This window comes from Nonomuraea sp. NPDC049625 (assembly GCF_040675285.1).
Taxonomy (GTDB): Bacteria; Actinomycetota; Actinomycetes; order Streptosporangiales; family Streptosporangiaceae; genus Nonomuraea; species Nonomuraea angiospora_A.
Genome location: NZ_JBFAOQ010000019.1, coordinates 1 through 56,424, shown reverse-complemented (window position 1 = coordinate 56,424; position 56,424 = coordinate 1). Strand labels below are relative to the sequence as shown.

The 56,424-nt window shown below is 70.2% G+C and carries 53 protein-coding genes, 2 tRNA genes and 1 riboswitch (1 of these 56 only partly in view); of the genes, 29 read left to right on the top strand and 26 right to left on the bottom strand.

Annotation, left to right across the window (positions count from 1 at the left end):
• Positions 1-192, bottom strand: the start of a protein-coding gene (locus tag AB0J87_RS52350) for a DUF47 family protein (RefSeq protein WP_363980725.1). It extends 441 nt beyond the left edge of the window; 192 of the gene's 633 nt are visible here — the first part of the coding sequence; its start codon is at positions 190-192; its stop codon lies off the left edge, out of view.
• Positions 193-273: 81 nt separating this feature from the next.
• Positions 274-1,224 (bottom strand): inorganic phosphate transporter, encoded by a 951-nt coding sequence (locus tag AB0J87_RS52345; RefSeq protein ID WP_363980722.1) that lies wholly within the window; start codon positions 1,222-1,224, stop codon positions 274-276.
• A gap of 195 nt (positions 1,225-1,419) precedes the next feature.
• On the opposite strand from AB0J87_RS52345, the gene purU reads away from it, so the two are divergent.
• The gene (purU, locus tag AB0J87_RS52340; protein WP_363980719.1) at positions 1,420-2,274 is read left to right on the top strand and encodes a formyltetrahydrofolate deformylase; all 855 of its coding nucleotides are present in this window, start codon (positions 1,420-1,422) and stop codon (positions 2,272-2,274) included.
• On the opposite strand, the gene AB0J87_RS52335 is transcribed toward purU, so the two are convergent.
• Positions 2,275-3,252: an NADP-dependent oxidoreductase gene (locus AB0J87_RS52335; protein WP_363980716.1), complete on the bottom strand. Its 978-nt coding sequence runs from the start codon at positions 3,250-3,252 to the stop codon at positions 2,275-2,277.
• A gap of 80 nt (positions 3,253-3,332) precedes the next feature.
• Between AB0J87_RS52335 and AB0J87_RS52330 the strand changes: the two genes are divergently transcribed.
• The gene (locus AB0J87_RS52330; protein ID WP_363980713.1) at positions 3,333-3,926 is read left to right on the top strand and encodes a helix-turn-helix domain-containing protein; all 594 of its coding nucleotides are present in this window, start codon (positions 3,333-3,335) and stop codon (positions 3,924-3,926) included.
• Positions 3,927-4,024: 98 nt separating this feature from the next.
• Here AB0J87_RS52330 and AB0J87_RS52325 read toward each other — a convergent pair whose 3' ends face one another.
• On the bottom strand, positions 4,025-6,082 hold the full coding sequence (locus AB0J87_RS52325) for a prolyl oligopeptidase family serine peptidase (protein WP_363980710.1): 2,058 nt from the start codon (positions 6,080-6,082) through the stop codon (positions 4,025-4,027).
• 285 nt (positions 6,083-6,367) lie between these two features.
• Here AB0J87_RS52325 and AB0J87_RS52320 point away from each other — a divergent pair, with 285 nt between their 5' ends.
• From AB0J87_RS52320 to AB0J87_RS52310, 3 genes are read left to right on the top strand one after another with little or no spacing between them, the layout of a single operon-like run.
• Positions 6,368-6,874, top strand: a complete 507-nt coding sequence (locus tag AB0J87_RS52320) for an HNH endonuclease (protein WP_350731891.1) — start codon at positions 6,368-6,370, stop codon at positions 6,872-6,874.
• A gap of 47 nt (positions 6,875-6,921) precedes the next feature.
• Positions 6,922-7,719 (top strand): GNAT family N-acetyltransferase, encoded by a 798-nt coding sequence (locus tag AB0J87_RS52315; RefSeq protein ID WP_363980707.1) that lies wholly within the window; start codon positions 6,922-6,924, stop codon positions 7,717-7,719.
• 4 nt (positions 7,720-7,723) lie between these two features.
• The gene (locus AB0J87_RS52310; protein ID WP_355200186.1) at positions 7,724-7,927 is read left to right on the top strand and encodes a zinc ribbon domain-containing protein; all 204 of its coding nucleotides are present in this window, start codon (positions 7,724-7,726) and stop codon (positions 7,925-7,927) included.
• A gap of 26 nt (positions 7,928-7,953) precedes the next feature.
• On the opposite strand, the gene AB0J87_RS52305 is transcribed toward AB0J87_RS52310, so the two are convergent.
• The 3 genes from AB0J87_RS52305 to ilvD form a co-directional block, all read right to left on the bottom strand.
• Complete coding sequence (locus AB0J87_RS52305; RefSeq protein WP_363980704.1) at positions 7,954-8,829, bottom strand: serine hydrolase; 876 nt, start codon at positions 8,827-8,829, stop codon at positions 7,954-7,956.
• 67 nt (positions 8,830-8,896) lie between these two features.
• Complete coding sequence (locus AB0J87_RS52300; protein WP_350731538.1) at positions 8,897-9,391, bottom strand: WYL domain-containing protein; 495 nt, start codon at positions 9,389-9,391, stop codon at positions 8,897-8,899.
• Between the two features lie 85 nt (positions 9,392-9,476).
• Entirely contained in the window at positions 9,477-11,315 is a 1,839-nt protein-coding gene (gene ilvD / locus AB0J87_RS52295; protein ID WP_363980701.1) for a dihydroxy-acid dehydratase, read from the bottom strand.
• A gap of 146 nt (positions 11,316-11,461) precedes the next feature.
• Between ilvD and AB0J87_RS52290 the strand changes: the two genes are divergently transcribed.
• Positions 11,462-14,158 carry an ABC transporter substrate-binding protein gene (locus tag AB0J87_RS52290; RefSeq protein ID WP_363980698.1) on the top strand — a complete coding sequence of 899 codons (2,697 nt, stop codon included), beginning with the start codon at positions 11,462-11,464 and terminating at the stop codon, positions 14,156-14,158.
• On the opposite strand, the gene AB0J87_RS52285 is transcribed toward AB0J87_RS52290, so the two are convergent.
• Positions 14,155-14,937: a thioesterase family protein gene (locus AB0J87_RS52285; RefSeq protein WP_363980695.1), complete on the bottom strand. Its 783-nt coding sequence runs from the start codon at positions 14,935-14,937 to the stop codon at positions 14,155-14,157. The two genes, AB0J87_RS52290 and AB0J87_RS52285, sit on opposite strands and share 4 nt — an antisense overlap.
• 96 nt (positions 14,938-15,033) lie before the next feature.
• Here AB0J87_RS52285 and AB0J87_RS52280 point away from each other — a divergent pair, with 96 nt between their 5' ends.
• Complete coding sequence (locus tag AB0J87_RS52280; protein ID WP_363980692.1) at positions 15,034-15,765, top strand: TetR/AcrR family transcriptional regulator; 732 nt, start codon at positions 15,034-15,036, stop codon at positions 15,763-15,765.
• 49 nt (positions 15,766-15,814) lie between these two features.
• Here AB0J87_RS52280 and AB0J87_RS52275 read toward each other — a convergent pair whose 3' ends face one another.
• Positions 15,815-16,591: a nuclease-related domain-containing protein gene (locus AB0J87_RS52275; protein WP_363980689.1), complete on the bottom strand. Its 777-nt coding sequence runs from the start codon at positions 16,589-16,591 to the stop codon at positions 15,815-15,817.
• 256 nt (positions 16,592-16,847) lie between these two features.
• Between AB0J87_RS52275 and AB0J87_RS52270 the strand changes: the two genes are divergently transcribed.
• Both AB0J87_RS52270 and AB0J87_RS52265 read left to right on the top strand, forming a co-directional pair.
• A complete protein-coding gene (locus AB0J87_RS52270; RefSeq protein ID WP_363980686.1) occupies positions 16,848-17,138 on the top strand; it encodes a hypothetical protein in 291 nt (96 codons plus the stop codon).
• A 7-nt stretch (positions 17,139-17,145) separates the two neighbouring features.
• Positions 17,146-17,508, top strand: a complete 363-nt coding sequence (locus AB0J87_RS52265; protein WP_350731525.1) for a DUF5130 family protein — start codon at positions 17,146-17,148, stop codon at positions 17,506-17,508.
• On the opposite strand, the gene AB0J87_RS52260 is transcribed toward AB0J87_RS52265, so the two are convergent.
• The 9 genes from AB0J87_RS52260 to pepN all read right to left on the bottom strand — a co-directional run bounded on the left by AB0J87_RS52260 (position 17,505) and on the right by pepN (position 30,131).
• Positions 17,505-18,455, bottom strand: coding sequence for a hypothetical protein (locus AB0J87_RS52260; protein WP_363980683.1), 951 nt, complete (start codon positions 18,453-18,455; stop codon positions 17,505-17,507). The genes AB0J87_RS52265 and AB0J87_RS52260 overlap by 4 nt on opposite strands.
• A 50-nt stretch (positions 18,456-18,505) precedes the next feature.
• The gene (locus AB0J87_RS52255) at positions 18,506-19,807 is read right to left on the bottom strand and encodes a protein kinase (RefSeq protein WP_363980680.1); all 1,302 of its coding nucleotides are present in this window, start codon (positions 19,805-19,807) and stop codon (positions 18,506-18,508) included.
• 10 nt (positions 19,808-19,817) lie between these two features.
• A complete protein-coding gene (locus AB0J87_RS52250) occupies positions 19,818-22,058 on the bottom strand; it encodes a TIM-barrel domain-containing protein (RefSeq protein WP_363980677.1) in 2,241 nt (746 codons plus the stop codon).
• Entirely contained in the window at positions 22,055-23,197 is a 1,143-nt protein-coding gene (locus AB0J87_RS52245) for a glycoside hydrolase family 15 protein (protein WP_363980674.1), read from the bottom strand. Before AB0J87_RS52245 ends, AB0J87_RS52250 begins: the two co-directional genes overlap by 4 nt.
• An 18-nt stretch (positions 23,198-23,215) precedes the next feature.
• A complete protein-coding gene (locus tag AB0J87_RS52240; RefSeq protein WP_363980671.1) occupies positions 23,216-24,472 on the bottom strand; it encodes a sugar ABC transporter substrate-binding protein in 1,257 nt (418 codons plus the stop codon).
• A 12-nt stretch (positions 24,473-24,484) separates the two neighbouring features.
• The gene (locus tag AB0J87_RS52235) at positions 24,485-25,243 is read right to left on the bottom strand and encodes a carbohydrate ABC transporter permease (RefSeq protein WP_363980668.1); all 759 of its coding nucleotides are present in this window, start codon (positions 25,241-25,243) and stop codon (positions 24,485-24,487) included.
• Positions 25,244-25,346: 103 nt separating this feature from the next.
• On the bottom strand, positions 25,347-26,243 hold the full coding sequence (locus AB0J87_RS52230; RefSeq protein ID WP_363980665.1) for a sugar ABC transporter permease: 897 nt from the start codon (positions 26,241-26,243) through the stop codon (positions 25,347-25,349).
• Positions 26,240-27,439 (bottom strand): ROK family transcriptional regulator, encoded by a 1,200-nt coding sequence (locus tag AB0J87_RS52225; protein ID WP_363980662.1) that lies wholly within the window; start codon positions 27,437-27,439, stop codon positions 26,240-26,242. The genes AB0J87_RS52230 and AB0J87_RS52225 overlap by 4 nt, the downstream gene beginning before the upstream one ends.
• A gap of 127 nt (positions 27,440-27,566) precedes the next feature.
• Complete coding sequence (gene pepN / locus AB0J87_RS52220; protein WP_363980659.1) at positions 27,567-30,131, bottom strand: aminopeptidase N; 2,565 nt, start codon at positions 30,129-30,131, stop codon at positions 27,567-27,569.
• Between the two features lie 210 nt (positions 30,132-30,341).
• Here pepN and AB0J87_RS52215 point away from each other — a divergent pair, with 210 nt between their 5' ends.
• Both AB0J87_RS52215 and AB0J87_RS52210 read left to right on the top strand, forming a co-directional pair.
• A complete protein-coding gene (locus AB0J87_RS52215) occupies positions 30,342-30,842 on the top strand; it encodes a disulfide bond formation protein DsbA (protein WP_363980656.1) in 501 nt (166 codons plus the stop codon).
• Between the two features lie 127 nt (positions 30,843-30,969).
• A complete protein-coding gene (locus AB0J87_RS52210; RefSeq protein WP_363980653.1) occupies positions 30,970-32,373 on the top strand; it encodes an aldehyde dehydrogenase family protein in 1,404 nt (467 codons plus the stop codon).
• 350 nt (positions 32,374-32,723) lie between these two features.
• Here the strand turns inward: AB0J87_RS52210 and AB0J87_RS52205 are convergent, their stop codons facing one another.
• Positions 32,724-33,455: an SDR family oxidoreductase gene (locus AB0J87_RS52205; RefSeq protein WP_363980650.1), complete on the bottom strand. Its 732-nt coding sequence runs from the start codon at positions 33,453-33,455 to the stop codon at positions 32,724-32,726.
• A 9-nt stretch (positions 33,456-33,464) separates the two neighbouring features.
• A complete protein-coding gene (def, locus tag AB0J87_RS52200; RefSeq protein WP_363980647.1) occupies positions 33,465-33,950 on the bottom strand; it encodes a peptide deformylase in 486 nt (161 codons plus the stop codon).
• A gap of 91 nt (positions 33,951-34,041) precedes the next feature.
• On the opposite strand from def, the gene AB0J87_RS52195 reads away from it, so the two are divergent.
• Positions 34,042-34,509, top strand: a complete 468-nt coding sequence (locus AB0J87_RS52195; protein WP_363980644.1) for a ribose-5-phosphate isomerase — start codon at positions 34,042-34,044, stop codon at positions 34,507-34,509.
• Here AB0J87_RS52195 and AB0J87_RS52190 read toward each other — a convergent pair.
• Both AB0J87_RS52190 and AB0J87_RS52185 read right to left on the bottom strand, forming a co-directional pair.
• Positions 34,506-34,652, bottom strand: coding sequence for a hypothetical protein (locus AB0J87_RS52190; protein ID WP_350731502.1), 147 nt, complete (start codon positions 34,650-34,652; stop codon positions 34,506-34,508). The genes AB0J87_RS52195 and AB0J87_RS52190 overlap by 4 nt on opposite strands.
• 24 nt (positions 34,653-34,676) lie before the next feature.
• The gene (locus tag AB0J87_RS52185) at positions 34,677-35,906 is read right to left on the bottom strand and encodes a GNAT family N-acetyltransferase (RefSeq protein WP_363980641.1); all 1,230 of its coding nucleotides are present in this window, start codon (positions 35,904-35,906) and stop codon (positions 34,677-34,679) included.
• Positions 35,907-36,024: 118 nt separating this feature from the next.
• On the opposite strand from AB0J87_RS52185, the gene AB0J87_RS52180 reads away from it, so the two are divergent.
• Positions 36,025-37,140 (top strand): PP2C family protein-serine/threonine phosphatase, encoded by a 1,116-nt coding sequence (locus tag AB0J87_RS52180; RefSeq protein ID WP_363980638.1) that lies wholly within the window; start codon positions 36,025-36,027, stop codon positions 37,138-37,140.
• A 117-nt stretch (positions 37,141-37,257) separates the two neighbouring features.
• Here AB0J87_RS52180 and AB0J87_RS52175 read toward each other — a convergent pair whose 3' ends face one another.
• The gene (locus tag AB0J87_RS52175) at positions 37,258-37,854 is read right to left on the bottom strand and encodes a response regulator transcription factor (protein WP_350731497.1); all 597 of its coding nucleotides are present in this window, start codon (positions 37,852-37,854) and stop codon (positions 37,258-37,260) included.
• 156 nt (positions 37,855-38,010) lie between these two features.
• On the opposite strand from AB0J87_RS52175, the gene AB0J87_RS52170 reads away from it, so the two are divergent.
• Together AB0J87_RS52170 and AB0J87_RS52165 are read left to right on the top strand one after the other, a co-directional pair.
• Positions 38,011-39,315, top strand: coding sequence for a site-2 protease family protein (locus tag AB0J87_RS52170; protein WP_363980634.1), 1,305 nt, complete (start codon positions 38,011-38,013; stop codon positions 39,313-39,315).
• Between the two features lie 10 nt (positions 39,316-39,325).
• A complete protein-coding gene (locus tag AB0J87_RS52165; protein WP_363980631.1) occupies positions 39,326-39,676 on the top strand; it encodes an MmcQ/YjbR family DNA-binding protein in 351 nt (116 codons plus the stop codon).
• Between the two features lie 509 nt (positions 39,677-40,185).
• On the opposite strand, the gene AB0J87_RS52160 is transcribed toward AB0J87_RS52165, so the two are convergent.
• Positions 40,186-40,262, bottom strand: a tRNA-Pro gene (locus AB0J87_RS52160).
• A gap of 89 nt (positions 40,263-40,351) precedes the next feature.
• On the opposite strand from AB0J87_RS52160, the gene AB0J87_RS52155 reads away from it, so the two are divergent.
• Positions 40,352-40,425, top strand: a tRNA-Gly gene (locus AB0J87_RS52155).
• A gap of 53 nt (positions 40,426-40,478) precedes the next feature.
• On the opposite strand, the gene AB0J87_RS52150 is transcribed toward AB0J87_RS52155, so the two are convergent.
• Positions 40,479-40,808 (bottom strand): hypothetical protein, encoded by a 330-nt coding sequence (locus AB0J87_RS52150; protein ID WP_363980628.1) that lies wholly within the window; start codon positions 40,806-40,808, stop codon positions 40,479-40,481.
• 18 nt (positions 40,809-40,826) lie between these two features.
• Between AB0J87_RS52150 and AB0J87_RS52145 the strand changes: the two genes are divergently transcribed.
• From AB0J87_RS52145 to AB0J87_RS52115, 7 genes are all read left to right on the top strand, one after another.
• Positions 40,827-41,351, top strand: a complete 525-nt coding sequence (locus AB0J87_RS52145) for a hypothetical protein (protein WP_363980626.1) — start codon at positions 40,827-40,829, stop codon at positions 41,349-41,351.
• Between the two features lie 2 nt (positions 41,352-41,353).
• A complete protein-coding gene (locus AB0J87_RS52140; protein ID WP_355200212.1) occupies positions 41,354-41,980 on the top strand; it encodes a uridine kinase in 627 nt (208 codons plus the stop codon).
• Between the two features lie 38 nt (positions 41,981-42,018).
• Positions 42,019-43,329 (top strand): TrpB-like pyridoxal phosphate-dependent enzyme, encoded by a 1,311-nt coding sequence (locus AB0J87_RS52135; RefSeq protein ID WP_363980622.1) that lies wholly within the window; start codon positions 42,019-42,021, stop codon positions 43,327-43,329.
• A gap of 258 nt (positions 43,330-43,587) precedes the next feature.
• Positions 43,588-44,364, top strand: a complete 777-nt coding sequence (locus AB0J87_RS52130) for a DeoR/GlpR family DNA-binding transcription regulator (protein WP_350731483.1) — start codon at positions 43,588-43,590, stop codon at positions 44,362-44,364.
• Positions 44,361-45,440: a galactose-1-phosphate uridylyltransferase gene (galT, locus tag AB0J87_RS52125; protein ID WP_363980618.1), complete on the top strand. Its 1,080-nt coding sequence runs from the start codon at positions 44,361-44,363 to the stop codon at positions 45,438-45,440. Before AB0J87_RS52130 ends, galT begins: the two co-directional genes overlap by 4 nt.
• A gap of 65 nt (positions 45,441-45,505) precedes the next feature.
• Positions 45,506-45,647, top strand: a riboswitch (cyclic di-AMP (ydaO/yuaA leader).
• Positions 45,648-45,652: 5 nt separating this feature from the next.
• Positions 45,653-46,609: a hypothetical protein gene (locus AB0J87_RS52120; RefSeq protein WP_363980615.1), complete on the top strand. Its 957-nt coding sequence runs from the start codon at positions 45,653-45,655 to the stop codon at positions 46,607-46,609.
• A gap of 20 nt (positions 46,610-46,629) precedes the next feature.
• On the top strand, positions 46,630-47,130 hold the full coding sequence (locus tag AB0J87_RS52115; protein ID WP_363980612.1) for a DinB family protein: 501 nt from the start codon (positions 46,630-46,632) through the stop codon (positions 47,128-47,130).
• Positions 47,131-47,139: 9 nt separating this feature from the next.
• On the opposite strand, the gene AB0J87_RS52110 is transcribed toward AB0J87_RS52115, so the two are convergent.
• Positions 47,140-47,616 carry an ATP-binding protein gene (locus AB0J87_RS52110; RefSeq protein WP_357745423.1) on the bottom strand — a complete coding sequence of 159 codons (477 nt, stop codon included), beginning with the start codon at positions 47,614-47,616 and terminating at the stop codon, positions 47,140-47,142.
• 233 nt (positions 47,617-47,849) lie between these two features.
• Here AB0J87_RS52110 and AB0J87_RS52105 point away from each other — a divergent pair, with 233 nt between their 5' ends.
• From AB0J87_RS52105 to AB0J87_RS52080, 6 genes are all read left to right on the top strand, one after another.
• Positions 47,850-48,716 carry a helix-turn-helix transcriptional regulator gene (locus AB0J87_RS52105; protein ID WP_350731473.1) on the top strand — a complete coding sequence of 289 codons (867 nt, stop codon included), beginning with the start codon at positions 47,850-47,852 and terminating at the stop codon, positions 48,714-48,716.
• Positions 48,717-48,916: 200 nt separating this feature from the next.
• The gene (gene tig / locus AB0J87_RS52100) at positions 48,917-50,308 is read left to right on the top strand and encodes a trigger factor (RefSeq protein WP_350731471.1); all 1,392 of its coding nucleotides are present in this window, start codon (positions 48,917-48,919) and stop codon (positions 50,306-50,308) included.
• A gap of 321 nt (positions 50,309-50,629) precedes the next feature.
• The gene (locus AB0J87_RS52095; RefSeq protein WP_185078200.1) at positions 50,630-51,262 is read left to right on the top strand and encodes an ATP-dependent Clp protease proteolytic subunit; all 633 of its coding nucleotides are present in this window, start codon (positions 50,630-50,632) and stop codon (positions 51,260-51,262) included.
• A 14-nt stretch (positions 51,263-51,276) separates the two neighbouring features.
• Complete coding sequence (locus tag AB0J87_RS52090; protein ID WP_192786903.1) at positions 51,277-51,900, top strand: ATP-dependent Clp protease proteolytic subunit; 624 nt, start codon at positions 51,277-51,279, stop codon at positions 51,898-51,900.
• 186 nt (positions 51,901-52,086) lie between these two features.
• Positions 52,087-53,370, top strand: coding sequence for an ATP-dependent Clp protease ATP-binding subunit ClpX (gene clpX, locus AB0J87_RS52085; protein WP_185067261.1), 1,284 nt, complete (start codon positions 52,087-52,089; stop codon positions 53,368-53,370).
• 80 nt (positions 53,371-53,450) lie between these two features.
• The gene (locus AB0J87_RS52080; protein WP_363980605.1) at positions 53,451-56,015 is read left to right on the top strand and encodes a valine--tRNA ligase; all 2,565 of its coding nucleotides are present in this window, start codon (positions 53,451-53,453) and stop codon (positions 56,013-56,015) included.
• Positions 56,016-56,424 lie beyond the last annotated feature (409 nt).

Sequence of the window (56,424 nt, the reverse complement as noted above, 5' to 3'; positions counted from 1 at the left end):
TTCCTCGTCGCCGACGTGCTCGATCGAGCGCATCTGCTCGTGCGCGCCCGTCCTGCCCACCTCGCCCCCGATCATGGCCATCGCCAGCCACGCGCCTTCCTTGGTGGCCCGGAGCTGGCCGAGCAGGGCCTCCGTGAGCGCGCTGTCCATGCGGCCGGTCATGAGGTTGCGGATCCGCCGCAGCCGCTTCATGGTCCGGCCGCCTTCGCGGAGCCGGGGCGGCGCGTCATGGGCGGAGCCGCCCTCGAAGAGTGCTTCACGTTCGCCGTCCCTTCATGAGAGTTCAACCCTCGCGATCGCCTTCACCAGCGCCGCCAGCCCCGCGCCCAGCAGGGCGCCGGCCGGCAGCGTCAGGAGCCAGGCTGCGACGATCTTGCCGGTGGCGTACCAGCGGACGCGGCCGCCGCCCCGTGCCACGCCCGCGCCGATGAGCCCGCCGGCGATGGCCTGGGTCATGCTCACCGGCATGCCCACGGCCGCGCAGGCGATCACCGCCGTGCCCGCGGCCAGCTCGGCCGCGACCCCGTGCGGAGGCCGGGAGGCGATGAGCTCGCGGCCCAGCGTGCGGCCCGCCTTGGGGAGGCCGTACATGGTGCCGAGCCCGAAGAGGACGGCCACCAGCGACGTGTACGGGAGCGGCGTGCCCGAGAAGCCGAACATGATCATGAACACGGCCAGCATCTTCTGCCCGTCGTTGGCGGCGTAGGCGAGGCTCTGCAGGAGGAACCCCACCTGGTGCCAGCGCCGCAACCCGCCGGCCGTGACCGTGATCAGGAGCACCCGGACGAGCACCCAGCCCAGCAGCCCGCCCACGAAGGGCGCCGCCACCCCGAACGCCAGCACCAGCAGCACCGAGCCCGGCGACACCGGCAGCCCCCAGCCCAGCCCCGCACCGGTGAGCCCGCCCACGACGGCGAGCGTGAGGCTGGTCGGCAGGCCCTTCATGCTGAGCGCGGTCACCACGGCCAGCGCCGAGATCACCGCGACGGTCATCGCGATCCTGCCGCCCGAGGCGTGGAACGAGGCCAGCCTGGTCGTGAACGTCACCGCCACCTGATGCGTGACCAGCGGGACCACCGCCGTCAGCACCACGAGCACGAGGATGCCGGTGGCCGGGCGCACCGAGGGCAGCTTCAGCCCGGTGGCGAGGAGGGCGCCTCCGTCGTTGACCCCGGACACGACGGCGAAGAGGCCGGCGACCACGATCAGTACGGCGACGTCCAAGGACCGCGCTCCATCCCAAGCCGCGAGACAACCCGGGGTTGCCCCTCCCGAATCCGCGTTCCCCCTTAACTACCCGGGATCACATGGAAGATGGACGAGCGGACGCGTAACGTGTGTCGGGTACTCTCTGTGATGGTCACCGGCCAGGATCAGCCCTGCGGTGACCGCCGATCCCACGCCCGTGAGAGTGAAGGCATGACCAGCCCCGCCGAATACATCCTGACGCTGTCCTGCCCCGACCGGCCCGGTGTGGTGGCCGCCGTCTCCGGCCTGCTGGCCGGGCACGGATGCAACATCATCGAGAGCCAGCAGTTCGGCGACCGGGCCGGGCAGCGCTTCTTCATGCGTGTCCAGTTCGCGGGGCCGTTGGGCGAGGACGAGCTCAACGGCGCCTTCGCGACGCTCGCGCCGGACTTCGCCATGGAGTTCAAGGTGCGCGACGTGGCCAGGAAGCCGCGCGTGCTGATCATGGTCAGCAAGTTCGACCACTGCCTGAACGACCTGCTCTACCGCGTCCGGTCCAAGGCCCTGGACATCGAGATCGTCGCGGTCGTCTCCAACCATCCCGACCTGCGGCCGCTCACCCAGTCCAACGGGATCGACTACCACCACCTGCCGGTCACCCCCGAGACCAAGGCGAGGCAGGAGTCCGAGGTGCTGGCGCTGGTGGAGCACTACCAGGCCGACCTGGTGGTGCTGGCCCGCTACATGCAGGTGCTTTCGGGCGAGCTGTGCGAGAAGCTGGCCGGGCGGGCGATCAACATCCACCACTCGTTCCTGCCGTCGTTCAAGGGCGCCAAGCCGTACCACCAGGCCCACAACCGCGGCGTCAAGCTGATCGGCGCCACGGCCCACTACGTGACCTCCGACCTGGACGAGGGGCCGATCATCGAGCAGGAGGTGGCCCGGGTCAACCACAGCCACTCTCCGGAGGACCTCGTGGCGATCGGCCGCGACGTGGAGTGCCTTGCCCTGGCCAGGGCGGTCAAGTGGCACGCCGAGCAGCGGGTCCTGCTGGACGGGCACAAGACGATCGTCTTCCCGCGCTAGCTACCCGCTGATCACCAGCTTGCCCCGCACGTGCTCGTGGACCAGATCCCGGTACGCCCGCGCCGCCTCGGCCAGCGGGTAGCGGCGGCTGACGGTGGAAGGCAGCGTGCCTTTCACCGCGAGGGCGGCCACCTCGTCCAGATCGCCGGGACGGGCGTGGGTGTAGACGGTCTTGAAGCCGGTGGACGGGTCGGGGCTGGGGAAGGCGACGGTCAGCAGCGGCCCTTCCGGACGGACGACCCGTGCCGGCTCGGCCAGGGCCGGGCCGGGGAGCACCAGGTTGACCAGGGCGTCGACGCCGCCGGGGTGGCGGCGCAGGGTCTCGGCGGCGGTGTCCGCGGAGCTGTGGTCGATCGTCTCCGCGGCTCCCAGGCCGCGTACGTAGCTCTCGTCCGGCGGGATCGCGGTGGCGATCACGTGTACGCCCCGGTCCGCCAGTAGCGGCACGACGGCTCCGCCCACCCCGCCGGCCGCCCCGATGACCAGCGCCTTCGTGCCGGGCGCGAAGGTCCCCGCGCGGAGCAGCGGAAGGGCGGTCAGGGCGGCGATGGGCAGGGCGGCGGCGTGCTCGACGGGAAGGCCGGCCGGCCGGTGCGCGAGGGCGGGCGTGTCGGCGTCGAAGATCGCGTACTCGGCCATCGTGCCCGTCGTGAACGACGGCGGCGAGGACGTCAGGCTCGCCATGCTCCCGGCGGCCCGCGCCAGGCCGAGTCCGAATATCTCATCACCCGCGGAGAATCGGGCCACGCCCGGCCCGACGGCCGTGACCGTCCCGGCGAAGTCGCTGCCGAGGACGTGCGGGAACTCCAGGGGGGCCATCTCTCTGAACACCCCGCTCACGAGCCGGACGTCGGCGGGGTTGAGCCCGGCCGCCGCGACGCGGACCTGGATCTGGCCGGGGCCCGGCAGTGGGACGGGTACGTCCGCCACCTCCAGGACCTCCACCCCGCCGTAGCCCCTCGCCACCAGTGCCTTCATGGGAACCTCCAACTAAACGGACCGCTCGGTCAGGTTAAGCATAATATGACCGCGCGGTCCGGTTACGGTAGGGTCCTGATGTGGCGAATGTGCGAGCGGACGCGGTGCGTAACAGGCGGTTGCTGCTCGACGCGGCGGCGGCCGAGTTCGCGGAGCGCGGCACGGAGGTCTCGATCGCGCGCATCGCGGCGCGGGCTGGGATCGGCAAGGGCACCGTGTTCCGGCACTTCGCCACCAAGGAGCAGCTCATGGCCGCGATCTTCAGCGACCAGCTGGAGTCGCTGGTGGCCAGGGGAGAGGCGCTGCGCGAGGGGGCGGACTCCGGGGCGGCGCTGCTGGAGTTCATGGCCGCCGGGGTCGAGCTGCGCTCGTTCTGCCAGGCGTTCACCCCGGCCATGCGCGAGGATCCGCAGATCAGGGCCGCGAGCGATCGGCTGGTGGCGGTCGCCCGGTCGCTCACGGACCGGGCCTGCCGCGACGGGTTCGTACGGCACGACGTCACGGGGCACGACGTCGTGCTGCTGATCAATGCCGCCTGCCAGGCGGTGGCCCCGCTGGGCGACGCGGCGCCGGGGCTCTGGCGGCGCTACCTGAGCATGATCTTCGACGGGCTGCGTCCCGAGGGCGCCCATCCGCTGCCCGTCCCGGCCCCCGACTCCCTGACCCCCGGCTGAGGCCGCCCGGCGCTCGCGGCAGGCGTCACGCAGGGCTGCGGCCCGGCGCCGGGGCGGCCTCGACCATGGCCGGCCCCAGCGCGCTCATGCCGTCGAGGCTACAGACCGGTGTGCCGGGCGAGGAAGGTGAGCGTGTCGGCCGACAGATCGACGGACCTGCTCACCGACCGGGCGCCGTGCCCGACCTCGGACTCGTTGCGCAGCAGCACCGGGCGGTCGCCGGTCGAGGAGTGCTGCAGCGCCGCGCACAGCTTCCACGCGTGCAGCGGGTGCACGCGCGTGTCGGACTGGAAGACGGTGAAGAGCGTGGCGGGGTAGTTCACCGACTCCTGGACGTGGTGGTAGGGCGAGTAGCCCAGCAGCCAGCCGAACTGCTCGGGGTCCTCGACGGTGCCGTACTCGACGTTCCAGGTGGCGCCGAGCCCGAACTGCTCGTACCTGACCATGTCGAGCAGCGGCGCCGAGCAGACCACGGCCGCGTACAGCTCCGGCCGCTGCGTCAGCGCGGCGCCCACCAGCAGGCCGCCGTTGGAGCCGCCGGAGATGCCGAGCTGCTCGGGCGTGGTCACGCCGGTGGCGATGAGGTGTTCGGCCGCCGCGTGGAAGTCGTCGAACACGTTCTGCTTGTTGCCGAGCATGCCCGCGCGGTGCCACTCCTCGCCCTCCTCGCCGCCGCCGCGCAGGTTGGCGATGGCGTAGACCCCGCCGGCCTCGACCCAGGTCAGGATCGACGCCGAGTAGCCGGGGGTCATCGACAGGCCGAAGCCGCCGTAGCCGTACAGGATGGTGGGGCGCGGCCCGGGCGTGTCGTCAGCGGGGGAGATGATCAGCATGCGGACGTCGGTGCCGTCCTTGGACTGGTACACGACCTGCGAGGTGCGCACCGGGGGCACCTCGACCGCGCCCGGGGAGGCGGCCCAGAGTGTGGTCTCGCCCGTCCTGGCGTCGTAGCGCTGGACGGAGGGCGGCCTGGTGTTGTCGGTGTAGGCGAACCACGCCTCGTAGCCGCCCTCGGGGCGCTCGGAGAGGCTTCCGACGGAGCCGAGCCCGGGCGTGGGCACCTCGCCGACGCGCTCGCCGGTCTCCAGGTCGTGGACGGTGATCTCGCTGATCGCGTGGCGGGTCCAGCCCACCAGGATGACCGGGCGCTCCAGGTCGTCGAGGATCGCGAAGTCGTTCAGCACCGCCTCGGGGTCCTCGGGGATGAGGTCGCGCCAGGTCTCGAAGCCCGGCTCGGCCGGGTCGGTGACGCACACCCGGGCCCTGGGCGCGTCGCGGTCGGTGTGGACGTAGAGCCTGCCGTCGCGGCCGAACACCAGCCCCGCCTGCGCGTCCACGCCCTCCTGCACGACCCGCAGGTCCGGCCGGTCGGCCGGGGACGCGGCCAGGTCGGCCACCCAGAGGTCGTTGCGCGGCGCGGTGCCCTCGTGCGCCGAGACCTGCAGCCAGCGGCCGTCACGCGAGACCGAGACGCCGTAGTAGTTGGTCATCTTCAGCCCCTGGCCGAAGATCATCACGTCGTCCTCGGTGGAGGTGCCGACGCGGTGCAGGTAGACGCGGCGGTGGAACTGCGTCTCGTTGTCCGGGACCTCGGTGCTGGGCAGCCTGCGGACGTAGAAGTACGCCTCCCCGCCGGGCAGCCACGCGATGGGGGAGTAGCGGCAGCGGTCGATCGGCCCCTCGACGCGCTCGCCGGTGGTGACGTCCATGACGTAAAGGATCGACTCCTCGTTGCCGCCCACGGAGATCTGGTACGCCAGCAGGCGCCCCTCCTTGTCGGGCTGCACGGCGTCGAGCGTGGTCAACCCCGACGGGTCGATCTCCATCGGGTCGATCAGCGCCCGCTCGGTCCCGTCGGGCTCGACGACGTAGTAGACGGCGTGCTCCTGGTCGGGCGTGCGGCGGCTGAAGAAGTGGCGGCCACCGCGCCACGCCGGCGCGCCGACCGAGCCGGACCTGAGCAGCTCGGCGATGCGGCTCTTGAACCGCTGCGGCCCGCTGCCCCTGCTGAACAGCTCGGCCTGCTCCAGCAGCCACCCCTTCGTCTCGGGACTGTCGGGATCCTCCAGCCATCGATAAGGATCTGGCACGGGCGTGCCGTGCAGGGTGTCGACGGTGTCTTCGCGGCGTGCGGTCGGGTACGGCTCCAGCTTCATGCTGGGAACCCTACTGCCAAAGGACATGCGTAAAGCGCTGGTGAAGCGGGCATAAAACGTAACGTGTGTCCCTCTGGTCCATTCCGGTTGGAGGATATTTGGGGTGGCGGGGACCGGGGTGCAAACGCCAGACTTGGTGACAGGACGGTGCCGTGGTGACCATCCGCTGGACCGTCCGGCGGAGGTCCACGTGACGGAAGCACAAGTGCCCCAGGAGGGGCCGACAGTCGGGACATGCCACGGCATGTCCCCTTTGATACGCGCGCAGCAGGGAGAGGCTCCATGATGCGCCAGGTCCTGCTGCTGAATGCCACCTACGAACCGCTGACCACCCTTTCCCTGCACCGGGCCGTCGTGCTGGTGCTGCGGGAGAAGGCCGACGTCGTCCACCGGGACGGCAGGGGCGCCGTGCTGCGCTCCGCCAGCCACACGCTCGACGTCCCTTCGGTGATCAGGCTGCGAAGATATGTCCGCATCCCCTACCGGTCCCGCATCCCGCTGACCAGGGCCGCCCTCATGAGGCGCGACGACTACCGCTGCGCCTACTGCGGGCAGCGGGCCGAGACCATCGACCACGTCATCCCGCGGTCCCGGGGCGGCACCCACACCTGGGAAAACTGTGTCGCCTCCTGCACCACGTGCAACCACAGGAAGGCCGACAAGTACCTGGAGGAGCTGGGGTGGACGCTGCGCTTCAGCCCCGCGGTGCCACGGGGCGCTCACTGGAGGCTCATCGGCGCGTCGCTGATCGGAGACCCCCAATGGGCGCCTTACCTCGAGGCCGCGGCCTGAGATATCGCTTTGTAAGGGGTGGCCACCGCCTGACACCATGAGCAGGCATGTGGACCTTCACCTCAGATGTTGAGGAGTACGCCGCGGTCGCCGAGCCCTTCCTGCTCGGCGACCCGGTGCGCAACACGGTCGCGTTGACCGTCCTCGCCAACCTGCGCGCCGGCATGCCCGCGAAGGGTCCCCGGTTCGGCTGGTGGACGGTCGACGGCGAGGTTCGGGGCGCGGTCTTCCACACCCCGCCGCACCCGGTCGGGCTCGCCGACATGCCCCTGGAGGCCGTCGAGCCGCTCCTGGTCGCGCTCGGCGACCCCGCCGAGGTCGTGGGCAGGGTGGAGCTGACCTCCGAGGTCAAGCGGCTGCTGGGGGAGCCTGGGCGGCTGGTGCCCGAGCGGCTCTACCGCTTGGGGGCGCTCGCCGTCCCCGGCACGCCCGGACGCGGCAGGCTCGCCGCCCCCGCCGACTTCCCGCTGCTGGTCAGCTGGTACCAGGCGTTCGCCGAAGAGGTGCGGATGGGCATGGGCGACGACGTGGTCGAGTCGGTCGCGCGGCGGCTGGCGGCCCGCGAGCTGTTCGTGTGGGAGGCGGGCGAGGCGCCGGTCTCGCTGGCCGCGCTCTCCCCGGCGGTCGGCGGGGTCTGCCGCATCGGGCCCGTCTACACGCCGCCCTCGTGCCGCAGGAACGGCTACGGGGCCGCGGTCACCGCGTACGCCAGCCAGGTCGGCCTGGCCGAGCGCTGCGACCAGGTGGTGCTCTTCACCGACCTGGGCAACCCGACGAGCAACGCCGTCTACCAGTCGATCGGCTACGTGCCCGTGTCCGACTACGAGCACATGACTTACTCTTAGGCTCATGCCGCGATACGACTTCCGCTGCCGCGCCTGCGGCTCCACGTTCGAGGTCTCCCGTCCCATGTCGGCCTCCGACGACCCGGCCACCTGCCCCGACGGCCACGACGACACGGTGAAGCTGCTGTCCACGGTGTCGATGACGGGCGGCGCGGCCGCTCCGAAGGCGAGCGGGGGCGGCTGCTGCGGCGGAGGGTGCTGCTCCTAGAACGGCCTGTGACGGCCTGTGACGGCCTAGAACACCTGGGCGGCGGTGAAGGTCGCCTGCGAACGCGTCAGCTCCTCCACCGCCAGCTTGGCGAGCCGCTCGACCGTGGCGATCCCCGTCTCCATGGTCGGGCTGCGCTCCGACAGCACCGCGATGAGCACGTCGTGCCCGTCCACGCCGAGCCGGCCCACGCTGTTGATCGTCCACTGCCCGTCGTGCGCGTCCACGGGCAGCCAGCCGTTCTTGAGCGCCACGTCGCCCCCGGCCGAGCTGACCCCCCACGCCTGTGACGGCTCCACGGACGACATGAGCTTCAGCGCGTAGCGCCGGTCGGAGGCCGGCAGCGGCCCCGCGGGGTCCGTGAGCCACTCCAGCACCTTGACCTGGTCGGACGGCCGGCTGCGGGTCGTTCCCCAGTACAGCCCGGGCCCCGGCCAGGTCTGCTCGACGCCGAGCCGGCGCAGGACCCTGGTGAGCCCCTTCTGGCCGCCGACCGTCAGGTAGAGCTCGTGAGCGCAGTCGTTGTCGCTCTCGCGGATCATCTTGGAGGTGAGCGTGCGCTCGTACGCGCTCAGCTCGCCCTGCTTGCCCAGCAGGAACGCCAGCAGGATGTCCACCTTCGCCACGCTCGCCAGCACGAACGGCGTGCGCTCGCGGTAGGAGTACCTGGCGCCGGTCGTGCGGTCGTAGACGGCCAGCGCCGCGCGCCCGGGGCGTTCGCGCAGGTACTGGTCCAGCGTGCGGTCGAGAGCGCGCCGCGCGGCAACAGGCAGCACGCTCTCGACGACCACCCCGCCCGGCTGCCCGAAGGAGGCGGCCTGAGGCGGGACGACGGTTGACGGGTTTGCACAGCCGGCCACGGCCAGCAGGGCAACGACGAGCGAGATCCCCCGAACGCGCATGTGCGGGAGCCTGCCAGCCGCCACCCCAAAGGCCGGGGGCGCGGAAGGTCAAACGCCGGTCAGTTTCCTATGCGGCCCTGGGGCGCTTGCGGCGCTGGAACGGGAGGAACCGGTCGGCCAGGTGCGGACGGGACGGCGTGAGCGTGGGCTCGACCGCGATGATCCGGTCGAACCGGAACGCCCTGATCCCCCGGCGCATCCTGCACACGCCGACCAGATACCAGTATTCGCGGTGGACCAGGCACGTCACCGGCTCGACGTCGCGCGAGGTGATGATGCCGGAGGCGTCGCGGTAGTGGAGGCGGATCATGAGACGGCTGGTGATGGCGTCCGCCATGAGCCTGGCTCTGGAGGCGACCTCGACGGGCAGCGGCTCGGTCAGGGTCGTGAGCGTGGTGGCGATGACGTCGTCGTCGAGCTCCAGGTGCTCGAGTGCGTGTTGCAGGCCACGTCGTGCCGTGACGGCCTGCGGGCCCGATCCGAGGTGAGCGAGGGAGAGGGCGAGGGCGGCGATCTCGGCGGTCGTCAGCGGGCGAGTATCGTGCTTCACGACTGTCGTCATACCCCAATATTAGAGACGACGACCGACATTTTTCGAAAACCTGTGCGGCAGGCAAGGTCCTTGTCACCTGCCGCACAGGCCTTCCTTACCGGGACAGCTGGGACAGGTCGCGCGAGGCGCCCGTGGAGGCGGACGTGGTCATCGCCGCGTACGCCTGCAGGGCCGCGCTCACCGGCCGGTTGCGGTCGCGCGGCCGGTATCCGCCCAGGTCGGCCAGGAGCCGCTCGCGCCGCGCGGCCAGCTCGGCCTCGGGCACCCGCAGCTCCATCGACCGGCTGGGGATGTCGATGTCGATGATGTCACCATCCTCGACCAGCGCGATCGCGCCGCCCTCGGCGGCCTCGGGCGAGGCGTGGCCGATGGACAGGCCGGAGGTGCCGCCGGAGAAGCGGCCGTCGGTGACCAGCGCGCAGGCCTTGCCGAGCCCCTTGCCCTTGAGGAAGGACGTCGGGTAGAGCATCTCCTGCATGCCGGGACCGCCCTTGGGGCCCTCGTAGCGGATGACCACCACGTCGCCCTCCTTGACGCGCCCGCCGAGGATGCCCTCGACCGCGTCGTCCTGCGACTCGAACACCACCGCGGGCCCGCTGAACTTCCAGATCGACTCGTCCACGCCGGCCGTCTTCACCACCGCGCCGTCGCGCGAGATGTTGCCGTAGAGGACGGCCAGGCCGCCGTCCGCGGTGTAGGCGTGCTCCAGGTCGCGGATGCACCCGGCCGCGCGGTCGAGGTCGAGGTCGTCCCAGCGGTTGTCCTGCGAGTAGGGCTTGACCGTGCGCACGTTGCCGGGGGCCGCGTGCCAGAGCTCGACGGCCTCGGGCAGCACCGTCGGCGACTTCGCGTCCCAGGCGGCCAGCATGTCGGCCAGCGAGCCGCCGTTCACGGTGGGCACGTCGCGGTGCAGCAGCCCGGCCCGGTCGAGCTCGCCCAGGATGCCGGGGATGCCGCCGGCGCGGTGGACGTCCTCGATGTGGTACTTGTTCGTGGCCGGGGCGACCTTGCAGACGCACGGCACCCGCAGCGAGATCTCGTTGATCTCCTTGAGCCCGAAGTCGACGCCGGCCTCGCGGGCGGCGGCCAGGATGTGCAGGATCGTGTTGGTCGAGCCGCCCATCGCGACGTCGAGCGTCATGGCGTTCTCGAACGCGTCGCGGGTGGCGATCGAGCGCGGCAGCACCGACGCGTCGTCGTCCTCGTAGTAGCGCCGGGTGATCTCCACGAGCTGGCGGCCCGCGTCCTCGTACAGCTTCTTGCGCGCCTTGTGCGTGGCCAGGATCGTGCCGTTGCCGGGCAGCGCGAGGCCGATGGCCTCGGCCAGGCAGTTCATGGAGTTGGCGGTGAACATGCCGGAGCACGAGCCGCAGGTCGGGCAGGCGCTCTCCTCCATCTCCAGCAGCGCGGCGTCGGAGACGGAGTCGTCGGCGGCGGCGATCATCGGGTCGATGAGGTCGAGCTTCTTGCCGGGGATCTTGCCGGCCTCCATGGGCCCGCCGGAGACGAAGATCGTCGGAATGTTCAGCCTGAACGCGGCCAGCAGCATGCCCGGCGTGATCTTGTCACAGTTGGAGACGCAGATCAGCGCGTCCGCGCAGTGCGCGTTGACCATGTACTCGACGGAGTCGGCGATCAGCTCGCGCGACGGGAGCGAGTAGAGCATGCCTCCGTGGCCCATCGCGATGCCGTCGTCCACGGCGATCGTGTTGAACTCCCGCGGGATCGCCCCGGCCTCCCGGATCGCGGCCGACACCACCTCGCCGACGTCCTTGAGATGCACATGGCCCGGCACGAACTGGGTGTAGCTGTTGGCCACCGCGATGATCGGCTTGCCGAAGTCGCTCCCGGCTACGCCGGTCGCCCGGAGCAGGGCCCGGGCACCGGCCATGTTCCTGCCGTGGGTGACTGTACGTGACCTGAGGGCGGGCATTGGGCATCTCCCATCGCTAGCGAGTCTTCACATGTTACGGCCACTGCCCGGCAACTGAGACACGTGTCCACACATCGGACGGTTGGTTACCGGATCGAGCCCGAAAAAGCAGCCGTCCGCGCCCGGACTCGTGTTACAGAGATCAGATGAGCAACGGGGCAGTCATGCTCGACGACCCCGCCAGGGTCGGCAACTTCATCCACACCATAGACCGCCTGTGCCGCAGACCGGCCAGGGGCGAGGGGGTGCAGGACTCGCCGCACGTCGCCAGGCAGCCACGGCTGGCCAGGTGGCGAGGGGAAGAGGACAAGAAGCAGCACGTCGAACGGATGGGCATCCCGCTGGTCCAGCTGAGCGAGGCGGGCGACTGGCCGGAGATCCTGGCGCCGCAGGACAGGCAGGCCACGCCGGTCATCTCGCGCGGGATCCCGCGGGCCCGCCCCGACATCCAGCCGGGCGAGGGGGTGCCGAAGATCCTCTCCCGGATCGTGTCCGCCCTGCGCGGCACGAGGCTGCGCTTCCCCCGCTATCAGCTGACCGCCCAGATCGTCGAGCAGCTGGCCGAGTCGCACGGCAAGGAGGACCAGGCCCGCCGCGTGCTGCGCGAGTCCGACCGCAACTGGGGGTGGGGCGTCGACACCGCGGGCAGGGGCGCCGAACACGTCCCGTTCCCGCTCAACCTGCTGCTCAAGCTGTTACCCGGCTTCCTGCACGACCTACGGCTCAGCGGGCGCGTGCCCGGACTCGGCGGGCGGTTCCGCTGGCTGCGGCGCGCGCTGTCGGACGACGGCTCCAAGGCGCCCGGCGTCGCCGCCCTGCTGGCCGACCTGGACCCGGCCGACGAGCCGGGCGTCGCGCGGCTGCTGCTGCGCGCGTTCATGGACGACCTGAGCGGGCAGTACCGGCGCTCCCCGCTGCACGTGCGGGGCGCGGGCCACGTCTTCTACCCGCTCCTGCTGCTCAACGAGCACGGCGAGGCGCTCGTCGAGCTCGTCGAGGAGCGGCGCGCGGACCTCGGCAGGTTCGATCCGGTCGTGGTGGTCTCCTACACGCCGGACGCCGTGCTCCTGGAGGACGACGAGGATTCGGTGTGGCGGCTCATCCGCTGGCGCCGCGAGCTGGTCACGGCCGAGGACCGCGACACGTGGCGGCGGGTGCTGGACACGCCGCTCACCATCTCGGCGCCGCCCGTGCCCGCCGACCTCACCAGGTACGACGTCGCCGACCCCGCCTTTGTGCCGCTCGCCCGCGTGGCGCCGTGGTGGTCGTCCTGGACGGCCATCGCGCTGTTCTGGATGGCCCTGGCGGGCGCCGTCGGCGCGTACGCGGGCCAGACCGCCGCCTGGCACCGCAACGCCTGCGCGACCGGCCTGTGGACGCCGTGGACGGAGAGCGGCAGGCAGCTGGCCGGCACCGAGTGCGTGGGCGTGGCCGAGCCCGACTACCTGTTCTCGCCGGGCAACACCGAGATGCGGCAGGTCCAGGCCGTGCTCCAGCAGGAGAACGAGCGGGCCGCGAAGCTGCACGAGGGCGGCGACCGGCCGTACGTGACGATCGCCTACCTCGCGGCGCTCACCTCCACGGACCGGGACACGCTGGCCGCCGCCCGCGAGGGCCTGGCGGGCGTCGCCATCGCGCAGAAGCGGCAGAACAACTCCGCCGGTGCCAGCGAGCCGCTGGTCCGCATCCTCCTGGCGAACGCGGGCGGCAGGATGGAGCACGGATCGAGCATCGCCCGGCTGCTGTTGCGCCACCGCGACGAGGAGGCGCCCATCGTGGGCGTGGTGGGACTGGACCAGAGCCGCCAGGAGACCGTCGCGGCCATCCAGGAGCTGGGCAAGGCCGGGCTGCCCATGGTGGCCTCGACGCTGTCGGCCGACCGCCTCGTGAACGAGTCGCCGTTCTACTTCCAGGTCGCCCCGCAGAACTCCCGCCAGGCGTGGATGGCGGCCGCCTTCGCCGACTCGCTGGTCAAGAAGGGCGAGGTGAAGCGGCGGGCCCGGGTCTACTACTCGCACGACGTGACCGACTACTACGCCTCCAACCTCAAGGCCCGGGTCGTCGCCCGGATGGAGGAGCGCGGGTTCGCGGTGGAGGGGCTCAGGTTCACGCCCGTCGGAGGGGCCAAGCCGGGCCCCGACGACCGCAGCGACGACCCCTACGCGGGGGAGCCCAGGGACGCGGGGGTGTCGGCGTGCGGGTTCGACGGGCTGGTGTACTTCGCCGGGCGCGGGATTCCCGACTTCGCCGAGTTCGTGAAGGGGGTGGCCGACAAGTGCGCGGACGCGCCGCCGACCATCCTCGGCGGCGACGACGTCACCAGGTACGCCGCGGACGTGCGCGTCAGGTCGGCCGTCAGCGGCGTGGGCTACTACTACGAGTCGTTCGCCGCCGCGCCGAACAAGTGCGGCGAGCCGCAGCGGCACGACTTCTACGCGGCCCTGTTCGCCACGTTCCCCTTCGAGTGCGAGGAGCCGGGGCCGGGGCGGACGCTGGACGGGCACGCCGCCCTGGCCTACGACGCCACGGAGACGATGATCACCGCCATCCGGCGGCTCGGCAGGGAGCGGCACCGCGTGCCGGTGAACTCGTACACCGTCTGGCGCCAGCTCGGCACGCTCTACACGCCCGACCAGAGCGGGCACGCCATCGAGGGCGCCACGGGCGCGCTCGACTTCGGCGCGGACTCGCCCAGGCAGTACCCCCTCGACAAGGCGGTGCTGATCCTGCACGCCAAGGGGGCCGAGCGGCCGACCCAGGTCGGCCTGTGCGGCGACGTCACCCGTTCCAGCCGGAGCGAGATCTTCCCGTGGTGCGCCTCGGTCCCGGAGATCTACCGCTAGGACGGCAGCCGTACGGCGGCGAGCTGGGTCGCCTGGGCCACCAGGCGGCCCTTGTCGTCCCAGACGTGGGCAACCTCGTCCATCCGGTCGCCGCCGACGTCCGTGGCCGCCAGCCGCACCCTGATCGGCCCGGGAGCGGGCAGCCTGCGGATGTACGCCGAGAGCTGGATCGTCGGCACCCACCCGGACAGGCCCAGGTCGAACGACACCGGCGGCACCGGGTCGAGCGCCACCAGCAGGCTCAGCGGGTCCCAGTCGGAGCCGTCCGCCAGCCGCTGCCAGCTCGCGATGACGCCGGCCCGGGTGGGGGCGCCGAACGCGAAGGACAGGTGCTCGGGGACGATGCGCTCCTCGACCACGGCCATCAGCGGCACCGTGAGGTCCGTGCCCGGCGGGTTGGTGGGAGCGAGGAAGCAGTTTTCCTCGGGCGGCAGCTCGACCGGCTCGTGCGAGGACCACCAGGGGCCGGTGTCGTCCAGCAGGCCGAGCGTGATGTGCGACTCGACGCGGATGCGACCCTCCTGCACCAGCGCGGCCCTGACCTGGGCCACGCTCCTGCCGACCCGCAGCGTCTCCACCCGGGCCACGGCCTCGCCGGGTTCGGGCGGCTCGATGAAGGAGCCGCTGACGGCCGCCACGTGCGGGTGGCCCGCGCCCGCCGGGCTCTCACAGGCGGCCCTGGCGAGCACGGCCAGCAGGTAGCCGCCGTGCAGCCGGTTGCCGACGCTCCACTGGGCGTCCAGCACGGCCCCGAACTCGCCTTCGCCGCGATCGGTCAAGGCGGTCGCTTCGCTAAAATTCCCCATTTTTCAGTAAATCCCTTCCCCAGAGCCTCAGATTGACATCGTTAACCTGACGGCGTCAACCTGAGACCCATGACCACCAGACGCGTACGCGCCAGGCGCGGAGAGGGAGCGCTGCTGCGCGAGGAGATCCTGCGGGCCGCCGAGGACCTGATGGCCGAGTCCGGCAGCGAGGACGCGCTCACGCTACGCGCGGTCGCCCTGCGGGCCGGCGTCTCCACGCCCTCCGTCTACCTGCACTTCGCCGACAAGGAGGCGCTGGTCGAGGCGGTCTGCATGCGGGTCTGGGGCGAGTTCGGCCGGATGTTCAGGGAGAACCTGGGCGGCGACCCGTTCCTGGCCCTGGACAGGTGCGGGCGCGCCTACGCCCGCTTCGCCCTGGAACATCCGGTGCAGTACCGGGTGCTGATGATGCGGGCCACGGCCGGGCCGGGCGTGCCGCCGGCCGCCGCCGAGTGCTTCCGTCACATGGTCGACGCGGTCTCGGCCTGCGTGGAGACACGGGTGCTGGAGGGCGACCCCGAGGAGCTCGCGCTGGGCATGTGGTCGGCCGTGCACGGCTGCGTCTCGCTGCTGATCGCCCAGCCGTCGTTCCCGTGGCCGCGCGACAGGGAGGCGCTCATCGACCACATCGTCCGCGTCGCCGGGTTCGGCACCGCGGTGTACTCGCGCCTGCCGCAGACGCTCCCGCCGAGCGCGGACCTGGCCGTGGCCCTGGACGACTTCGGCGCGCGCCTGGCCTCGGGCGTGGCCTCGGGCGTGGAGAAGCCCCGCGGGGACGAGCCCGGCGGGGCTGGGGAATGACCGTCGGCCCGGACCCCGCCATATCGAACGGGTATGCCCGGGCCGGGGCCTAGTCTTCGCCGTAGCGGGCGGGCAGGACCTGGGCGGCGATGTCGAAGATCCGGTCGATCTCGCCGTCGGTCAGGGCCCGCTCCCGCTTGGTGATCCACTTGCGTGCGCGGTCGCCCTGGTAGACGTCCACGCCGCGGATGGTCATGATCTTCCACGGCACCGGCGGGCCGTAGATGGCGAGCGAGGGCACGACCGAGACCTCGCGGCCGAACGACTGGGTGATCAGCTCGCTGGCCTGCGACGCCTCCCACTTCGCCTCGGTGAGGCGGGCCTTCTTGTCGAAGGGGCCGTGGAAGAGCTTCTTGCCCATCTGCACCCGCACCGGGAGCCGCTTGTCCCACTTCTCGGAGTCGACCGCGTACACGCCGGTCGGGCCCACCACGAGATGGTCGATCTGGGCCTCGCTGTTGGGGATCGCCCTGGCGTGGAGCGTGCGATAGCCGCTGCGTTCGAGCTTGCGCAGCTGCGCCTCGGTGCGGCGCTCCGCCACGGATGTGCGCCGCCAGGCGGGCACGGACGAATGGGATCGCGAGCGATAGACCGCCTCGGCGACGGCCGCGATCACACCCGCGGTCACGCCCAGCCGCCAGTCGCTCACGAGGAAGCCCACCACCACCGCGACGCCGATCCCCACCAGCGCGCGGTTGCGCAGGCGGTGGAACTGCGGTTGTTGCAGCAGGCTACGCACGGACGCGCGCTCGACGGGCGCGTACGTGGAGGTGGGCGCCGAAGGCTTCGCGGCAGCGGTCTGCTCGCTCTCTGGCCGGTCGTTCACCCAGATTGGTGACGCACTGTGACCGTCTTCACGCTGGATGTCGGAGTCCACGTAACTCACCGTAGCTCGGAGATCGGAACGATTCCTAGTGTTGCCCTGTCCATAGTTTTATGGCCCAGCTCATCGTGTTCCACGCATGTTTTCGGGGTATGTTCTACGTTCTTCTCTAGAGATGTCGTCTCAAAAAAGATCTTACCTGGTGGACACTCCCAGGTGGGGTCTGGCCCGCTGCTCACATCGGGATTACGTTCAAGGTGTGCACAGCGCAGGCGAGATTCTGCTCTTTCTCATCGGGGTGTCGTTCGGGCTGTTCATCGTGATCAGCCTGCTGGTCCTGCTGCCGGGGCGCAGCGCGCAGCGCAGGGTGGAGTCCGGCCCGGTGTGGCTGGGCGGCCCGTCCAGGAGCGAGCGTGGCGTGAGCACCTCGGACCTGGTGCTGGCCGACCGGGTGGCGCACTGGGCGGACGTCCCGGAGCGCGACTGGGTGGCCGCCGCCGAGACGGCCGAGCCCGGCGGACACCTCGGCGGGGCTTCCGCGGGATGGTGATGTGACGATGCGAGGACTGACGGCCGCACAGGCCGACGACGTCAGGCGCGCCCTGCACACCGCCGAGCGGCGCAGCGGGCTGCGGTTCGGGGTGTTCCTGGGGGATCCGGTGGGCTCGCGCCGCCACTTCGCCGAACGCCTGCACGCGGCCCTGGGCGAGGAGGCCGGCGACGCCGTGGTGCTCCTCGTCGACCTGAAGGGCCGCGCGCTGGAGATCGTGACGGGGGAGAACGCCCGCAGGCGGCTGACGGACGGCTCCTGCCGGCTCACGGCGATGTCGATGGCGACGGCGTTCAGCGTGGGCGATCTGGTGGGCGGCCTCCTCTACGGCATCGGCGCCCTGGGGGAGCAGGCCACCGCCCGCCGCTAGAGGCGCTGGAGCAGGTGGACGATGTGCTCGCTGACCCCGCTCAGCAGCGTCGCGGGCTCGATGGGCGCGGCCGCGACGGCCGAGAACAGCGAGGGCAGCCCGGGCAGCGGGAACCCGTCGTCCCGCATGGCCGCGGCCCCGACGGGGTTCTTGTCGAGGGCTGCGCGGCTGCGCTCCCAGGCGTCGAGCACCTCCTCGGGCGACGGCACCCCGAACCCGTGCCCCACCGGGGCCGCGTGCCGCAGCCGGACGAGGGGGGTGTCGGCGAAGGTGAGCGCCGTGCGGGCCCGGACATGCAGGTCGGCGCGCGGCTCGGGCGCGATCCAGTCCATGGCCGTGCAGGGGTTGCGGCAGGTGGCGACGCAGACGGCGAGCGCGCCGGCGACCTGGCTGTGCTGCCGGTCGAAGTACGCGCGCCAGCCCTCGCCCGGCTCCAGGGACACCCGCAGCGTCCGGTTGGTGGCGGACTGCTCGGACTTGGTGTGGTCGCACTCCCGGTCGCCGATCACGCCGAAACGGCTGCCCGGCGCGCTCAGCCCCTCGGGCCAGCGGGCCGGGTCGCCGGCATGGCCGAGCTGGGGCTCGAACGCCAGCAGCGGCAGGTATTCGCTGGCGATGTGGACCGCGGCGATCATCGGGCTCAGCTCGCGCCGGTGCCACCGTGCGGCGATCACCTCGAGCAGCAGGCCGTACGCGGGCCGCAGCGACTCCAGCGCCCCACGCGGCTGCTCGCGCGGCGTCTGCGGCATGTGACAGGCCCGGGCGCGCCGCCGCAGGTCGGCCGGGACGCCCTTCGCCTCGGCCGCGAAGTCCTCGGCGTCGAGCGAGAGCAACCGGTGACCGAACTCGCAGACCTCGGCGACCTCCGCGGCCGGCGCGAGCGCGCCGAGATCGGCGAAGGCATAGCGGCGGGCCAGGGCGACAAGCAGGTCACGAGTCGAGTCCACCCGACGACTCTCTCACGATCGGCGAGCGGCTGAGGACACGCAAAAGACCGTCATCCCGGGCACGGGGAGCGGATGCACTGGATCTCGCCGGAAGAGTGGCTGATCGTGGGATCGGCGGTCGGGGGCTCCTCCGGACCGGCCGTGGTCGGCTCCGCCGTGGGCTCGGGCTCCGAGGTGGTCGGCGAGGGGGTGGGCGTCACGGTCGGGGTGGCGGAGACCGAGGCGCTGGGGCTCGGCACGTGCGTCACGCTGCCGGTCGCCGTCGGCTTGGGGGTGGGCGCGCGCCTGGCCGGAGGCGTGGACGGCCTCCTGGTGCTCGGCGTGGGCGGGGTGGCGGTGACCGAGGTGGCGTCCACGGTGGGCGACACCTCGTCGACGGTGGTCGCCGGGCCGGCCGGGCGCAGCCAGACGGACCCCGCCACCACCCCCGAGACGACCACCGCGACGGCCGCGGTGAGCACCGCCCGCAGCGTGCGGTGGCGGCGCGGCACGAGCGGCCGGTCGAGCGGCCGGTCGAGCGGCCGGTCCGGGGCGTCCATCGCCTTGCGCGCGGCCTCCGCCATCACGGCGGCCGACGGCCAGCGCCGGTCGGGCGTCTTCTCCAGCGCCCGCGCCACCACCTGGCGCGGCCCGGGAGGCACGTCGTGAGGCAGCTGCGGGATGGGGGCGTTGAGGTGCTTGAAGATGATCTGTACGGGTGTGTCGCCCTGGAACGGGAGCTCTCCCGTCAGGCACTCGTACGCCACCACGCCCAGGGCGTAGACGTCGACCGAGGGCGTCACGTCGCTGGCCGTGGCCAGCTCGGGGGCGCAGTAACCGGCCGAGCAGAGCATCGTTCCCGTGGCCGTCAGATGGCCGGCCGAGGCCGAGTGGGCGATGCCGAAGTCGGTGAGCACCACGCCGCCGTCGGTCCTGATCATGAGGTTGGCGGGCTTGACGTCGCGGTGGACGATGCCCTGCGCGTGCGCGGCGGCCAGCGCGTCGCCGACCTCCGCGATCAGCCGCATGGTGGCCTCGGCGCCGAGCGGGCCGCGCCGCAGGACGCGGTCGAGCGACTCCCCGCGCACGTATTCCATCACCAGGAAGCTGACCTGGCGGCCCTCGACCTCGCAGATGCCGTAGTCGTAGACGTCGACCACGCCGGGGTGCCGGAGCGTGGCCATGGCGCGGGCCTCGTTCTGGAAGCGCTGGATGAACGCCGGGCTTTCCGACAACGCGGGCATGAGCACCTTGACCGCCACCGCGCGCCCGAGAACCGTGTCGTCGGCACGCCACACCTCGCCCATGCCACCGCCGCCGAGGCGGTCGGCGAGCACGTAGCGATCATTGAGAGTGGTCCCGGCCCCTAGCACGCTACCGAGGCTAACATCGTGTCCGGCGTGCTTTCGGCAAGTCGGTGAACACTCCCGCGAGGCGTGTCCAGTGCTCCTTCGCGCAGGTGAGGGGCGGGCGATCGAGGGCGGCGGGCAGTGTCACCTCCCGGCCGCCCGCCAGGTCGCGCCCGGTCCAGACGTCGATCCAGTCGCCGTCCGGAAGGTAGACCGAAATTTCCGAAATGCCGGGTTCGGTCACCGGGGCCACGAGGAGCGCGTCCCCGAGCTTGTACTGCAGGGGGTGGCGCCAGACCCGCGGGTCGCGCGGGTGGTCGAAGAACAGGCCGCGCATGAGCGGCGCGCCGCCGCCGACCGCCGTACGAGCCTGCTCCACCAGGTACGGCACCAGCCGCTCGCGCAGCTCGGCCAGCCGCCGGAACACCGGGATCACCCGCTCGTCCCCGGTCCGGGCGGCGACGTTCCACGGCGTGCGATCCCTGAGGGGCGCGCGGTGGTGGTTGAACTCCGAGTGGTACTGCATGATCGGCATGAACGCCGCCGCCCCCGCCGCTCGCAGGTACAGCTCCGCCTCCGGCACCTCGCCGGAGAAGCCGGCCAGGTCCCAGCCCCAGTAGACGATCCCGCAGGCGGAGGCCGTGATCCCGGCCCTGATCGAGGACCTGAACGCCTCCCACGTGGAGTCCTCGTCCCCGGCCCAGAACGCGCCGTGCGGCTGCGACCCGGCGAACCCGGCCCGGCTGAACGTCACCGGCGCCTTGCCGCACGACCGCAGCAGGTCGCCGAAGGCACGCGCGTAGTGGACGGGGAACAGACCGTTGCCCGCCGCGCCGTCGCGCCCGTCGGCGTAGCGCAGGTCGTGGCCCCAGGCGTGCTCGCCGCCGTCCGTCTTGAAGCCGTCGACGCCCACCTCCTCGACCAGGTAGCGGCGCTTGGCCGTCCACCAGTCGCGTACCTCCTGGGAGGACAGGTCGGGCATGAGCGCGAGCGGGAACCACCAGCCCCGGTTGCGGTAGGGGCGGCCGTCGGGCTCGCGCACGCCGTACCCGCGCTCGACGAGCTGGCCGGCGTCCACGGCGGCCTGGTGCCGCGGGTGGGGGCGCGTCTTCTGCAGCGGGATCTGCCAGAGCAGCACCTTGATGTCCCTGCGGTGCAGCTCGTCCACCATGCCCTTGGGGTCGGGCCAGGGCCCGTCGGGCGGGAAGGTGTAGTCGGCCAGGCGGTGCGGCTCCTGGGAGGGCTCGTACTCGGCCCCCCTGAACGCCGTGAACGTGCTCTCGTCGCTCCACGCCTCGATGACCAGCGCGCCGACGGGGATGCCGTGCTCGCGGTGGCGGTCCATCTCGGCCAGCACCCGCTCCTGCGTGTTCCACTCGTTGCCGCTGGCCCACAGCCGGAACACCCACGGCGGCAGCTCCGTGGGCCGCCCGACGTCGTCGAGGAAGCCGCGCAGGACGTCGGCGGGCGCGGCGCCGTCGTGGAAGCGCACGCCCAGCTCGCCGTCCCGGCCCACCTCGGCCTCCACCCGCACCCGGCCGGGCGTCGAGGCTCCCACGTCGTACCAGGTGCGCCGCGAGGTCCGCACGTGCCAGCCCCAGCTCGCGGGCCCGCCCACGACCATCGCGAACGGCATCGGCAGGTAGGTGCGGCCGTGCCGCCCCTGCGCCTTGTACTGCTCGAAGACGACCGCGTCGAGCTCGCGTCCGCGCTGGTCCACGGCGTCGAACCGCTCGCCGAACCCCACGACGTGCTCCTCCGGCCCCAGCTCCAGCTCGAAGCGCACCCGCAGCGGCCCGTCGCCGTCCGACAGCCACCGCACGCTCCCCGGGACGATCCGGTCGGCGCCGGTGACGTCGAGCTTCCCGCCGTCGTCCGACCAGCTCGCCGCCGACACCTCGAACCACCTGCCGGTACGGGTCCCGCCGCCGGCGGCCGTGGCGCGGAAGCGGTAGGCGTAGCGGTGCCCGGCCCGTAGCGCGGGCGTCCGCACGGCCCACGACCCGGCGGCGGCCCGCGTGGCCCTGGCCTGGGCGGCGGCGAGATGGCCGCCGTCCACGCCCGCGCCGGCCCGCGTACCGCCGTCGCTCCTGGTCAGAGGGAGCTCGATCGGCGGCGCGCCGTCGGCGGCCCACTCGCACACCACGGCGGTCACGTTCGCCGAGGCCCGCACCCGCAGCTCCACCGGCTCCCCGTCCACGGGTCTGGCCGGGACGCGCTGGTCCTCGGTCTCGGTGTACGGGTGCCCGGAGCCGTGCGGCCGATGCCGGATCATGCGTGTACTCCCAACTCGTCGGCGAGGATCAGGTACATGCCGTGCGACCACAGCAGCGGTGTGGCCACGGGCCCCCAGCGGTCGAGCCACTCCTGCCGCCGCCCGGGCGCCAGCAGCAGGTCGGACACCTGCTCGGGCAGGTCACCGCCGGGGGTGGCCTGGGCGGCCATCCAGTCCAGGTAGCGCCGGGCCTCGGCGGGGCGTCCCGCCCGGGCATGGTTCCAGCCGAGGAAACCGGCCAGCAGCACCCACCGGCCCCCGCCGTAGAAGGTGTCGGCGAGGTAGCGGTACACCCCGCCGTCCCTGGCGAGCACGCGTTCCACCTCGGCAACTGTGGCCGCCCCGACGGGGTGCGCGGCCGAGTAGAGGCCGAACGGCTCCACGCACGCGAGCAGGCTCGCGTCCACGGCGTCGCCGCCGAGCCACTTCCGCAGCCGCGGCGGGCCGGACCCGTCCCGTGTGGGGCCGTCGCGCTCCACCGGCACCGCGACGGACCCGTCCCGGATGAGACCGTCGAGCTCCACCAGCGCCGCGATGCCCTCGACCGCCTCGGCGGCCGACGCCTGCTCCGCCGCGCTCAGCACGCCGAGCGCGGCGGCGGCCCGCAGGCCCGCGTGGATCGAGCCGAGCGTGGCCACGTGCCGCTGCTCGACGTGCTCCTCCCACCAGTCGTAGCAGGGCAGGTGCCAGAACGCCGTCAGGTACCGGACGGTCGCCCTGACCCCCTTCTCGACCCCGGGGACCGCCCTGCCGTGCCGCGCGGAGTGCTCGCGCAGCGCCCAGAGCCACGTCCCGTACCCGTCGAGCTGGAAGTCCCACCAGTCGTCGTCCCCGTCCACCCCGTCGAGGGTGAAGCGGGTCGGCAACATCTCCGCGACCGGTACGGCCTCGCCCCGGGCGGCCCGCGAGACCAGCGCGTCCACCTGGCCCGCCCGGTCGCCGACCGTACGGGCGCACCAGGCGTGGAAGGCGTCCGCCCCGGCCACGTCGCCGTGCCTGCTCACCCCCTCGGCGATGAAGGCCCCGTCCCGCAGCCACGAGTAGCCGCGGTAGGCGGAGAAGGTGGGCGAGGCCGGATAGGCCCCGGTGGGGGACTGCAACCTCTTGATCACGTCGAGGCTGTGCGCGACGAGGGACAACGAGAACTCTCCTAATGATCAGCCGAGCAGGGCGTTCACGTCGGCGGCGGCGGCCTTGAGCGCGTCCGCCACCGGCTTGCGCCCGGCCGCGGCCTCACCGAGCTGCTTGGTCACCGCGTCCTGCATCTCCTGCTGCCGCTTGATGACCGGCGGCAGCGCGATGGACTTGAGCGAGTCGAACACGGCCTGCCGGTTGGCCGGCTTCGGGTCCTTGAGGTAGCCGGCGAGCACCTGCTGGTCGGCGACCGGCGGCAGCTCCCAGGAGGACTCGACGCGCGTGGTGGCCGCGGTGTCCGACGAGGACAGGAAGCGGGCCCACGCCCACGCCTCCTTGGCGTGCTTCGTGGTGGCGGAGGCGGCGACCGCGTTGTGGAAGACCGCGCTGGCCTTGGCGGCGTCACCGGGCTCGACGACCACGTCCCACGCGAACGGCACGTCCTTCAGCCCCGCGAACTGCCAGATGCCGTTGTGCCACATGGCGAGCTTGCCGGACTTGAAGAGGTTCGTGTCGTAGTCGGCGGTGCCGCCGATCTCCGCCTCGGTCGGCATGGTCTTCCCCACCTTGGAGACCAGCCACTGCGCCGCCTTGACGCCCTGCGGGCTGTCGAAGGCCGCCTTCCTCCCGTCGGCCGACAGGAACTCGCCGCCCGCCTGCTTGAGCGTCTTGTAGAACTCGAAGAACTGCACCGGCTGGAAGTCGCCGTACACGCCCTTCTTCCGGTCCGTCAGCTTCGCGGCCGCGGCCTGCTCGTCGGCCCACGTCCAGTCCGCCGTCGGCGGGGCGACCCCGGCCTTCTCGAACAGGTCCTTGTTGTAGAAGAGCACGACCGTCGAGAACGACGCGGGCAGGGCGTACTGCTTGCCGTCGCGCTTGAACGCGTTGAGCGACTCCTGCGCGTAGACCGAGGTGTCGCCGTCGCCCGCCACGCCGCCGAGGTCGAGCAGGGAGCCGGCACTGGCGTAGGTGACGAAGTTCTCGTAGTTGAGCTCGAAGGTGTCCGGCGCGGTGCCGCCCGCGATGCTGGTCTGGAGCTTGGTGAAGTACTGGTCGAAGGGCGCGGTCTCGACGACCACGTCCACCTTCGGGTTCTCCTTCTCGAAGGCCTTCTCGATCTTGTCCAGGTCTTTGACGTGGTCGGGGGCCGCCGAGAAGGTGAAGTACCGCAGGGTCACCCTGCCGTCCGCGCCGGTCGTGGCCTTCGTGGCCGAGCCCTGGGAGCAGGCGGAGGCGAGCAGCGCCGTGGCCGCCGCGACGATGAGGAAATGTCTGGACATGGGGGGATTCCTTTACTTGAGCCCGCTCTGCGCGACGCTGGCGATGACGTGCTTCTGCGCGAAGACGTAGAGGATGAGGATCGGTACGACGCTGACCACCGAGCCCGCCATGACCACGTCCCACTCGGTGGTGAACTGGCCGTGCAGCGTGGCCAGGCCCAGGGGGAGGGTCATGAACTCGGGCGACTTGATGATGATCAGCGGCCAGAGGTAGCTGTTCCAGCTGGCCATGAAGCCGAAGATGGCGAACGTGGCCAGCGCCGGGCGGATCAGCGGCAGCACCACGTACAGAAAGATCTTGAAATGTCCGGCCCCGTCCAGCACCGCCGCCTCGTCGAACTCCCGCGGCACCTGGTTGACCGCCTGCCGCAGCAGGAACACCCCGAACGCCGAGGCGATCGTCGGCGCGAGCAGCGCGAAATACGTGTCGACCAGGTTGAACGTGCGCATCTCGATGAACAGCGGCACGACCAGCACCGGCAGCGGCATCATCAGCGTCGCGAGATAGACCGCGAACAGCGCGCCCCTGCCCGGGAACGGCAGCCGGGCGAACGCGTAGGCCGCCATCGCGCTCGTGACGAGCTGCAGCGCGGTGGAGGCGGCGCCGATCCAGGCGCTGTTGAGCACGATGCGCCAGAACGGCAACGTCTCCAGCAGCTTGCCGTACGCGTCGAGGCTCGCGCCCTCGGGCGTGAAGTCGGGCGGCACGGCCAGCACCGCGTCACCGGGCGTGACGGAGGTGATCACCGCCCACGCGAACGGGAACAACATCGCCAGCGCACCCAGCCCGACCAGCAGGTAGCGTGCTATCTGGCCGAGCTCCGCTCGGCGGACTCGGATGGATGTCCTCGCTTCGCTGCGGATCCATCCTCGGCTACCCATAGGTCACCCACCGCTTCTGACCTCGGATCTGCACGACGGTCACCAGCAGCATCACGGCGAACAGCAGCCAGGACAGCGCCGAGGCCGCACCCGCCCTGCCGTACCTGAAGGTCAGGTCGTAGATCTGCGACACCACCACCTGCGTCGCGCCCCCGGGACCCCCGCCGGTCATGATCTTGACCTGGTCGAAGACCTGGAAGCCGTTGATCAGCGAGATCACGACCACGAAGAACGTCGAAGGCGACAGCAGCGGCAGCGTGATGTGCCGGAACCTGCGCCAGGCCGACGCGCCGTCCACCATGGCGGCCTCCTGGTACTCGCGGGGGATCGCCTGCAGCCCGGCCAGCAGGATGATCATCACGAAGCCCAGGTCCTTCCAGGCCGAGGCCAGGATGATCGACGGCATCGCCCAGTCCGGGTCGGTCCACCAGCCGGGGCCGCTGATCCCGAGCAGGCCGAGCGCCCAGTTCACGACGCCGCCGGCGGGGTTGAGCAGCCACTTCCACATCAGCGCGACGACCACCCAGCTCGTGATCACCGGCAGGAAGTAGATGCCGCGCAGCAGGCTCCGGCCCCGCATCGCCCGGTTCAGCAGCACGGCCAGGCCCAGCCCGCCGACGTAGACGAGCGGCAGATAGCCGGCGATGAAGGAGAGCGTGTGCAGGAAGGCCGCCCGGGTCTCGGGGTCGCCGATCAGCTCGGCGTAGTTGTCCAGGCCGACCCAGCGCATGTCCGTGATGAGGTCCCACTCGTGCAGGCTCGTCCATAACGAGCCCAGCATCGGGATGAGCGTGTAGAGGGTCAGGGGGACGAGGCTGGGGAGCAGGAACACGGCGACGGTGACCCCGTACCGCCAGCCCTTCCTGGGCGGGCCCTGGATGGGGGTCACGGCGTCGCCCCGATCAGGCGGGCCCGCACCAGGCGGCCCTGCTCGCCCGCCGCCCCCGCCGCGTCGAACGGGGTGGCCAGCACCAGGGCCGCCGCGCCCTGGGCCCAGCTCGTGTCGTCCCAGCTCTCCACCTCGACGGAGATGTCGCGCCGGCCCGGGTAGAGCTGCGCCCTGAGCGCCGCGTCGAAGCTCGCCCGCCAGAGCGGCCAGTCGGCCGTCCCTTCGCCGAGCACCACCACGACCTCGGGGTCGACGACGTTGATGAGCCCGGCGGTGGCCCGCCCCAGGATGGCCCCGGCCTCGGCGAACACCTCCCGCGCCCCCGAGTCGCCCCCGGCGGCGGCCCGGCCGAGCGCCGGCAGATCGAGGTGGACGTTCTTGGCCCGGGCCGCGGCGAGCAGGCCGGCGGCGCCGACGTACGCCTCCAGGCAGCCCCGGGCCCCGCATCCGCACACCGGCCCGCCGGGGTCCACCGGCAGGTGGCCGAACTCGCCCGCGCCGCCGCGCGCCCCCCGGTACACCCGCCCGTCCGCCACGATCGCCGCGCCCACGCCGCGCCCGATCGTCACCACGAGGAAGTCCCGGTGCGTACGCCCCCGCCCGTACAGCCGCTCGGCCGCCGCCAGCGCGTTCACGTCGTTCTCCACCAGCACCGGCAGTTCGAGCCGGCGCCGCAGCCAGTCGCCCACCGCCATGGCCCGCCACCCGAGCGTGGGGGCGTTCACCGTCCCGGCCGCCTGGTCGTCCACGCTGCCCGGCACCCCGACCCCGATCCCGAGCAGCGGCGGCGTCCGCTCATCGGCCGAGCTCTCCGCCACCACGGACGAGATCGCCCCCGCCAGCGAGTCGAGCGCGTCGGGCGCGGACGGGTCGAAGGGCCGCTCCCACGAGCCCAGCACCTCCCCGTCGAGCCGCACGTCGACGAGCACCAGGTGCTCGGCTGTCACCTTGACGCCCAGCGCCCGCCCCGCGCTCCCGACCAGCCCCAGCCGCACGGCGGGCCGCCCGCCGCGCGACGGCGTCAGGTCGAGCTCCTCGAGCATCCCGTGCCCCATGAGCTCCCGCGTGAGCTGCGTGACGGTGGCCGGGCTGAGGTCGAGCCGGCGCGCGATCTCGCTGCGGCTGAGCGGCCCGACCGTGCCCAGCAGGGCGAGGATCGCCGTCCGGGTGAGGTCTCCGCGATCGGTGCTTACCATGCGATGAGGGACTTTCTTCAGAAGTAAAGTTAGTCCCGAAATATCCCCCTTGGTTCGCGTGCCTGTCAACCCCCGGAAACGCGAAAGGACCCCCGCCGGTGGCAGGGGTCCTCCGTGAAACGGCGCGTCAGGCGGACGCGGCGTCCTTCTCCCGGTTGCGCAGCGCCCGGCTGACGCCGTCGGCGCCCTCCAGGATCAGCCGCCGCAGCGCCTGCGGCGGCTGCTCGGCCTCCAGGTAGTCCTGCGCGGCCCGCACCGTCTCCGGCTCGATGAGCAGGGCGGGGAAACACCCCACCGCGAACGTCGACGCCTGGTCGAACGTCCACTCCCGGTAGATCCGTCCCACCTCGGCGAAGTACTTCTCCCGGTACGGCTTCAGCAGCTCGGTGTGGTGCGGCTCCTGGAACCCGGAGATCGTCGTACGGGCGATGTGGTTGGCCAGCTTGCCGCCCACGACCCGCTCCCAGGCGGCGGCCTTGGCCTCGGCCGTCGGGATCGCGGCCCGGCACTGCGCCGCCGACCGCTCACCCGTGGCAGTAGGGTCCCGCTCGAGCTCGGCGTCGATGTCGGCCTCGCCCAGCCGGCCGCCGGCGACCAGCGCGTGCACGAGCGACCAGCGCAGGTCGGCGTCCACGCTCAGGCCCTCGGGCACCTCGGAGCCGTCGAGGATGCGCTGCAGCAGGTCGAGGTCCGCGTCGGAGGTGGCCACCGGCGCGAACGCCTGCAGGAACGCGAGCTGGTGGTCGGAGCCCCCCGCGGCCTGGCCGAGCTGCTTGCGCAGCTCCGCGGCCAGCAGCGCCAGGCCCTCGGCCTGCCAGGCCGGGTCGGCGTACTGCTGGACGGCCATGCGCGCCTGGCGAAGCACCGCCTGCAGGACAGTGATGTCCTTGAGCGTCCCGGCGCCGGAGACGACCAGCCTGACGTAGTCACGCGTGGCCATCTCGCCATCACGGGTCATGTCCCAGGCCGCCGACCAGCACAGGGCGCGCGGCAGCGACTCGGTGAACGCCGCGATGCCGCCGTCGACCAGCGTCCGCATCGAGCGGTCGTCGAGGCGGATCTTGGCGTAGGTGAGGTCGTCGTCGTTGAGCAGCACCAGGTCCGGCTGCTCCTCGCCGACCAGCTGGGCCACGCTCGTACGGGGGCCGACCACGTCCAGCTCGACCCGCTTGGTCCGCTTCAGCTCGCCGCCCACCAGCGAGTAGAGGCCGACCGCGACCCGGTGCGAACGCAGCGTCGGGTGCTCCGCGGGCGCCTCCTGCAGCACCTCGAAGCTGGTGAACCGCCCGTCGGACACCTCGAACTCCGGGCGCAGCGTGTTGACCCAGGACGTCTCCAGCCACTCCTTCGACCAGGACGAAAGGTCACGGCCCGAGGTCCGCTCCAGGGCGTTGAGCAGGTCCTTCAGCTCGGTGTTGCCCCAGGCGTGCTCGGCGAAGTAGTCGCGTACGCCGGCCAGGAAGTTGTCCAGGCCGACGTAGGCCACGAGCTGCTTGAGCACCGAGGCGCCCTTGGCGTACGTGATGCCGTCGAAGTTGACCTCGACCGCCTGCATGTCCGGGATGTCCGCGGCGATGGGGTGGGTCGAGGGGAGCTGGTCCTGGCGGTAGGCCCAGGCCTTCTCCACGTTCGCGAACGTGGTCCACGCGCCCTTGCCCCACCTGGTGGCCTCGGCCTGGGCCAGGACGGACATGTAGGTGGCGAACGACTCGTTCAGCCACAGGTCGTCCCACCAGCGCATGGTGACCAGGTCGCCGAACCACATGTGCGCCATCTCGTGCAGGATCGTCTCGGCGCGCCGCTCGACCACCGCGTCGGTGACCCGGGAGCGGAAGACGTAGTCCTCCAGGAACGTCACGCAGCCCGCGTTCTCCATGGCGCCGGCGTTGAACTCGGGCACGAAGCACTGGTCGTACTTCCCGAACGGGTAGCGGACCCCGAACACCTTGTGGAAGAAGTCGAAGCCCTGCCGGGTGACCTCGAGGATGTTGTCGGCGTCGAGGTGCTCGGCCAGCGAGGCCCGGCAGTAGATCCCCAGCGGGATGCCGTCGTGCTCCGAGGTCACCTTGTGGTACGGGCCCGCCACCAGCGCGGTGATGTACGTCGAGATGACCGCCGTGGGCGGGAACTCCCACCGCCTGGCCGGGGCCACCGCCCCGTGCCTGCCGCCCTGCTCCGGCAGCTCCTCGACCGCCGAGGCGGCGGCGTTGGAGACGACCTCCCAGTCGGCCGGGGCCAGCACGGTGAGCTGGAAGGTGGCCTTGAGGTCGGGCTGGTCGAAACAGGCGTACATGCGGTGCGCGTCGGCCGTCTCGAACTGGCTGTGCAGGTAGACCTTCTTGTCCACCGGGTCGACGAAGCGGTGCAGGCCCTCGCCGGTGCGCATGTAGCTGCAGTCGGCGTCCACGCGCAGCTCGTTGGCCGCGGCCAGTGACGGGAGCGGGAAGCGGCCCTTCTCCTCGTCGTAGGCGGACACGTCGAGGTCCTCGCCGTTGAGCGTCACCTTGCGCACGTGGGCGCCGTGCAGGTCGATGAAGGTGGACGCGCCCGGCCGGGTGCTGGTGAAACGGACGGTGGTGACGCTCTCGAAGCGCTCCTCTCCCTCGGTCAGATCGAGTGCGACCTCGTACGACTCGACCTTCATCAACCGGGCGCGCTCACGAGCCTCGTCCCGGGTCAGATTGCCTGCCAAGTTGCGCTCCTTTTCACCACTTCATCGAACTTTGTCCGTATCGTGCCACGCTGGGAATAGGACCCGATCCACCTCAGGTTACGGGTCCACATGAGCGAAAAGATTCCCGTGGATCTGTGGTTCGATCCTGCCTGCCCCTTCGCATGGGTCACGTCACGATGGCTTCTCGAAGTTGAGAAGGTCCGTCCCATCGAGCCTCGCTGGCGCATCATGTCCCTCTACGTCCTCAACGTGGACAAGGACATCCCGGATGAGTACCGCAAGTCGACCGAGCGGGCCAGGGGCACTGTCCGGGTCGTCGCCGCCGCGGCCGCCAAGCACGGCGAGCAGATCCTCGGCCCGCTCTACACCGAGCTCGGCACCCGCCTGCACAACCAGGGCCTGGGCAGGGAGCCGGAGCGCCTGCGCGAGGTCATCGAGAGCGCGCTCGAGGCCACGGGGCTCGAGAAGGAGCTCATCGAGGCCGTCGACTCGGACGAATGGGACGAGGCCATCCGCACCTCCCACAACGAGGGCATCGACCTCGTCGGCCAGGAGGTCGGCACTCCGGTCATCCGGGTCGGCGCCAACGCCTTCTTCGGACCGGTGATCACCAAGATCATCAGGGGTGAGGACGCGGGCCGGCTCTGGGACGGCGTGCTCGCCGTCACGTCCTTCGAGGACTTCTTCGAGCTGAAGCGCAGCCGGACCAAGCGCCCCGAATTCGACTAACTCTCTCATTTTCCAGGGGTCAATCATCGTACGCTGACGGAAGAACGCTGCTTGCGGTGTAGAAGACTTATCCCCGCATCAGGGCAAGCCTCGTCACCGCCACCTGAGCTCCTGACAGGATGGTGCTATGCGTCAGCTGTACATTGGCGGCTCCTGGACCGCTTCTGCGTCGGACGAGTCAATCGACGTCGTCAACCCGGCCACGGAAGAGATCATCGACCGCGTGCCCGCGGGATCTCCCGACGACGTCGAGTCGGCCGCGGGCGCCGCTCGAAAGGCCTTCCCCGGCTGGTCGGAAACCACCGCCTCGGAGCGCGGCAAGCTGCTCGGCGACGCCGCCGAGTTGCTGAAGCAGCGCTCCGAGGAGATCGCCAAGACGATCGCCACCGACATGGGCGCGCCGCTGGGCTTCGCGCGCAGGGTGCAGACGCTCATGCCGGCGACCGTGCTGTCCTCCTACGCGCAGCTCGCCGAGACCCACCCCCGCGAGTCGCGCGTCGGCAACTCGATGGTGGTCAAGGAGCCCATCGGGGTGGTCGCCGCGATCACGCCGTGGAACTACCCGCTGCACCAGATCATCTGCAAGGTGGCCCCCGCGCTGGCCGCCGGCTGCACCGTGGTGCTCAAGCCGAGCGAGGTGGCGCCGCTGGCGGCGTACGCGCTGGCGGAGATCTTCGCCGAGGTGGGCCTGCCGCCGGGCGTGTTCAACCTGGTCAGCGGGCGCGGCCCGGTCGTCGGCGAGGCCATGGCCGCCCACCCCGAGGTGGACATGGTCTCCTTCACCGGCTCGACCGCCGCCGGGCGCAGGGTGGCCGCGCTCGCCGCCGAGTCCGTCAAGCGGGTCGCGCTCGAGCTCGGGGGCAAGTCGGCGAACATCATCCTCCCCGACGCCGATCTGGCGCTGGCCGTCAAGGTCGGCGTCGCCAACTGCTTCGTCAACGCCGGCCAGACCTGCTCGGCGTGGACCCGCATGATCGTCCACCGCGACCAGTACGACGAGGCCGTCCGCCTGGCCGTCGAGGCGGCGCGCGGCTACACCGTCGGCGATCCCTTCGACGACTCCACCAAGATCGGCCCGCTGGTCTCCGCCACCCAGCGCGACCGCGTGGTCCGCTACATCAACCGGGGCCAGGAGGAAGGCGCCCGGCTGGTGGCCGGCGGCACCGAGCGGCCCCTCGATCGCGGCTACTACGTGGAGCCCACCGTGTTCGCGGCGGTGGAGCCGGGGATGACGATCGAGCAGGAGGAGATCTTCGGGCCGGTGCTGTCGCTCATCCCGTACACGAGCGAGGACAAGGCAGTCGCGATCGCCAACGACACGAAGTACGGCCTGGCCGGAGCGGTCTGGGCGGCCACCGAGGACCGCGCGATCGCCGTCGCCCGGCGGCTGCGCACGGGGCAGGTGGCCATCAACGGCGGCCGCTTCAACCCGCTGGCGCCTTTCGGCGGCTACAAGCAGTCGGGGGTGGGGCGGGAGCTGGGGGAGCAGGGCCTGGAGGAATACCTCGAGACCAAGGCGATGCAACTGTAACGCCGTGCCGGCGGCTCCGTCGGCCCATCGGGTCGTGGGGCTGCCCGCGGCCCGACGAACGCCCCGGCGACCCTGCACGTCCGCCCGCCCGCCGCCCGGCCAACCACATCGCCGTGAAGGCGCGCTCCGAGAGCCGCGCCGCGCCCACCCGTGTCACGCCCGTGCCGCTGGCCCGTCCCGAGCCGTCCCGAGCCGTCCCGAGCCCGGCCCGGTGCGTGCCACGCCGCGCTTGGGTCGCCCTATTGAGGCCCCGCCCCCCGCCGCGCGCCGCGCCGGGTGTGGCATCCATGAGGGGCGCCGCCCCCCGGGTTGCGTGGGTGAGGGGCGGCGCCGACGGGGAGAGAGGTGGGTCAGATGAGCAGGCCGCCCGTGGCGTTGAGGTTCTGGCCGGTGATCCAGCGCGAGTCGGGCCCCGCCAGGAAGGCGACCACGGAGGCGATGTCGCCGGGCTGCCCGATCCGTCGCAGCGCCGTCATCGCCGCCGTCTGCTCCAGCGCCTCCGGCGGGTTGGCGCCCCGCAGCATGTCCGTGTCGGTGGCGCCGGACGAGACCACGTTGACGGTGATCCCGCGCCCGCCCAGCTCCCGCGCCGCCACCTTGGCGAACTGCTCGACGGCCCCCTTACTGCCGCAGTAGAGCGTCAGAGCGGGAGCGGGCACCTGCGTGTTGAGCGTGGAGATGTTGATGATGCGCCCGCCGTCGCGCATCACCCGCGCGGCCCACTGCATGGCCAGGTAGACCGACCGGGTGTTGACCGCGAACACCCGCTCGTACTCCTCGTCCGTGATCTCCGCCATGGGCTTCTGCCCGAGCACGGCGGCGGCGTTGTTGACCAGGATGTCGAGCCCGGGCAGCCGCGACCCGGCCTCGTCGAACAGCCGTGCCAGATCCTCCTTGCTGCCCAGATCGGCCTGTACGGCGTGCGCGCCCGTCTCCTTGGCGACCTGTTCCGCGGCCTCGGTCGAGCGCTCGTAGCAGAAGACGACCTCTGCCCCGTCGGCGGTCAGCCGCTCCACGATGGCCTTGCCGATTCCCCTGGATCCTCCTGTGACCAACGCGCCTTTCCCGGAAAGTATGCTCATGCGCCCAACCTATGCTCGGAGCATGATCTTGCGGGCTTCGTTTCGCGGCAGGCGATCGACGTACAGCTTGCCGTCGAGGTGCTCGGTCTCGTGCTGGAAGCAGCGCGCGAGCGATCCGCGGGCCTTGATCCGTACCGGACGCTGGAGCCTGTCGATCCCCTCGACGGTCACGCCCGCGGCCCGCGCCACCGGGGCGTAGATCGGCAGCCCCGTCTGCCGGTCGGGCACGGACAGGCAGCCCTCCTCGTCCGTCACCTCCTCCGGGTCGTCGACGGTCAGCACCGGATTGAGCACGTGACCCTTGCGCCCGGCGATGTCGTACACGAACAGCCGGCGCGACACGCCGATCTGCGGGCCGGCCAGGCCCACGCCGTTGACCGCGTACATCGCCTGGAACATCTCGTCGATCAGCCGGCGCAGCTCGCGGTCGAAATCCGTCACGGGATCGGCGGGCGTGCGCAGGACCGGATCGCCGATGACACGGATCTCACGCATGGACATCTACTTTCGTAAGGACTGGACAACGGTAGAGGTCCTTACTCTAGCCAGCGAGGCTCATTCGCGGGGGCTGTGGAAGACTGGGCGGGTGCGTGTCTACATCGGTGCCGACCATGCCGGCTATGAGCTCAAGAACCACCTCGTGTCCTGGCTGAAAGACCACGGTCACGAGGTCACCGACTGCGGTCCCTTCGTCTACGACGCCGAGGACGACTATCCCGCGTTCGTGCTGCGCGCGGCCGAGGGCGTCGCGGGCGACCCCGGCAGCCTGGGGGTGGTCATCGGAGGCTCGGGCAACGGCGAGCAGATCGCCGCCAACAAAGTACGCGGCATCCGCGCCGCGCTGGCCTGGAGTGAGGAGACGGCCGGCCTGGCCCGCGAGCACAACAACGCCAACGTGGTCAGCATCGGCGCGCGCATGCACTCCACGGAGGACGCCACCAGGTTCGTGGAGGTCTTCCTGACCACGGTGTTCACCGGCAGCGAGCGCCACAGCAGGCGCATCGCGCAGCTGACCACGTACGAGACGATCGGTCAGCTGCCCTCGCTGCCCTAGCCCTTGCGCTTGACGTCGCGTTTGGGCATCTCGTCGCGCAGAGGCCGCCGGTCGGCGGCCTCCTGCTGCTCCTTCGACGGTTTCGACACGTCGCGGGCACGCATGGCGATGGTCGCGGTGATCTGCAGGCTCTGCAATGCCATGCCTTCGACCTTACGCCAGGCTCATCAGAAGATGAGGCCGCACCACGGTTTCGGGCTCCACGACATCGCGGTGGCCAGCGCGCGTACCGAGCCGCTTGAGTGCTCGCGCAGCAGGCCCGCCTCCAGCGACTCCACGAGCAGGCCGTCGCCCATGTAGGCCGAGCCGAGCGCGGCCACCGGCAGCGTCACGTCCGGCTCGTCCTCGACCGGCTTGCACTCGGCGCCGGTCGGGTCGGCGGTGAGCCGCCAGCGCCCGGCGTTCCACGGGCACACGTCGTCCTCGACCTCGATCACCACGTCCACCGGCGCCGAGTAGGCGCGCGAGGTCAGCGCCTTGTCGACCTCGACCACGCGTACCCACAGCTCGTCCGCCCAGGTCGCGCGGAGCTGGCGCTGGTCGGCGATCAGCGCGATCAGGGGGTCGTCCACCGGCCTGCCGCCCGCCTCGATCTTGGAGACGAGGTCGCGGTCGAGGATGTTGCGCCAGAGCAGGGCGTAGGCCGCCGGGTCGGTCGCCTCCAGCTCCTGCAGCTTCAGCCTCTTGTCCGGTACGCCGTTGGCGTCCCAGGACCCGTTGATCCGGAACAGCGCGTAGCCGCGCACGCCGTCGTCGTCCTCGGCGAGCACCGAGCGCAGCGGCCCGTCGCCGCGCTGGTCGAACTCCTCGTCGGCCAGCACCGCGTCCCAGGTGTGCGACTGGCGGTCATAGCGACCCGGGCGGCGGGTCGCGACGGAGGCGAACACCTGCTCCAGGTCGGCGCGGACGTCGGCGGGCGTGGCCACCCTGAGCCTGAGCGACGGGTCCACGGGGGCGTTCCCGACGAACGCGGAGCCGGCCTTGTTGATGCGGAACGACAGCTCGTGCGAGGCCCTGCCGTATCCGTACCGGCCGTAGATGGCCGCCTCGGAGGCAGAGAGCGCGGCGACGCTCTCGCCGCGCTCGCGGATGTCGGCCAGTTGCCTGCGCATCAGCGCGGACAGGATGCCGCGGCGGCGGTGCGAGGGGAGCACGCTGACGCTCGTCACGCCCGCGACGGGGAGCCGGCCGCCGGGGACGGTCATGGTGAGGCTCAGGACGGCGGCGGTGCCCACGATGACATCGCCGTCAAAGGCCGCCAGCGTGCGATCGAACTCGGTCTCCGCCTTGAACCGTTCCTGTTGCTGGGGGTGCGGAGTCCAGCCGAACGCTTCTTCGAGGACCGGGAAATAGACCGGCCACTCGGACTCGTCAATCGGACGGATCGGATACGTCATCTGTCCACGGTAGGAGCGGGCAAAGGGGGACGGCCACCCAATATACGTGCTTAATGATCAAGGCCTTGGTCAAGTGGGCTGCCCAAACACGGGTCAGACCGATACAGTCAGGCCCATCATGAGTACCCGTCCGGCGCCGCTGATCCCGCCACGGGTCCGCGCGGTCTTGGTGCGGGTGCCGTTTCTGGTGGCTGCCGTGCGGTTCGTCCGGCGTGGCCCGCTGGCCCGCGACCGCAACCTGCTCGTCGCGCTGACCACGCTCGCGCTCGTCATCGGGTTCCTGGCGGCGAAGGTTTCGACCGAATTCTTCTCGCCGTCGCTGCTCATCCTGGTCACCCTGATCGGCGGGCTCCAGCTCCGGCTGCGCAGCCTGGTCAAGCTGCTGGTGGGGGTCGGGGCCGCGCTCGGCTACATCGCGATCACGCTGGGCGTGGGCCGCGTCGGGCTGGGGCTCATGGTGACGATCGGGTTCACCACTGTGCTGGCCGTGCTGATGGCGCGCACCAGGGGCAAGCTGGGCGTCCAGGGGCTGCGCGGCGACGCGATGCTGCTGGAGCTGCGCGACCGGCTCAGGAGCCAGGGTGAGCTGCCCGCGCTGCCGAAAGACTGGGGCGGCAAGGTCGTGCTCAAGCAGGCGGGCGGGTCCTCGTTCGGCGGTGACTTCCTGGTCTCCATGCGCGACGGCAACTCCGTGGAGATCGCGCTGGTCGACGTGTCGGGCAAGGGGGTCGACGCGGGCACCAGGGCGCTGCTGCTGTCGGGCACGTTCGGCGGGCTGCTCGGCTCGGTCGAGGACTTCCTGCCCGCGTGCAACACCTACCTGCACCGGCAGCGGGGCGACGAGGGCTTCGTGACCGCGGTGCACGTACGCCTCGACCTCGAGACCGGCGACTACACGATCACCTCGGCCGGTCATCCGCCGGTGGTGAAGTTCGACGCGGGCACCGGAAACTGGCAGGTGGCCACGGCCAAGGGCGTGGTGCTCGGCGTCGTCCCCGACCTGCACTGCGAGCCCGACAGCGGCACCCTGCGCAAGGGTGACGCGCTGCTGCTCTACACCGACGGGCTGATCGAGCAGCCGGGCCGCGACATCGACGCCGGGCTCGACCGGCTGCTCGGGGAGGCGGAGCGGCTGCTGCCGTCCGGTTTCCGCGACGGCGCCAGAGCCCTGGTCAACGCCATGTCCTCGGGCCACAACGACGACTGCGCGCTGGTGCTGATCTGGCGGCCCTAGATCGGTGACGTTTCACACGGGGCGGTCGTGATCGTGCTCACTGGCGGCGTCCTCGCGCTGCTGAGATCCTCTAGGGGTTCGGGCCCGGGGGAGCGGCGCGGCTCCGCCGGACCCGTCTCAGATCCACCCGGAGTCGCTCGCGATGCGTACGGCGTCGAGACGGTTGCGGGCGCCCGTCTTGCACATGATCCGCGACAGATGGTTACGCACAGTGCCCACCGACAGGAAGAGCTGGTCGGCGATCTCCGTGGAACGCGCGCCGCCCGCGGCGATCCGCAGCACGTCGAGCTCCCGGCGGGTCAGCGGGTTCGTCGCGCATTGGAGCGCGGCCACGGCCAGCTCCGCCTCGATGGCCCGGCCGCCCTCCGCGACCTGGCGCACTCCCTCGGCGAGGCGCTCCGGCCCCACGCACAGGCTCATGAACCCCAGCGCGGGCCCCGCCAGAGCCTTGCGCACCTGCCCGGGGTTGGGGCGGGCCGACAGCATCAGCACCCCGCAGCGCGGCGCCAGCTCGGCGAGCTGGACGGCCACCGGCAGCCCCGGCAGGTCGAGGTCGACGACCGCCACGTCGGGCCCGTACGCCAGCGCCGCCCGCACCGCCGCCTCGGGACAGCCGACCTCGGCGACGACGCGCAGATCAGGCTCGGCCTCCAGGGTTGCGAGCAGTCCGCGGCGGACCAAGGGCAGGTGCTCGGCGATCAGAATCTGAATCAAGTCGACCCCCTCCGTCGTCACCCAGAGTGATTGTTTGATAGCGAACTGTCAATCCTCTCCAAATGGCATGCAAGCCGTGGAGCGGGGGTTGTTCGACTACCCTGGGGCTGTCGGACGGTTCGTCCACCCCTGTCGTCGGCTACGGAGCGCGCATAGATGAACTGGCTCTACATCGTGGGGATCATCCTCTTTCTCCTCGGGCTGATGTTCTCCATCGCGTTGCACGAGATAGGACATCTCGTGCCGGCCAAGATCTTTGGCGTCAAGGTGACCCAGTACATGGTCGGCTTCGGCTCGACCGCCTGGTCACGGCGCAAGGGCGAGACCGAGTACGGCATCAAGTGGATCCCGTTCGGCGGCTACATCCGCATGATCGGCATGCTGCCGCCGCGCCCCGGTGACGACCCGACCAAGCTCAGGAGCGCCTCGACGGGGCCGTTCCAGGGCCTCATCGACTCCGCCCGCGAAGCGGCGCAGGAGGAGGTGCGCCCCGGCGACGAGGACCGGGTCTTCTACCGGAAGAAGTGGTGGCAGAAGGTCATCATCATGTCCGGCGGTCCGGCGATGAACTTCGTGCTCGCGTTCGTCTTCTTCAGCGTCCTGCTGGTCGGCATCGGCCTGCCCACCTTGGCCCCGATCGTGTCGCCCGAGACCGACACATGCGTGATCCCGATCTCGGAGCACCGCAACACGTGCAAGCCCACCGACCAGTCCACCCCGGCCGCCCTGGCAGGCATGAAGGGCGGCGACCGCATGGTCTCCTTCGACGGCCAGAAGATCGGCTCGTGGGACGACGCCACCCGCCTGATCCGCTCTCATGGCGCCGGCCCGGTCGCGCTCGGCATCGTCCGCGACGGCAAGCCCATGACCCTCAACGTCACACTCATCGCCCAGGACCGGCCCAACCCGCAGGACCCGAAGAAGATCGACAAGAACGTCGGCTTCCTGGGTGTCCGGCCCACGGAGGTCATGCAGCAGCAGAGTATGGGCCAGGTGATCGGCTACATGGGCGGGCTGATGGGCCGGGTGGCGGGCTCGATCGTCAACCTGCCGCAGAAGATGGTCGGCGTCTGGCAGGCGGCCTTCTCTGGCGAGGCGCGCGACCCCGAGGGCCCGGTAGGCGTGGTCGGCGCGGGCCGCCTGGGCGGCGAGATCCTCGCCTCCGACCTGTCCAACACGAACAAGATCGCCTTCTTCGTCAACCTGCTGGCCGGGTTCAACCTGGCGATCGGCATGTTCAACCTCATCCCGCTGCTGCCGCTCGACGGCGGCCACATCGCGGGCGGGCTGTGGGAGGGCATCAAGCGGGCCTACGCCAAGGTCATGCGGCGGCCGGAGCCGGCCTACGTGGACATCGCCAAGGTGCTGCCGCTGACGTACGTGATCGCGTTCGCCATGATGATCATGGCCGGCCTGCTGGTCTACGCCGACCTGGTCAACCCGCTCACGCTGACCGGCTGACGCCCCCGCCATGGACGCCCTGGAACGGCTGCGCGCCCTCTGCCTCGCGCTGCCGGAGGTCACCGAACGGCCCAGCCACGGGGAGCCGACCTGGTTCGTCCGTGGGAAGAAGACGTTCGTGATGTTCGCCGACCACCACCACGACGACCGGCTCGCCTTCTGGTGCGCCGCGCCTCCCGGGACGCAGGGGGAGCTGGTGGCCGAGGACCCGGAGCGCTTCTTCCGCCCGCCGTACGTGGGGCACCGGGGGTGGCTGGGGGTCTACCTGGACGTGGAGGTGGACTGGACGGAGGTCGCGGAGATCGTCGCCGACGCCTACCGCCAGATCGCCCCGAAGTCGCTGATCGCCCACATGCCCTGACCGGCGTGAAACGCCGAAGGCCACCTCCGTGGTGGAGGTGGCCCACACCCGCTTTCCAAGCCTGTGGACCTTGGGTCACCGCTGGTCGTAGGGGTGGCGTACGAGGTGATCAGGCAGGAGGGCTGGTGCCGATGTGCCGGAGCCCTCGTTCAGCGTGGGATTACCCGTACCCCGACGAGTTGGCCGGGCACTGATCCACTTTGAGAGCCGTACCGTCATCGTGTCCGGCGCGGGTAGCTTCATGAGAGCGATCATGCCCGTACGTCTCGAAGCCGGGCTGACGGCGTCTGGCTGGCCTTCACCTCCGAGGAGGTTCGAGCGCGCTATGGCCGCCGGGCCGGCAAGGAGCCGCTGATCTACGGCCACTTGGCATCGCGTGCACCTGCCTGGTGCCCGCCTGCGGCTCTCGGCGGGAGTGTGTCCCGGGGCCGTGGAGCGGGTCTTCGGCACTTCGTGGGAGCGATAGTCAAGCAGAAGGCCCGCTCCACATCGGAGAGGGCCTTCTGAGCTGGTCGGGGCGACAGGATTTGAACCTGCGACTTCTTGCTCCCAAAGCAAGCGCGCTGCCAAGCTGCGCCACGCCCCGCTTAGCCGAGTGCGCATGCGCTCCGGGACTCCGGTACGCTTACGCCCTAACGACCGGATGAAGTCTAGACCAGAGTTCGACCGGTTCGCGCGGACGTAGCTCAATGGTAGAGCCCTAGTCTTCCAAACTAGCTACGCGGGTTCGATTCCCGTCGTCCGCTCCAAAGACGAAAGGCCAGGTCAGCCCCATGAGGCGACCTGGCCTTCGTGATCTGGACTACTTCTTCTTGATCTTCCGTGCCCGTTGTCTTTTCCCGTGCTCCTTCAGCGCCTTGCCGAGCGCCTGCGCGATGGCCTGGTCACGGTCCTGCGTCGCATGCTGGTAGATCAGCGCCGCTCGCGTGGAGGAGCGCCCCATACGGGTCATCAGTTCGCGGAGGCTCGGTCCGGGGATCTTCGAACTGCCGGCGTCCGTGCGAGACACCTTGGCCGACGTGGACGACGGCTGGATGTGCAGGTGAAGATCTGAAGCCGTCCCGCCCTTCGCGTCTGTGCCTATCCTTGGGGGATGGTGCCAGAAAGGATCTTCGGAGCTGCGACGCGGCACGACGGCGATCCTGATCGGGTGGCCGTGCTGCTTCCCGGAAGGGGATACGTGCCCGCCCGTCCCCTCCTCCACTTCGCCGGCGCGGTCCTCAGGCGGCACGGCTGGTCCGTGCGGGAGGTCTGGTGGCAGTCGCCGGCCACCCAGGACGCGGGGGAGTTGGCCGGCTGGGTCATGGAGCAGGCCCGGCAGGCCCTCGACGGTGAGCGGGCCGAGCGCCTGCTCCTGGTCGGCAAGTCGCTCGGCACGTTCGCCGCGCCGCTGGCCGCCGAGCGGGGGCTGCCCGCGATCTGGCTCACCCCGCTGCTCAGGCATGAGGCCGTCGTCGAGGCGCTGCGCCGCACCGGGGCGCCCACGCTGCTGGTGGGCGGGAGCGCCGACAAGCTCTGGGACGGGGAGGCCGCGCGTGGGCTGGGCCACCCGTACCTGGAGGTCCCCGGCGCCGATCACGGCTTGGAGGCCTTCGAGGACCCGGTCCGATCGGTCGAGATCCTCAGGGACGTGACCGCGGAGATGGACCGGTTCGTGGCGGGCCTGCGATCGTAGGCATGCGCGCGCGAGCGATCTCCCGGGACGGCCTCGTCGAGGAGCTGGCCGAACGGGTCGCCGGACGGCCGGGGTGGGTGCGGATGGCCGTGGACGGGGCCGCGGCGGCGCGTCCCGGGACGCTGGCGGACGAGCTCGTCGCCCCGCTCCGGTTGCGCGGGCGGCCCGTGCTGCGCGTGTCGGCGGACGACTTCCTGCGGCCCGCGTCCCTGCGGCTGGAGCACGGCAGGACCGATCCGGACGCCTTCTACGAGGACTGGCTCGACGTCAAGGCGCTCCGGAGGGAAGTGCTGGAGCCCTTGGACGAGGGCGGCTCGGGGCGGGTGCTGCCGCGGCTCTGGGACAGCCGCGTCGACCGGGCGTACCGGGTGCCGTACGAGGAGCTGCCCCCGGGCGGCGTGCTGATCGTGGACGGGACGCTGCTGCTGGGACGGGGTCTGGCGTTCGAGGTGAGCGTGCACGTATGGCTTTCGGCGGGGGCGCTGGAGCGCGGGACTCCCGAGGACGAGCGGTGGCGGCTGCCCGCGTACGAGCGGTACGAGCGTGAGGCCCGCCCCCAGCGGGCGGCCGACGTCGTGGTCAGGGCCGATCATCCCCGCAGACTCGCCGTCATGACCCGCGACGCGTGATGCTGGAACACGGAACGTGAGCGGCGCAGACTGGGGCGATGATCCCCAGTCACTGGTACAACATCGTTCCCGACCTGCCCGCCCCGCCTCCGCCGCCGCTGCACCCGGCGACGCGCGAGCCCGTGGGGCCCGACGACCTGGCGCCGCTCTTCCCGATGGAGCTGATCGGCCAGGAGGTGAGCGGTGAGCGGTTCGTCCCGATCCCGCAAGAGGTGCTCGACGTCTACCGGCTCTGGCGGCCGACGCCGCTGATCCGGGCGCGCCGGCTCGAGAAGGCCCTCGATACGCCGGCCAGGATCTACTACAAGTACGAGGGGGTCTCGCCCGCCGGGTCGCACAAGGCGAACACGGCCGTACCCCAGGCGTACTACAACGCCCGCGAAGGGGTGCGGCTGCTGACCACCGAGACGGGCGCCGGGCAGTGGGGGTCGGCCCTGGCGTTCGCCTGCTCCCAGTTCGACCTCGAATGCCAGATCTGGATGGTGCGCGCCTCGTACGACCAGAAGCCGTACCGCCGCTCTCTCATGCAGGTGTACGGCGCCACCGTCCACGCCAGCCCGTCACCCGTCACCGGCTCGGGCAGCAAGGTGCTGGCGGACGACCCGGACTCGCCCGGCAGCCTGGGCATCGCGATCAGCGAGGCCGTCGAGGTGGCCGCCGCCACGCCCGACGCCCGGTACGCGCTCGGCTCGGTACTCAACCACGTGCTCCTGCACCAGACCGTGATCGGCGAGGAGGCGCTGGAACAGCTGCCCGAGATGCCGGACCTGGTCATCGGCTGCACCGGCGGCGGCTCGAACTTCGCCGGCCTCACCTTCCCCTTCCTGCGCGAGAAGCTGGCCGGGCGGATACGGACCGTGTTCAGGGCGGTCGAGCCGGCCGCCTGCCCGTCGTTCACGCGCGGCGTGTACGCCTACGACTTCGGCGACACCGCGGGCCTGACGCCGCTGCTCAAGATGCACACGCTGGGGCACGCGTTCATCCCCGACCCGATCCACGCGGGCGGCCTGCGCTACCACGGCATGTCGCCGCTGCTGTCGCACATGTACGAGCTGGGCCTGTTCGAGGCGGTCACCCGCGCCCAGAGCGAGTGTTTCGAGGCGGGTGTCCGCTTCGCCAGGACCGAGGGCATCGTGCCCGCCCCGGAGCCCACGCACGCGCTCGCGGAGACGATCGCCGAGGCCCTGCGGTGCAAGGAGAGCGGTGAGGAGAAGGTGATCCTGACCGCGCTCTGCGGCCACGGCCACTTCGACCTGGGCGCGTACGACCGCTACCTGGCCGGGCACCTGGAGGACTACACGCTGCCGCAGGACCGCATCGAGCAGGCCCTGACCGAGCTGCCGGGCTGAAAGCGGGGTGGCCGCCGAAAGAGGCGGCCACCCGGTCAGCGCGCCGTGGGGCGCTTGCCGTGGTTCGCCTTCTTCTTCTTGCGTGCCTTGCCCTTGCGTGAGCGCCTGGCCATAAGCTCGCCTCCGGTGATCGGGCCGATGATCGGCTACGCCACGAGCCTCCCCGCCCGTGCTGACCAGCGCAAGCGCAGCACGCGAACTAACATTCCCCAACAATTCCGTGTCATAATTTGGTGGAATCTGTTGGAAGGAGCGGGCGTGCTCGCACAGCAGCGTCAGCAGACGATCCTCGAACGCGTGCGCAGCAACGGCGGCGTCCGGGTCGCGGACCTGGTCCGCGAGCTGGGCGTATCCGACATGACCATCCGTCGGGACCTCGAGGTGCTGGCCGAGCGCGGGTTGCTGGAGAAGGTGCACGGCGGCGCCACCGCCCTCGGCCCCGGCTCCACCGAGGAGCCGGGCTTCACCGCCAAGTCGGCCCGCCAGCAGCAGGAGAAGGAGGCCATCGCGCGCCGCGCGGCCGGCCTCGTCCGGCCGGGCACGGCCGTGGCGCTCTCGGCGGGCACCACCACGTGGGCGCTGGCCCGCCACCTGATCGCCGTCCCCGAGCTGACAGTGATCACCAATTCGATCCCCGTCGCCGAGGTCTTCCACCGCAACCCGCGTTCCGACCGCACGGTCGTGCTGACCGGCGGCGTGCGCACGCCGTCCGACGCGCTGGTGGGCCCGGTGGCCGTGGCCGCGATCCGCCGCCTGCACGTGGACACGCTGTTCCTCGGCGTGCACGGGATGAGCGTGCGGGCCGGGTTCACCACCCCCAACCTGCTGGAATCGGAGACCGACAGGGAGCTGGTGGCGGCCGCCAACCGGCTGGTCATCCCCGCCGACCACACGAAGTGGAACACGGTCGGCATCAGCACCATCGCCGAGCTGACCGAGGCCGACGTGGTCGTCAGCGATGCGGGGCTGCCTGAGGACGCACGCATGGAGCTGGCCGAACGGGCCGGAGAACTGATCATCGCGGAGGGCTCGTGAAGCGCACCATCACCCATCTGGCCGACGGCCGTGAGCTGATCTACTTCGATCAGCGGGACGACGCCGACCGGAGCGCGATCGACCGGCGGGTGCTCGACCCCCGGCCGGTGGCCTCCGAGCTGCGCTACGACCCGCTGACCGAGGAGTGGATCGCGATGGCGGGGCACCGGCAGACGCGCACGTTCCAGCCGACCGGTTCGGCGAGCGAGTGCCCGCTGTGCCCGTCGTCGGAAACGCGCTCGTCGGAGATCCCGGCGTACGACTACGACGTGGTGGTGTTCGAGAACCGATTCCCCTCCTTCTCCACCAATTTCGGGACTTATACAGACGCGGGGGGCCTGAGTGAGGTCCGGCCGGGAGTGGGGCGGTGCGAGGTGGTCTGCTTCACCTCTGAGCATTCGTCGTCGTTCTCCCAGCTCTCCGACGGCCAGGTGGAGCTGGTCATGGAGGCGTGGGCCGACCGGACGGCCGAGCTGTCCGGGATCGAGGGCGTGGAGCAGGTGTTCTGCTTCGAGAACCGGGGCGAGGAGATCGGCATCACGCTGGCCCACCCGCACGGCCAGATCTACGCCTACCCGTACGTCACGCCCAGGACCAGGCTCCAGCTCGCCGCCGCCAGGCGCTACTCGAAGGGGAACCTGTTCGCCGACGTGCTGGCCGCCGAGCGGGCCGCGGGGACGCGCGTGGTGGCCTCCAACGAGCTGTGGACGGCGTTCGTGCCGGCCGCCGCGCGGTGGCCGTACGAGGTGCACATCTACCCGCACCGGCAGGTGCCCGATCTGGCCGCGCTGACGGAGGAGGAGCGGTCGGCGTTCGCACCCCTGTACACCTCGGTGCTGCGGGCCTTCGATGACCTGTTCGGCGTGGTGATGCCGTACATCTCGGCCTGGCACCAGGCGCCCGTGCGGCAGGACCGCGAGCTCGGCTACCTGCACCTGGAGCTGTTCAGCATCAGGCGGGCGCCGGGCAAGCTCAAGTACCTGGCCGGGTCGGAGTCCGCGATGGGGGCGTTCGTGAACGACGTGCTGCCGGAGGAGGCCGCCCGGATGCTTCGATCACAGGTAGATCACTATTAGATTTCTAATGGGGGTCGCGTTACTCGTGATCTACCACTAACATCCCTTTTGTGCCTGGCCGTAACAGCAGGCACACGCCTAATCCCGGGCGAGTCGCCCGGGAGCCGGGGACCCATCCGCACCTGGGGTGAATCCACTTCGGTGGTAGGGCACGCAGCTCCCAGCCCGAACCCGTCAGCTAACCCGGCCGGCAGAGGGAGAGGAACATCCACGTGGCGGCTCCGTCCCCCGCGACTCTTGCCATCGGCCTCGTCACCGCCGCAGCCGTCGCCCTCCTGCCGGCGACCGCGGCCTCGGCGGCCCCCAAGCCGTCGGAGGCCGAGCTCCGCGCCCAGCTCAAGCAGCTCAACAGCAAGATCGACAAGCTCATCGAGAAGTACAACCTCAAGCGCGTCGAGCTGGCCAAGGCGCAGGCCGCCGCCAAGGCGGCCAAGGAGCGGCTGGCGGCCGCGGAGAAGACGCTGGCCGCCGCCGAGCAGCGGGTCGGCGACCTCGCCAGGATGCGCTACCAGAACCACGACCCGTCGCTGCCCTCCGTCCTGATGGTCCAGAACGGCGGCGGCGCCGCCCTGCTCGAACAGCTGACGGCCGAGCAGCAGGCTCTGGTCCAGGGGGTGGCCAAGGCCCGCGACGACAAGAAGAAGGCCTCCGACGAGGCCGCCGCGCTGGCCACCCAGATCGGCGTGGACGCCAAGGACGTGACCGAACAGCGCTCCGAGGCCGAGGACATCATCGACGACATCAGGAAGAAGCTCCAGGACCTCGTGCCGCTCGGTCCCGGCCGCAAGTCCGACGGGAGCTGGGCACCGGAACTGCCCTCGGGCTCGGACAACATCACGGCCCGTACGCGGCTGATGAAGGCGGAGCTGGCCAAGAACTTCAAGCTGCCGTACACGGTGGGCTGCTTCCGCTCGGGCTCCAGCGGCGAGCACCCGCTCGGGCGCGCCTGCGACTTCATGATGAGCACCGGCGGAACGATGCCCGCGGCCATCAACAACGCCCTGGGCGACCGGATCGCGGACTGGGCGCTCAAGAACAAGGGCAAGCTCGGCGTCAAGTACGTGATCTGGAAGCAGCGCATCAACATGGGCTCGGGCTGGCGGGCCATGTCGGACCGCGGCAGCGTCACCGAGAACCACTACGACCACGTCCACATCTCGATGTACTGAGCTGGATAAGGTCGGACATCATGACTGACACCCGAATCCCGCCCGCTCTCACCGGCGACGAGCGGACCACGCTGAACAACTGGCTCGAATGGCACCGCGGCACCCTCGCCGTCAAATGCGCGGGCCTGTCGGACGATCAGCTGCGCCTGCGCTCCGTCTCACCCTCGACCATGTCCCTGCTCGGCCTGGTCCGGCACATGGCGAACGTCGAACGCTCCTGGTTCCGCCGCGTGCTGAACGGCGAGGACCTCCCCAAGCTGTGGGACAAGGACCGCGACAACGACGCCGACTTCAAGGAAGTGGACGCCGCCTCCGTCAAGGAGGCCTTCGTCACGTGGGAAGAGGAGGTCGCCCGCGCCCGCGCCATCTCGGACGCCAGGCCGCTGGACGCCGTCGGTGACCACAGAGGCCAGGAATGCACCCATCGCTGGATCCTCATCCACATGATCGAGGAGTACGCGCGGCACAACGGTCACGCGGATCTGCTGCGCGAGCGCATCGACGGGGTGACCGGAGAGTGACGGGACCGATCAGGGCTCGGTGCGGAACAGCGCCCACACGGCCTTGCCGCCGCGGGCCAGCGGGTCCCAGCCCCAGCACTGGCTGTAGGTCTCGACGATGTAGAGGCCGCGCCCGTTCTCCGAGATGAAGTCCGGCTCCTTGGGGCGCGGCACCTCGTCGCTGGGGTCGGCCACCGCCAGCAGCACGTGCGGCTGTACGCGCATCAGCAAGAGCTCGATCTCCCGCCGTCCCGCCGCGTACATCGCGTAGCGCACCGCGTTGGTCACGAGCTCCGACACCACCAGCGCGGCGTCGTCGCTGAGTTCGTGCAGGCCCCAGCCCTTCAGGGTCGAGCGGGTCACGTCCCTGGCCGTCTTCACGGAGTCGGCCTGAAAGGGCAGCGGGCACGAGGTCGTGTACGGCTTGCCACCCATGAGCAGGTGGTCGAAGCCCACGTCACGGGTGATTTGCAATGCATCGGCAGTGGCCAGAGGATCCTCCACCATGCTGCCGATACCTCCCCGTTCCGCCCGACTTAGTGCATGTTTGGCCCAATATGCACTAAGCCATCATGGGTCACGATCGCTGCACCTGCAAGACCCAAATGCACGTGCACTTGCATTGTGCAGTAGCAAGCGGCGTTTTGGGGCATAACTCTGCTAATCGGACACGGGGTTGAGACCTTGTCATACCCGGCAATGTGGTGTCACTGTGTGTGCGGACCTTGATAGGAGGCAAAGTGACGCAGAACCAGCCGGGTTCCGGACCGACGGCGCTGCGCATCCTCCTGGGCTCCCAGCTGCGCAAGCTCAGGGAAGCGAAGAACGTCACTCGTGAGGAGGCGGGCCACCTCATCCGTGGCTCCGAATCCAAGATCAGCCGCATGGAGCTGGGCCGAGTGGGGTTCAAAGAACGGGACGTGGCGGACCTGCTGACCCTCTACGGGGTCATCGACAAGCAGGCCCGCTCCGCCGTACTCGACCTGGTCGCCACCGCCAACGAGCCTGGTTGGTGGCACCGGTTCAACGATGTCCTGCCCACGTGGTTCCAGGCGTACGTCGGCCTTGAAGAGGCCGCCGCCAGGATCAGGACCTACGAAGTCCAGTTCGTGCCAGGACTGCTGCAGACCAAGGAGTACGCAAGAGCCGTCGTGACCGCCGGATCGGCGGGAATCGGGGCCGAGGAGATCTCCAGAAGAGTGGATCTCCGGCTGGAGCGCCAGCGGATGTTCGACAGGCCGGACGGGCCAGTGTTCTGGGCCGTGATCGACGAGGCCGCCCTACGACGCCCCATCGGCGGCGTCGAGGTGATGCGGGCCCAGATCGAGCACCTCATCGACCTGATGCGCCAGCCCAAAATCACCATTCAGATCATGCCGTTCAGCTTCGGCGGGCACAGCGCGGAAGGCGGGGCGTTCAGCGTCCTGCGCTTCCCCGACACCGATCTGCCCGACGTCGTGTACGTCGAGCAGCTGGCGAGCGCGCTCTACCTCGACAAGCGTGAAGACGTGGACCGATACACCGAGGTGATGGAGCGACTCTGCGCCGTGAGCACCACTCCGGACGAGACGGTCGAGCTGTTGCGGACGATCGCGGACGAGTTCTGACGGACGGTAACGGATGATCGCGGGCGACTTGTGACGGCGCGGACGTCGTTGTTGGGTACGCATCTGCCCTAGACTGGCCATCGGCGTTGGATCCCGCCGTAGCGGAGCATGCCCAACACCGCACATGTGGGCGCGGCGCGTGTGCCGTAACCGATGGACGCGCCCGCGATCACTCGTAGCTTGATCAAGGAGACCATTCCGTGAAGACCGCTGTCGAGGAGCTCAGCCCGACCCGGGTCAAGCTCACTGTCGAGGTGCCGTTCGACGAGCTGCGCCCGAGCATGGATGCGGCGTACAAGAAGGTCGCGCAGCAGGTGCGCGTCCCCGGGTTCCGGCCTGGCAAGGTTCCGGCCCGCATCATCGAGCAGCGCTTCGGCCGGGCGGTAGTGCTGGAGGAGACCCTCAACGACGCGGTGCCCAAGCTGTACGGCAAGGCCGTCGACGAGGTCGACGTGTTCCCGGTCGCGCAGCCCGACATCGAGGTCACGAAGATCGAGGACGGCGAGCAGATCGAGTTCACCGCCGAGGTCGACATCCGGCCCAACTTCGAGGTGCCCGACTACCAGGGCCTCGAGGTCACGGTCGACTCCGCCGAGGTCTCCGACGAGGACGTCGACGCCCAGCTCGACTCCCTGCGCCAGCGTTTCGCCACGCTGACCGGCGTCGAGCGCGCGGCCGCCAACGGCGACTTCGTCGTCATGGACCTGCGCGCCGAGATCGACGGTGACAACATCGAGGAGCAGCAGGCCAGCGAGGTCTCCTACGAGGTCGGCGCCGGCTCCGTGCTCCAGGGCCTCGACGCCGCGCTCGAGGGCATGTCCGCGGGCGAGGAGAAGAGCTTCAAGACCGAGCTCGTCGGCGGCGAGAACGCCGGCGACGAGGCCGACGTGATCATCAACGTCAAGTCGGTCAAGGAGAAGGTCCTGCCCGAGCTCGACGACGAGTTCGCCCAGCTCGCCAGCGAGTTCGACACGCTCGACGAGCTCAAGACCAGCATCCGCGAGCAGGCCCGCCGCAACAAGCTGATCGACCAGGTCGTGCAGTCCCGCGAGAAGGCCCTCGACACGCTGCTGGAGCAGATCGACATCCCGCTCCCGGACAGCGCGCTCAAGGCCGAGGTCGACGCCCGCAAGCACAACCTCGACCACCAGATCGCCGAGAGCGGCCTGAGCCGCGACGCCTTCTTCCGTCTCTACCAGACGACGGAGGAGGAGCGCTTCGCCGAGTTCGACACCAACTCCGCCCGCGCGATCAAGGTCGGCTTCGTGCTCGACAAGATCGTCAAGGCCGAGGAGCTGGGCGTCTCCGAGCAGGAGCTGACCAACTTCGTCGTCCGCCGCGCCATGGAGATGGGCGTGCAGCCCAACGAGCTGGCCAAGCACCTCGCCGACAACGACCAGCTCACGCTGGCCATGGTCGAGATCGTGCGCGACAAGGCCAAGTCGGTGCTCGGCGACGCCGCCAAGGTCGTCGACACCGACGGCAACGAGGTGGACCTCAAGGCGATCTACGCCGAGATCAACGGCCAGGAGGTCGTGGAGGAAGAGGCCGCCGCCGAGGACGAGCCCGCCGGGGAGAAGTCCGAGGCGTAACCGCCTTCCCGCTCTTTCCGAAGCCCCCGAACCGTCCGGTTCGGGGGCTTCGGCCTTTCCGGGGGAGCTCCCGAAGAAGACGTGCAGGCCGTGTAAGGCCCTCAGAAGGCTCGTGGGCACCCGGAGGGCTTCGGCGGGCCTCTGGGTGCCGGACCCGCGGCCGGCAGGCCGTGCGTGGCGCTTCAGGGAGCCACGCCGCAGGAGGGCGTGCTGAACCTGCGCCGTCAGCGAACAGTACGGGGACCGGGCATGAGCTGTGCGCGGCGCGCGTTAAGGTCACAAGCAAAGCCAATCGATTACGACGCATCGGAAGGTGACGCTGTGACCAGCCCGCCGACCTTCTATCAGCCTGAGTCGCGAGGCCGTGAGAACGGCTCGTCCTTCCGGCTTGAGGACCAGCTTTACCAGCGCCTGCTGCGTGAGCGCATCATCGTGCTCGGGCAGGAGGTCAACGACGAGATCGCCAACCGCATCTGCGCCGAACTCCTGCTGCTCGCGGCCGACGACCCCGACCGTGACATCACGCTCTACATCAACTCGCCGGGTGGCTCGGTGAGCGCTGGCATGGCCATCTACGACATGATGGAATACGTACCGAACGACGTTTCCACGGTTGTGATGGGCATGGCCGCTTCGATGGGGCAGTTCTTGCTCACCGCGGGCACCAAGGGCAAGCGATATGGCCTGCCCCACGCCCGGGTCATGATGCACCAGCCGTCCGGAGGCATCGGCGGCACCGCGGCCGACATCGCCATCCAGGCCGAGCAGATGCTCTATGTGAAGAAGACACTGGCCGAGCGGATCGCCCACCACACGGGCCAGCCGCTGGAGCAGATCGAGGCCGATTCCGACCGCGACCGCTGGTTCACGGCCGAGGAAGCCAAGGATTACGGCTTCATCGACCACGTGGTCCGCAGTGCGCGGCAGGTGCCCTCACAGGGCCCGGTCTCCTAAGGGGGAGCAGAGAAGTGAACATCCAGAGCCGCTACGTTCTCCCCTCCTTCGTCGAGCGCACGTCATATGGCGTGAAGGAGATGAACCCGTACAACAAGCTCTTCGAGGACCGCATCATCTTCCTCGGAGTGCAGATCGACGACGCGTCGGCCAACGACGTGATGGCCCAGCTGCTGACGCTGGAATCGCTCGACCCCGACCGTGACATCAGCATCTACATCAACTCGCCGGGTGGCTCCTTCACCGCCATGACGGCGATCTACGACACGATGCAGTTCGTCCGGCCGGAGATCCAGACCGTCTGCCTGGGCCAGGCAGCCTCGGCCGCGGCCGTGCTGCTGGCCGGCGGCACCCCGGGCAAGCGATTCGCGCTGCCCAACGCCCGGGTGCTGATCCACCAGCCGTCCACCGAGGGTGGCGGCCAGGGCAGCGACATCGAGATCCAGGCCCGCGAGATCCTTCGCATGCGAAACCTCCTCGAGGACATCGTGGCGAGGCACTCCGGGAAGACCGCCGCCCAAGTCCGCAAGGACATCGAACGCGACAAAATTCTCAACGCGGACGAGGCAAAGGCGTATGGTCTGATCGATGACATCATCCCGTCCAGGAAGAAGCGCGCTCAGGCCGTGGCTTCCTAGACGGGACGTGACGCACCGGAGCGCTGCCCAATAGGGCACGTTCCGGTGCGACTCGCCGCTAGGGGGCTCACTGAGGGCCCAGAAGACGGTAACGTCGAAACCTGAGCGGTTCGGCCAAGTCCGGAGGATGTCCGGAGACACTGCTCTCGCAGGAGCAGGGCGGTCCCACGCAAAGGAGTATCTGGGGTGGCACGCATCGGCGACGGGGGAGACCTGCTGAAGTGCTCTTTCTGTGGAAAGAGTCAGAAGCAAGTCAAGAAGCTCATTGCCGGTCCAGGCGTCTACATCTGCGATGAGTGCATCGATCTCTGCAACGAGATCATCGAGGAGGAGCTCTCGGAGTCCTCCGAGCTCAAGTGGGACAACCTGCCCAAGCCGAGGGAGATCTACGAGTTCCTCGACGCCTATGTCATCGGTCAGGACAAGGCGAAGAAGGCCCTCTCGGTGGCGGTCTACAACCACTACAAGCGGGTGCAGTCGGGTGACCGGGGCAGAGACGACGGCCTCGAGCTGGCCAAGAGCAACATCCTGCTGCTCGGGCCGACAGGTTCGGGCAAGACGCTGCTGGCGCAGACCCTGGCGAAGATGCTCAACGTGCCGTTCGCCATCGCCGACGCCACCGCGCTGACCGAGGCGGGATACGTCGGCGAGGATGTGGAGAACATCCTCCTCAAGCTCATCCAGGCCGCCGACTACGACGTCAAGAAGGCCGAGACCGGCATCATCTACATCGACGAGGTCGACAAGATCGCTCGTAAGAGCGAAAACCCGTCGATCACGCGCGACGTCTCCGGTGAGGGCGTGCAGCAGGCGCTGCTGAAGATCCTGGAGGGCACCACGGCGAGCGTGCCCCCGCAGGGCGGCCGCAAGCACCCGCACCAGGAGTTCATCCAGATCGACACCACCAACGTGCTGTTCATCTGTGGCGGCGCGTTCGCCGGTCTGGAAAAGATCATCGAGTCGCGCATCGGCAAGAAGGGCATCGGCTTCAACGCCATCATCCGCTCGAAGGAAGAGGTCGACACGGCCGACATCTTCGGCGACGTGATGCCCGAGGACCTGCTGAAGTTCGGCATGATCCCCGAGTTCGTCGGGCGTCTGCCCGTCATCACCTCGGTGCACAACCTCGACCGCGAGGCGCTCATCCAGATCCTCACCGAGCCGCGCAACGCGCTGGTCAAGCAGTACCGCAAGCTGCTCGAGCTCGACGGGGTGGAGCTGGAGTTCACCGACGGCGCCCTCGAGGCCATCGCCGACCAGGCCATCCTGCGCGGCACCGGCGCCCGCGGGCTGCGCGCGATCCTGGAGGAAGTGCTCCAGTCGGTGATGTACGAAGTGCCGTCGCGCCAAGACGTGGCCCGCGTCGTCATCACCCGCGAGTCCGTCCTCGAACACGCCATCCCGACGCTCGTACCCCGCGACCAGCTTGCCGCCAAGCAGCAGCGCACGCCGCGGGAAAAGTCGGCCTGATCCCATAAACCACGGCAAGCGCCCCGGCGGAGTCGATCCCTGGGGCGTTTTGCTTTCCCACCTCCCTAGAATTGGTCACCGTGACAACGCCAGAGCTGCCCACCCAGTACACCCCGGCCGACGTCGAGACCCGGAGCTATGAGCGCTGGGTATCCCAGGGGTACTTCACCGCCGACCCGGGCAGCTCGCGCGTGCCGTACAGCATCGTCCTGCCCCCGCCCAACGTGACGGGCGTCCTGCACATCGGCCACGCGCTCGACCACTCCATCCAGGACGCGCTGACGAGGCGAGCCCGCATGCAGGGGCGCGAGACCCTCTGGCTGCCGGGCATGGACCACGCCGGCATCGCCACCCAGAACGTCGTCGAGCGCGAGCTGGCCAAGGAGGGCAAGTCGCGGCACGACCTCGGGCGCGAGGCGTTCGTCGAGCGGGTCTGGGAGTGGAAGGAGGAGTCCGGCGGCCGGATCCTCGGCCAGATGCGCAAGCTCGGCGACGGCGTCGACTGGTCGCGCGAGCGGTTCACGATGGACACCGGGCTCTCCCGGGCCGTGCAGACGATCTTCAAGAAGCTGTACGACGACGGGCTGATCTACCGCGCCGAGCGGATCATCAACTGGTGCCCGCGCTGCCTGACCGCGCTCTCCGACATCGAGGTGGAGCACAGCGAGGACGAGGGCGAGCTGGTCTCGATCCGCTACTCCGACGAGATCGTGGTGGCCACCACGCGTGCCGAGACGATGCTCGGCGACACGGCCGTGGCCGTCCACCCCTCTGACGAACGGTACGCGCACCTGGTCGGCACGATGGTGGAGCTGCCGCTCACCGGGCGCATGATCCCCGTGGTCGCCGACGAGCACGTCGACCCTGCCTTCGGCACCGGCGCGGTCAAGGTGACCCCCGCCCACGACCCCAACGACTTCGAGATCGGACGGCGTCACTCCCTGCCGTCGATCACCGTCATGGACGAGCGCGGTGTCATCACCGCGCACGGGCCCTTCCTGGGGCTCGACCGCTTCGAGGCCAGGCCCGCCGTCGTCGCCGCGCTGCGCGCCGAGGGCCGCATCGTCGCCGAGAAGCGCCCCTATCTCCACTCGGTCGGCCACTGCTCGCGCTGCAAGACCGTGGTCGAGCCCAGGCTGTCGCTGCAGTGGTTCGTCAACGTCGGGCCGCTGGCCAAGGAGGCGGGCGACGCCGTCCGCGACGGCCGCACCCGCATCCACCCGCCGGAGCTGGCCAAGCGCTACTTCGACTGGGTCGACGACATGCACGACTGGTGCATCTCCCGGCAGCTCTGGTGGGGGCACCGCATTCCGGTCTGGTACGGGCCGGACGGCGAGGTCGTGTGCGTGGGCCCCGACGAGGAGCCGCCCGCCGGCTACACGCAGGACTCCGACGTCCTCGACACGTGGTTCTCCTCGGCGCTGTGGCCGTTCTCGACGCTCGGCTGGCCGGACACGACGCCCGAGCTGCAGCGCTTCTACCCGACCTCCGTGCTGGTCACCGGATACGACATCCTGTTCTTCTGGGTGGCCAGGATGATGATGTTCGGGCTCTACGCCATGGACGGCGAGCCGCCGTTCCGCGTGGTCGCGCTGCACGGCATGGTCCGCGACCAGTACGGCAAGAAGATGTCCAAGTCGTTCGGCAACGTGGTCGATCCGCTCGACTGGATCGAACGCTTCGGCGCCGACGCCACCCGCTTCACCCTGCTGCGCGGGGCCAACCCCGGCGCCGACGTCGCGGTGAGCGAGGAGTGGGCGGCCGGGTCCCGTAACTTCTGCAACAAGATCTGGAACGCCACCAGGTTCGCCCTGATGAACGGCGCGGCCGTGGGATCGCTGGAAGGGGCCGAGCTGACGGGGGCCGACCGGTGGATCCTGTCGCGCCTGCAGTCCGTGGTGGCGACCGCCGACGCGGCCTTCGAGGACTACGAGTTCGCCAAGGCGTCCGACCTGCTCTACCACTTCGCGTGGGACGAGGTCTGCGACTGGTACCTGGAGCTGGCCAAGATCCAGCTCGGCGAAGGGCTCGAACACACTCGGCTGGTGCTCGGCCACGTGCTCGACGCGTTGCTGCGGCTGATGCATCCGCTCGTGCCGTTCGTGACCGAGGAGCTCTGGCGGGCCGTGACGGGCGGGGAGTCGATCGTGGCGGCCCCGTGGCCGGAGGTCGACACCCGCTTCACCGACGCCTCGGCAGAGGCGGAGATCGGGGCGTTGCAGGAGCTGGTGACGGAGGTCCGCAGGTTCCGCTCGGATCAAGGGCTCAAGCCGGGCCAGAAGGTCGCAGCCCGGCTCGGGCTGGCGGGCACTGCGCTCGTCAGCCAGGAGAGCGCGATCCGGTCGCTGCTGCGCCTCACGGAGCCGGCGGAGTCGTTCAGCGCCACGGCGAGCTTCACGGTGGGCGGGGTGACCGTGGAGATCGACACCGCGGGCGCCATCGACGTCGTGGCCGAGCGCAAGCGCCTGGAGAAGGACCTGGCGGTCGCCCGCAAGGAGGCCGCGCAGGTGGCCGCCAAGCTGGGCAACGAGCAGTTCATGGCCAAGGCGCCGGAAGACGTGGTCACCAAGGTCAGGAGCCGTGCCGAGCAGGCCGCCGCGGACATCGCGCGCCTCGAGACACAGCTCGCCGGGCTCGGGGTTTGAACCATACGAACGCGGGGAAGGTCCATTCGTTACCTAAGATGGACCTTCGACGCCGTCGGGGCTGCTACAGTTTTCAACGTAGGGCGGTTGCCCTGACACCCCTTCTGATCTACCCCCGGTTTTCGGGCGGTTCCAGCCGCACGGTTGGACAAGCGCCGAAAGTTGGAGTAAGTTAGCAGGGTTGCCTCGAAGAGAGGCAAGTCCGGAAGCTACCGGATCGGGCGGTTTGACAAGGATCGTCCGGATCTGCTAGACTGAAGGAAATGAAATGTGCGCCTCCGCACTAGGGTCTAACCAAGATCTTGGTGGGGATATACGCGTCCGTTTCTTGAGAACTCAACAGTGTGTTAAAAGCCAGTGCATGAGATACACATGCATATCCCCGTCATTAATTGACGGAAATTGCTTG

Coding starts and splice junctions, on each gene's coding strand:
- purU (WP_363980719.1), top strand. CDS start 1,420: ATGACCAGCCCCGCCGAATACATCCTGACGCTGTCCTGCCCCGACCGG.
- AB0J87_RS52335 (WP_363980716.1), bottom strand. CDS start 3,252: ATGAAGGCACTGGTGGCGAGGGGCTACGGCGGGGTGGAGGTCCTGGAG.
- AB0J87_RS52325 (WP_363980710.1), bottom strand. CDS start 6,082: ATGAAGCTGGAGCCGTACCCGACCGCACGCCGCGAAGACACCGTCGAC.
- AB0J87_RS52320 (WP_350731891.1), top strand. CDS start 6,368: ATGCGCCAGGTCCTGCTGCTGAATGCCACCTACGAACCGCTGACCACC.
- AB0J87_RS52315 (WP_363980707.1), top strand. CDS start 6,922: ATGTGGACCTTCACCTCAGATGTTGAGGAGTACGCCGCGGTCGCCGAG.
- AB0J87_RS52310 (WP_355200186.1), top strand. CDS start 7,724: ATGCCGCGATACGACTTCCGCTGCCGCGCCTGCGGCTCCACGTTCGAG.
- AB0J87_RS52305 (WP_363980704.1), bottom strand. CDS start 8,829: ATGCGCGTTCGGGGGATCTCGCTCGTCGTTGCCCTGCTGGCCGTGGCC.
- AB0J87_RS52300 (WP_350731538.1), bottom strand. CDS start 9,391: ATGACGACAGTCGTGAAGCACGATACTCGCCCGCTGACGACCGCCGAG.
- ilvD (WP_363980701.1), bottom strand. CDS start 11,315: ATGCCCGCCCTCAGGTCACGTACAGTCACCCACGGCAGGAACATGGCC.
- AB0J87_RS52290 (WP_363980698.1), top strand. CDS start 11,462: ATGAGCAACGGGGCAGTCATGCTCGACGACCCCGCCAGGGTCGGCAAC.
- AB0J87_RS52280 (WP_363980692.1), top strand. CDS start 15,034: ATGACCACCAGACGCGTACGCGCCAGGCGCGGAGAGGGAGCGCTGCTG.
- AB0J87_RS52265 (WP_350731525.1), top strand. CDS start 17,146: ATGCGAGGACTGACGGCCGCACAGGCCGACGACGTCAGGCGCGCCCTG.
- AB0J87_RS52250 (WP_363980677.1), bottom strand. CDS start 22,058: ATGATCCGGCATCGGCCGCACGGCTCCGGGCACCCGTACACCGAGACC.
- AB0J87_RS52240 (WP_363980671.1), bottom strand. CDS start 24,472: ATGTCCAGACATTTCCTCATCGTCGCGGCGGCCACGGCGCTGCTCGCC.
- AB0J87_RS52235 (WP_363980668.1), bottom strand. CDS start 25,243: ATGTTGTTCCCGTTCGCGTGGGCGGTGATCACCTCCGTCACGCCCGGT.
- AB0J87_RS52225 (WP_363980662.1), bottom strand. CDS start 27,439: ATGGTAAGCACCGATCGCGGAGACCTCACCCGGACGGCGATCCTCGCC.
- AB0J87_RS52215 (WP_363980656.1), top strand. CDS start 30,342: ATGTCCCTCTACGTCCTCAACGTGGACAAGGACATCCCGGATGAGTAC.
- AB0J87_RS52210 (WP_363980653.1), top strand. CDS start 30,970: ATGCGTCAGCTGTACATTGGCGGCTCCTGGACCGCTTCTGCGTCGGAC.
- AB0J87_RS52205 (WP_363980650.1), bottom strand. CDS start 33,455: ATGAGCATACTTTCCGGGAAAGGCGCGTTGGTCACAGGAGGATCCAGG.
- def (WP_363980647.1), bottom strand. CDS start 33,950: ATGCGTGAGATCCGTGTCATCGGCGATCCGGTCCTGCGCACGCCCGCC.
- AB0J87_RS52190 (WP_350731502.1), bottom strand. CDS start 34,652: ATGGCATTGCAGAGCCTGCAGATCACCGCGACCATCGCCATGCGTGCC.
- AB0J87_RS52185 (WP_363980641.1), bottom strand. CDS start 35,906: ATGACGTATCCGATCCGTCCGATTGACGAGTCCGAGTGGCCGGTCTAT.
- AB0J87_RS52180 (WP_363980638.1), top strand. CDS start 36,025: ATGAGTACCCGTCCGGCGCCGCTGATCCCGCCACGGGTCCGCGCGGTC.
- AB0J87_RS52170 (WP_363980634.1), top strand. CDS start 38,011: ATGAACTGGCTCTACATCGTGGGGATCATCCTCTTTCTCCTCGGGCTG.
- AB0J87_RS52165 (WP_363980631.1), top strand. CDS start 39,326: ATGGACGCCCTGGAACGGCTGCGCGCCCTCTGCCTCGCGCTGCCGGAG.
- AB0J87_RS52140 (WP_355200212.1), top strand. CDS start 41,354: ATGCGCGCGCGAGCGATCTCCCGGGACGGCCTCGTCGAGGAGCTGGCC.
- AB0J87_RS52135 (WP_363980622.1), top strand. CDS start 42,019: ATGATCCCCAGTCACTGGTACAACATCGTTCCCGACCTGCCCGCCCCG.
- AB0J87_RS52115 (WP_363980612.1), top strand. CDS start 46,630: ATGACTGACACCCGAATCCCGCCCGCTCTCACCGGCGACGAGCGGACC.
- AB0J87_RS52110 (WP_357745423.1), bottom strand. CDS start 47,616: ATGGTGGAGGATCCTCTGGCCACTGCCGATGCATTGCAAATCACCCGT.